At 64.7% G+C, this 57,671-nt stretch carries 39 protein-coding genes and 1 riboswitch (2 of these 40 cut by a window edge); of the genes, 21 read left to right on the top strand and 18 right to left on the bottom strand.

Features of this window, described 5'->3' with window-relative positions; all coding sequences use genetic code 11:
- Nucleotides 1-356, top strand: the final stretch of a protein-coding gene (locus tag VA599_RS10995; RefSeq protein ID WP_346788600.1) for a response regulator. The gene continues 2,722 nt to the left of window position 1, outside the view; only the last 356 of its 3,078 coding nucleotides appear in the window; its start codon lies off the left edge, out of view; the stop codon is at nt 354-356.
- A complete protein-coding gene (locus tag VA599_RS10990; protein ID WP_346788599.1) occupies nt 353-1,486 on the top strand; it encodes an HD-GYP domain-containing protein in 1,134 nt (377 codons plus the stop codon). The genes VA599_RS10995 and VA599_RS10990 overlap by 4 nt, the downstream gene beginning before the upstream one ends.
- 167 nt (nt 1,487-1,653) lie before the next feature.
- Here VA599_RS10990 and rnk read toward each other — a convergent pair whose 3' ends face one another.
- The 5 genes from rnk to VA599_RS10965 form a co-directional block, all read right to left on the bottom strand.
- Nucleotides 1,654-2,058: a nucleoside diphosphate kinase regulator gene (gene rnk / locus VA599_RS10985; RefSeq protein WP_346788598.1), complete on the bottom strand. Its 405-nt coding sequence runs from the start codon at nt 2,056-2,058 to the stop codon at nt 1,654-1,656.
- 161 nt (nt 2,059-2,219) lie between these two features.
- Entirely contained in the window at nt 2,220-3,077 is an 858-nt protein-coding gene (locus tag VA599_RS10980) for a flagellin N-terminal helical domain-containing protein (protein ID WP_021479080.1), read from the bottom strand.
- 172 nt (nt 3,078-3,249) lie between these two features.
- The gene (locus tag VA599_RS10975; protein WP_021479079.1) at nt 3,250-3,384 is read right to left on the bottom strand and encodes a hypothetical protein; all 135 of its coding nucleotides are present in this window, start codon (nt 3,382-3,384) and stop codon (nt 3,250-3,252) included.
- 123 nt (nt 3,385-3,507) lie between these two features.
- Nucleotides 3,508-4,698, bottom strand: a complete 1,191-nt coding sequence (locus VA599_RS10970) for a vWA domain-containing protein (protein WP_346788597.1) — start codon at nt 4,696-4,698, stop codon at nt 3,508-3,510.
- Between the two features lie 312 nt (nt 4,699-5,010).
- Nucleotides 5,011-5,436 (bottom strand): organic hydroperoxide resistance protein, encoded by a 426-nt coding sequence (locus VA599_RS10965; protein WP_021479077.1) that lies wholly within the window; start codon nt 5,434-5,436, stop codon nt 5,011-5,013.
- Nucleotides 5,437-5,554: 118 nt separating this feature from the next.
- Here VA599_RS10965 and VA599_RS10960 point away from each other — a divergent pair, with 118 nt between their 5' ends.
- From VA599_RS10960 to VA599_RS10945, 4 genes are all read left to right on the top strand, one after another.
- Nucleotides 5,555-6,400, top strand: a complete 846-nt coding sequence (locus VA599_RS10960; protein ID WP_346788596.1) for an AraC family transcriptional regulator — start codon at nt 5,555-5,557, stop codon at nt 6,398-6,400.
- Between the two features lie 100 nt (nt 6,401-6,500).
- Nucleotides 6,501-7,928 carry a coniferyl aldehyde dehydrogenase gene (locus VA599_RS10955; protein ID WP_346788595.1) on the top strand — a complete coding sequence of 476 codons (1,428 nt, stop codon included), beginning with the start codon at nt 6,501-6,503 and terminating at the stop codon, nt 7,926-7,928.
- On the top strand, nt 7,928-8,443 hold the full coding sequence (locus tag VA599_RS10950; protein ID WP_346788594.1) for a twin-arginine translocation signal domain-containing protein: 516 nt from the start codon (nt 7,928-7,930) through the stop codon (nt 8,441-8,443). Before VA599_RS10955 ends, VA599_RS10950 begins: the two co-directional genes overlap by 1 nt.
- Nucleotides 8,440-10,047 (top strand): GMC family oxidoreductase, encoded by a 1,608-nt coding sequence (locus VA599_RS10945; RefSeq protein ID WP_346788593.1) that lies wholly within the window; start codon nt 8,440-8,442, stop codon nt 10,045-10,047. The genes VA599_RS10950 and VA599_RS10945 overlap by 4 nt, the downstream gene beginning before the upstream one ends.
- 37 nt (nt 10,048-10,084) lie before the next feature.
- Here the strand turns inward: VA599_RS10945 and VA599_RS10940 are convergent, their stop codons facing one another.
- Nucleotides 10,085-12,124, bottom strand: a complete 2,040-nt coding sequence (locus tag VA599_RS10940; protein WP_346788592.1) for a site-specific recombinase — start codon at nt 12,122-12,124, stop codon at nt 10,085-10,087.
- 141 nt (nt 12,125-12,265) lie between these two features.
- Here VA599_RS10940 and VA599_RS10935 point away from each other — a divergent pair, with 141 nt between their 5' ends.
- The 3 genes from VA599_RS10935 to VA599_RS10925 are packed head-to-tail and all read left to right on the top strand — an operon-like array spanning nt 12,266 to nt 14,234.
- Nucleotides 12,266-12,856, top strand: coding sequence for a TetR/AcrR family transcriptional regulator (locus tag VA599_RS10935; RefSeq protein WP_346788591.1), 591 nt, complete (start codon nt 12,266-12,268; stop codon nt 12,854-12,856).
- A 53-nt stretch (nt 12,857-12,909) separates the two neighbouring features.
- On the top strand, nt 12,910-13,422 hold the full coding sequence (locus tag VA599_RS10930) for a DUF4442 domain-containing protein (protein WP_346788590.1): 513 nt from the start codon (nt 12,910-12,912) through the stop codon (nt 13,420-13,422).
- The gene (locus VA599_RS10925; protein ID WP_021479069.1) at nt 13,419-14,234 is read left to right on the top strand and encodes a crotonase/enoyl-CoA hydratase family protein; all 816 of its coding nucleotides are present in this window, start codon (nt 13,419-13,421) and stop codon (nt 14,232-14,234) included. Before VA599_RS10930 ends, VA599_RS10925 begins: the two co-directional genes overlap by 4 nt.
- A gap of 59 nt (nt 14,235-14,293) precedes the next feature.
- Here the strand turns inward: VA599_RS10925 and VA599_RS10920 are convergent, their stop codons facing one another.
- The 7 genes from VA599_RS10920 to VA599_RS10890 all read right to left on the bottom strand — a co-directional run bounded on the left by VA599_RS10920 (nt 14,294) and on the right by VA599_RS10890 (nt 23,704).
- On the bottom strand, nt 14,294-15,349 hold the full coding sequence (locus VA599_RS10920) for a DUF418 domain-containing protein (RefSeq protein WP_346788589.1): 1,056 nt from the start codon (nt 15,347-15,349) through the stop codon (nt 14,294-14,296).
- The gene (locus tag VA599_RS10915; protein ID WP_346788588.1) at nt 15,346-15,942 is read right to left on the bottom strand and encodes a TetR/AcrR family transcriptional regulator; all 597 of its coding nucleotides are present in this window, start codon (nt 15,940-15,942) and stop codon (nt 15,346-15,348) included. Before VA599_RS10915 ends, VA599_RS10920 begins: the two co-directional genes overlap by 4 nt.
- Nucleotides 15,943-16,272: 330 nt before the next feature.
- On the bottom strand, nt 16,273-17,475 hold the full coding sequence (locus VA599_RS10910) for a branched-chain amino acid ABC transporter substrate-binding protein (RefSeq protein ID WP_021479066.1): 1,203 nt from the start codon (nt 17,473-17,475) through the stop codon (nt 16,273-16,275).
- 289 nt (nt 17,476-17,764) lie between these two features.
- A complete protein-coding gene (gene hemH / locus VA599_RS10905; RefSeq protein ID WP_346788587.1) occupies nt 17,765-18,853 on the bottom strand; it encodes a ferrochelatase in 1,089 nt (362 codons plus the stop codon).
- 54 nt (nt 18,854-18,907) lie between these two features.
- Nucleotides 18,908-21,208, bottom strand: a complete 2,301-nt coding sequence (locus VA599_RS10900; protein WP_021479064.1) for a DNA translocase FtsK — start codon at nt 21,206-21,208, stop codon at nt 18,908-18,910.
- A gap of 58 nt (nt 21,209-21,266) precedes the next feature.
- Nucleotides 21,267-22,370 carry an anhydro-N-acetylmuramic acid kinase gene (locus tag VA599_RS10895; RefSeq protein WP_346788586.1) on the bottom strand — a complete coding sequence of 368 codons (1,104 nt, stop codon included), beginning with the start codon at nt 22,368-22,370 and terminating at the stop codon, nt 21,267-21,269.
- A complete protein-coding gene (locus tag VA599_RS10890) occupies nt 22,370-23,704 on the bottom strand; it encodes a M23 family metallopeptidase (RefSeq protein ID WP_346788585.1) in 1,335 nt (444 codons plus the stop codon). The genes VA599_RS10895 and VA599_RS10890 overlap by 1 nt, the downstream gene beginning before the upstream one ends.
- Nucleotides 23,705-23,899: 195 nt before the next feature.
- Here VA599_RS10890 and VA599_RS10885 point away from each other — a divergent pair, with 195 nt between their 5' ends.
- From VA599_RS10885 to VA599_RS10870, 4 genes are read left to right on the top strand one after another with little or no spacing between them, the layout of a single operon-like run.
- Nucleotides 23,900-24,898 (top strand): hypothetical protein, encoded by a 999-nt coding sequence (locus tag VA599_RS10885; protein WP_346788584.1) that lies wholly within the window; start codon nt 23,900-23,902, stop codon nt 24,896-24,898.
- A gap of 8 nt (nt 24,899-24,906) precedes the next feature.
- Nucleotides 24,907-26,595 carry a single-stranded-DNA-specific exonuclease RecJ gene (gene recJ / locus VA599_RS10880; RefSeq protein WP_104947248.1) on the top strand — a complete coding sequence of 563 codons (1,689 nt, stop codon included), beginning with the start codon at nt 24,907-24,909 and terminating at the stop codon, nt 26,593-26,595.
- Between the two features lie 5 nt (nt 26,596-26,600).
- Nucleotides 26,601-27,149: an AAA family ATPase gene (locus VA599_RS10875; RefSeq protein WP_346788723.1), complete on the top strand. Its 549-nt coding sequence runs from the start codon at nt 26,601-26,603 to the stop codon at nt 27,147-27,149.
- Nucleotides 27,150-27,176: 27 nt separating this feature from the next.
- Nucleotides 27,177-28,748: a DNA recombination protein RmuC gene (locus VA599_RS10870; protein WP_346788583.1), complete on the top strand. Its 1,572-nt coding sequence runs from the start codon at nt 27,177-27,179 to the stop codon at nt 28,746-28,748.
- A 59-nt stretch (nt 28,749-28,807) separates the two neighbouring features.
- Here the strand turns inward: VA599_RS10870 and VA599_RS10865 are convergent, their stop codons facing one another.
- Nucleotides 28,808-29,875 (bottom strand): sodium:calcium antiporter, encoded by a 1,068-nt coding sequence (locus tag VA599_RS10865; RefSeq protein WP_346788722.1) that lies wholly within the window; start codon nt 29,873-29,875, stop codon nt 28,808-28,810.
- Nucleotides 29,852-30,017: riboswitch (yybP-ykoY riboswitch) on the bottom strand. It overlaps the preceding gene by 24 nt.
- A gap of 696 nt (nt 30,018-30,713) precedes the next feature.
- Between VA599_RS10865 and VA599_RS10860 the strand changes: the two genes are divergently transcribed.
- Nucleotides 30,714-32,168, top strand: coding sequence for a helix-turn-helix transcriptional regulator (locus tag VA599_RS10860; RefSeq protein ID WP_346788582.1), 1,455 nt, complete (start codon nt 30,714-30,716; stop codon nt 32,166-32,168).
- A gap of 147 nt (nt 32,169-32,315) precedes the next feature.
- Nucleotides 32,316-32,534, top strand: coding sequence for a hypothetical protein (locus VA599_RS10855; RefSeq protein WP_158677646.1), 219 nt, complete (start codon nt 32,316-32,318; stop codon nt 32,532-32,534).
- Here VA599_RS10855 and VA599_RS10850 read toward each other — a convergent pair.
- Nucleotides 32,449-32,760 (bottom strand): hypothetical protein, encoded by a 312-nt coding sequence (locus VA599_RS10850; protein WP_346788725.1) that lies wholly within the window; start codon nt 32,758-32,760, stop codon nt 32,449-32,451. The two genes, VA599_RS10855 and VA599_RS10850, sit on opposite strands and share 86 nt — an antisense overlap.
- On the opposite strand from VA599_RS10850, the gene VA599_RS10845 reads away from it, so the two are divergent.
- A complete protein-coding gene (locus tag VA599_RS10845) occupies nt 32,677-34,359 on the top strand; it encodes a HilA/EilA family virulence transcriptional regulator (protein WP_346788581.1) in 1,683 nt (560 codons plus the stop codon). The two genes, VA599_RS10850 and VA599_RS10845, sit on opposite strands and share 84 nt — an antisense overlap.
- Nucleotides 34,360-34,461: 102 nt before the next feature.
- Here the strand turns inward: VA599_RS10845 and VA599_RS10840 are convergent, their stop codons facing one another.
- From VA599_RS10840 to VA599_RS10830, 3 genes are read right to left on the bottom strand one after another with little or no spacing between them, the layout of a single operon-like run.
- Nucleotides 34,462-37,527, bottom strand: coding sequence for an efflux RND transporter permease subunit (locus VA599_RS10840; RefSeq protein WP_346788580.1), 3,066 nt, complete (start codon nt 37,525-37,527; stop codon nt 34,462-34,464).
- Between the two features lie 10 nt (nt 37,528-37,537).
- Nucleotides 37,538-38,704: an efflux RND transporter periplasmic adaptor subunit gene (locus VA599_RS10835; RefSeq protein WP_234004393.1), complete on the bottom strand. Its 1,167-nt coding sequence runs from the start codon at nt 38,702-38,704 to the stop codon at nt 37,538-37,540.
- Nucleotides 38,701-40,239 carry an efflux transporter outer membrane subunit gene (locus VA599_RS10830; RefSeq protein WP_346788579.1) on the bottom strand — a complete coding sequence of 513 codons (1,539 nt, stop codon included), beginning with the start codon at nt 40,237-40,239 and terminating at the stop codon, nt 38,701-38,703. The genes VA599_RS10835 and VA599_RS10830 overlap by 4 nt, the downstream gene beginning before the upstream one ends.
- Nucleotides 40,240-40,825: 586 nt before the next feature.
- Here VA599_RS10830 and VA599_RS10825 point away from each other — a divergent pair.
- The 5 genes in view from VA599_RS10825 to VA599_RS10805 are tightly spaced (at most 36 nt apart) and all read left to right on the top strand, a layout consistent with a single transcriptional unit that may run on beyond the window.
- Entirely contained in the window at nt 40,826-51,436 is a 10,611-nt protein-coding gene (locus VA599_RS10825; RefSeq protein ID WP_346788578.1) for an SDR family NAD(P)-dependent oxidoreductase, read from the top strand.
- Between the two features lies 1 nt (nt 51,437).
- Nucleotides 51,438-54,863: a beta-ketoacyl synthase N-terminal-like domain-containing protein gene (locus VA599_RS10820; protein ID WP_346788577.1), complete on the top strand. Its 3,426-nt coding sequence runs from the start codon at nt 51,438-51,440 to the stop codon at nt 54,861-54,863.
- Between the two features lie 11 nt (nt 54,864-54,874).
- A complete protein-coding gene (locus VA599_RS10815) occupies nt 54,875-56,146 on the top strand; it encodes an FAD-dependent oxidoreductase (protein ID WP_346788576.1) in 1,272 nt (423 codons plus the stop codon).
- A 36-nt stretch (nt 56,147-56,182) separates the two neighbouring features.
- Nucleotides 56,183-56,926 carry an SRPBCC family protein gene (locus tag VA599_RS10810; protein WP_346788575.1) on the top strand — a complete coding sequence of 248 codons (744 nt, stop codon included), beginning with the start codon at nt 56,183-56,185 and terminating at the stop codon, nt 56,924-56,926.
- 8 nt (nt 56,927-56,934) lie between these two features.
- Nucleotides 56,935-57,671 carry the 5' portion of an START domain-containing protein gene (locus VA599_RS10805; protein WP_346788574.1) on the top strand. Its footprint extends 43 nt past the window's final position, so the window shows 737 of its 780 coding nt (coding positions 1-737); its start codon is at nt 56,935-56,937; its stop codon lies beyond the right edge, outside the window.

The raw sequence follows: 57,671 nt of genomic DNA, 5'->3' as shown, positions 1-57,671 counted from the left end.
AGATGGCGATCCGGGCGCGCGAGGAGTGGCGGAGCCTGTTGGTGGAGCTGGAAATCGAGCTGGGACAGGTGGTGGCGGCCTTGCGCGCCGGCCTGGCGGAGCTCGGGCGTCCCGAGGCGGGCGCCAAAGCCGACGATGCGTTGCTTGAGCGGCTGGCGGCGTTGCTGGCGGTCGGGGATGGCGACGCGCTGGGATATTTTCTCGAACACGCGCCCCGCATCCGGGCCTGCTTCCCGGATGGCGCTTGCGAGCCATTCGAACAAGCCTTGAACGGTTTCGATTTTGTCTCCGCGCTGGGCGCCCTGCGCGAACTGGCGCGGGCTTACGGCAAGAAACTGCCGGAGGACTCGAGATGAGCGAAGCGAACCTGCCCGACCGGCAGACGGTGTTGCTGGTCGACGACAGCCCCGAGAGCCTGACGCAGATGTATGGCTTGCTGAAGACGCGCTATCGGACACTGATCGCGAACAGCGGCGAGCGCGCGCTGCAGATCGTCGAGGGCGACGTGTTGCCCGATCTGGTGCTGCTGGATGTGATGATGCCGGGATTGGGAGGGTTGGAGGTTTGCCGCCGGCTCAAGGCGGATTCCCGCACCGAGTCGATCCCGGTGATTTTCCTGACCGCGATGAGCGAACACGAGGATGAGCAGGCCGGCTTCGACGCCGGTGCCGCGGACTACATCATCAAGCCGGTGTCGCCCCCCATCATGCTGGCCCGGGTGGGCACTCACTTGCGGGCCAAGGCGGTGGCTGATTTTCTGGAGGACAAGGCCGCTTTCCTGCAAGAAGAGGTGGAGAGGCGGACGCGGGAAGTGCAGGTGATACAGGACGTCACCATCATGGCGCTGGCCTCGCTGGCGGAGACGCGCGACCACGAAACCGGCAACCATCTGCGCCGCACTCAAAACTATGTCCGCGCGCTGGCGCTGGAGTTGCGCAATCATCCGCGCTATCGGCCGCTGCTGGATGACGAAACGGTGCAGTTGCTGTACAAGTCGGCTCCGCTGCACGATATCGGCAAAGTGGGCATTCCCGACGACATTCTGCTGAAGCCGGGGCCGTTGACGCCTGAGGAATTCGAAGTGATGAAGACGCATACGGTGCTGGGGCGTGACACCATCGCCACCGCGGAGCGCATGCTGGACGCGCCCAGCAGCTTTCTGCGGCTGGCGCGGGAAATCGCGTATTGCCATCAGGAAAAGTGGGATGGCAGCGGCTATCCGCAAGGTTTGGCCGGCGAAGCCATTCCCTTGTCCGCCAGGTTGATGGCGGTGGCCGACGTGTACGACGCCTTGATTTCCCGGCGGGTGTACAAACCGTCGTTTTCGCATGAAAAAGCGGTGGAGATCATACGGGATGGCAGTGGTCGGCACTTCGATCCGGAGATGGTGAAGGCGTTTTTGCAGATTACGGAAAGCTTCCGCGAAATTGCCCTGCTTTACGCCGACTCCGACATGGGGGCCAAGTTGGCTGTCGAGCGCGGCTGAGCATCGCGGCGCCATCGTTTCGATATCCGTCTGGCCGGATGCGGCACGTCTGGCTCCTGTCATTGTCCGCTGCGCGTTGGCGATGCGGCGTTGACAAGAGCTTCAGCATACCAATTCACGTTTCTTCAGCCATTTGCGCCCTGGCTCGCGGGCCTCCGGTCGGGATTCTAGCGGTGGTATTCTCCGGCGGCTTCCGGTTGGTACGTGATTTCCAGCACGCTCAGTTCGGTATGCCCGGACGGAGTCGGCCATTGGATGCTCTGGCCGACAGAGAGCCCAAGCAGCGCCGCGCCTATCGGCGCCAACACCGAAATTCGTCCCTGTTCGCTGTCCGCGTCCTTGGGGTAGACCAGGGTCAGCAGTTTTTCCTGCCCGTCTCCCAGGCGAATGCGGACGGAGCTGTTCATCGTGACTACATTGGGCGGCATCGCCTGCGGATCCACGACGTCGGCGCGCTCCAGTTCGTCTTCCAGGCGGCCGGCAACCGGATGGTCGTGCTCGCAGCTCTCCAGCAGGACGGACAACCTGTCGTAGTCTAGGGAGGAAATGGTGATTGCCGGCGTGGTCGACATATAAGGCTCCTTGCAAATGGACAAAGGGCACCGCTTGCGGTGCCCGATGGACAAATCCCGGAGGGATTCAGTTGTCGATGATAATGGAATCAAAGGCCGGCAAACAAGAGAGATTTGGAATTATTTTTCTCTTTGTTCGGGGAACTTTTGCGTAAAGTTGCTCAGCCCAGCAGCGACAGCGCGGCTTGGGGCGCGACATTGGCCTGGGTCAGCGTGGCTGCTCCCGTGCGGCCCAGAATCTGCTGCGCAGTCAATTGCGCGGTCGCTGCGGCGAAGTCGGTATCGCTGATCCGGCTTTGCGCTGCCGTGGTGTTCAGGGTGGAGTTCTGCAGATTGTTGACCACAGTGTCGAAACTGTTGCTGACCGCTCCAAGCGTCGCGCGTTGCGACGAGATGGCGCTAAGGTCGTTGCCGGCGCTTTGTTGGGCAGCCAGCGCATTCGCCTGCGTGGTGATGTCTATGGTGTTGGTCGCGCCCAGGTTGGCGTTGTAGCCGTTCAAGCCGCCATTGGCCGGCGTATTGGTCAGATCGATGCCCGGCACCGTGATCTGATTGCTGCTGGTGCCATTGGGGCCGACCTGAAATGTGCTGGAGTTGCTGTTGTTCAGCAACTGGGTGCCGTTGAATTGCGTGCTCTGGATGATTTGCGAGTTGCTCTGGGTCAGCTGGTCAACCTGCTGCTGCAGCGCCTGGCGGTTGCTCGCGCTCAGCGCGCCGTTGCCGGCCTGGATCGCCAGGGTCTGGATCTGCTGGGTGTTGTCCTGCAGCTGGCTCAGCGCGGAGTCGGCGGTTTGCAGCATCGACACGCCGTCATTGGTGTTGTTGATCGCCTGATTGTTGCCGTTGATCTGCGCTTGAAGTTGCTGGGCGATGGCCAGGTTGGCGGCGTTGTCGGCCGCGCTGTTCAGCTTGGATCCTGAACTCAGCTGGGCGAGCACCTGTTTGGTGGCCTGCTGGGTCTTGTTCAGCTGGTACTGTCCGGCCAGCGAGGCCGAGTTGGTGTTGACAGTCAGCGCCATGGTGTTTCTCCGTCGCGAATCTATTGAATGCAATGATGCCTATCTAGTTTAGAAACAACGACTTGTTCGAGCAAGCGCCATTTCTTAACGATTGTGTCTAATTGCAGCGCTTTGACGGAGAGCCAACAAAAAAGCGCGTCCTGGACGCGCTTGGGCTTTGGCTGGCTGAATCTCAGCGGCGACGGCGTGTTTCCTCGTCGCGAATGCGGATGGGCACCAGCTTGGCTTGCTGTTGTACCGGGGCAGCCAGCAATTTGGCGACAGCGACCACCGCAACGGCAAGGGCCGCGATAAGAAGGATTTGCATGGTATGACTCCCCGTAACTTAATCTGAGGCCGGTTTCGGACTGGCGTTGTGGCCCCTCGACTTCATTCTGGGCTACAACATGCTCTCGACTCAAGGAAAAAGTTGTGAGTCAACGTTAAATTTTCAAGCGGGCGCGGCAGTTTTTTTCAAATCTCGCATCGCCTGGTCCAGGCCGGACAGCGTCATCGGGTGCATTCTCTGGCCTATCAGCTGTCGGATCATGCCCACTGATTGCGTGTAATCCCAGTGCTCCCGCGTCAGCGGATTGATCCATGCCGCATGGCGGAAATGCTCCAGCAGCCGTTTGAGCCAGACTTCGCCGGACTCTTCGTTCATATGCTCGACGCTGCCGCCGGGAAAGGTGATTTCGTAGGGGCTCATGCTGGCGTCGCCGACGAAGATCAGCTTGTAATCGCGGCCGAAGGTGTGGATCAGGTCCCAGGTGGGGAAACGCTGGCTTTGCCTGCGGTTGTTGTCTTTCCACACCGATTCGTACACGCAGTTGTGGAAATAGAAGTACTCCAGGTGCTTGAATTCCGCCTTGACCGCGGAAAACAGCTCCTCGCACTCGCGAATGTGATCATCCATTGATCCGCCCACATCGAACAGCACCAGCACCTTGACGCTGTTGTGCTGCTCGCGCTGCATTTTCAGGTCCAGCATGCCGCCCTTGCGCGCGGTGGCGGCGATGGTGGCGTCAAGATCCAGGATTTCCTCGGCGCCGTCGCGGGCGAACTCGCGCAGGCGGCGCAGCGCCAGCTTGATGTTGCGGGTGCCCAATTCCGCCTTGTCGTCGAAATTGCGGAACTCGCGCTGATCCCATACTTTCACCGCGCGGCGGTGGCGGGACTGGTTTTGGCCGATGCGCACGCCTTCAGGGTTATAGCCCCAGGCGCCGAAGGGGCTGGTGCCGCCGGTTCCTATCCACCTGTTGCCCCCCTGATGCCTTTCCTTCTGTTCTTCCAATCGCTGGCGCAGCGTTTCCATCAGCTTGTCCCAGCCCATGGATTCCAGCTTTTTCTTTTCTTCTTCGCTGAGATATTTCTCCGCCTGTTTGCGCAGCCAGTCTTCGGGGATGGCGCGTTGCAGGTCGTCCAGCGTCAGCGCCAAACCCTTGAAGTGATGGCCGAATATCTGATCGAAACGGTCGTAGTGTTTTTCGTCCTTGACCAGCGCCGCGCGCGACAGGTAGTAGAACTCGTCGAGGCTGCCGAAGGCGACGTTGCGTTGCAGCGCTTCCAGCAATAGCAGGAATTCTTTCAGGGTGACTGGCAAGCCGGCGTTGCGCAGCGCGTAGAAGAAGTCGATCAGCATGTTGGGATTGGGGCGAAAGTTTGAAACAAGGGATATCGTGCCGCGAATCATACTATGTCCCGGCATCCGCGGCATGTCTGGCGTTAGGCGGGCGATGGATGCGCCGCGCCGAAACCGGATGGTATTTCGGCGCGGCGGCATCGCTTAGAGGAAACGGGACTTCCGTCCCGCGGAGGCCTGACGCAGGGGGCGCGGCAGCGGGAGCTACCGGCGGCCGGCGCGGGCCCTGCGGTCAGCGCGGCGGAGAGGCGGCCACGAACTCGGGTTTCGATTTCATGGCGATTCCTTATGGCCGAGTTGCCGATTGGCGGCTCACACGAGGCTCACGCGTACGTCGATATTGTTGCGGGTGGCGTGGGAGTAGGGGCAAACGATGTGAGCCTGTTCAATCAGGGCCTGGGCATTTTCGATTGCCAGACCTGGCAGGCTGATCCGCAGCTCGGCTTCGATGCCGAAACCGCTGGGGATGACGCCGATGCCGACCGCGGCGGTCACGCTGGCTTCTGCCGGCAGCGTCATTTTTTGCTTGGCCGCGACGAACTTCATCGATCCCAGGAAGCAGGCGGCATAGCCGGCGGCGAACAGCTGCTCGGGATTGGTGCCGGGACCGCCGGCGCCGCCGAGTTCGCGCGGCGTGGACAGCTGGACTTTCAGCGCGCCGTCCGGGGACTCGGCGTTTCCTTCTCGGCCGCCGCTGACGGTGGCCTGGGTGCGGTACAGAATCTTTTCAATCGACATGATGCGCTCCTGATGATTTGGCGGGTTTGCGTTGAGCCGTTTGGCGGGAACCACTTTACGCCAATGCCAAACACGATAAGATTTATAAAGTCTTATAAATTTGATCAAGAGTATTGAAATGACTGAGGCATGCGTCGATCGTCTTGATGCGCTGTTGAATCGCTTCCCGGTTCGCGCGCGGATGTTCCATTCCGGCGTCTTGCGCGGAAGTACGGACTTTTCGCGGTCAGGAGAAAGCGGCCAGTTGCATCTGATCCGGGCGGGGAAGCTGGACATCATTCATTCAGGGCGCTCGACAGGCCTGCATGTAGACGTGCCCAGCCTGCTGTTCTATCCGCGCGCCATGCCGCGGCGCTTTGTTTCGGATGAACCGAACGGGGCTGATCTGGCCTGCGCGGAGCTGCATTTCGATGGCGGAGTGGCGAACCCCATCGTGGCGGCGTTGCCGGAGTTTGTCTGCTTGCCGCTGGAAAGCATTGCCGGCGCAGGGCCGGTGCTGGCGATGCTATTCGACGAAGCGTTCAGCGACAATTGCGGCCGGCATGTGGTGGTCGATCGGCTGTTCGAGGTGGTGCTGGTGCAGTTGCTGCGGCACCTGATGGAAACCGGCGAGTCGCGCGGCGGCATGCTGGCCGGCATGTCCCATCCCAAGCTGAGGAAAGCGCTTGTGGCGATGCATGAGCAGCCGGCTCGGGAGTGGTCGCTGGAGGGGGTGGCAGATATCGCGGGGATGTCGCGCAGCGTTTTCGCCGGCTGCTTCCGCGACATTGTCGGCTGCACCCCCGGCGCTTATTTGCAAGGTTGGCGGATCAGGCTGGCGCAGCAGGCGTTGCGGCAGGGCCGGAAGTTGAAGATGATCGCGATCGAGGTCGGCTACGGCAGCGAGGCTGCGCTGTCCCGGGCATTTAAGGCGCAATGCGGCATGGGGCCGCGGAAATGGCGGCAATCCCTGGAGGCTGATTGACGCTGGCGGGCATGGTGACAGTAGGGCGGGCTGGTGCTAATCTTGGCTAGAGCACAGGCTCTAAACGTTTGTTTGGCTGGTATCAACAAGGATAATTACTATGGATGCCATCAAGATACCCTCACAAGAAGAAAGCGCGCTGCTGGACGCTTTTACCCGACTGAAGACAGTTGCCCGCGCCGCGCCTTCTCCCTCGCAGGAAACCCGCAAATCCTGGCTGAACGCGCTGGAGCGTCTGATCCAGGAAAACCGCCAGGCGCTGGTGGACGCGGTGAACCGCGATTTCGGCCAGCGCAGCAGCGTGGAAACCCGCCTGGCCGAGCTGTTCCCGTCTCTGGAGGGCGTGCGCCATGCCCGCCGCCATCTGAAAAATTGGATGAAGCCGCGCCGGCGCGGCGTTTCGTTCTGGTTCGCGCCGGCCAGCGCCAGCGTGCATCCGCAGCCGCTGGGCGTGGTGGGCGTGGTGGTGCCGTGGAATTACCCGCTGTTCCTGGCTTTCGGCCCGATCATCGCGGCGCTGGCGGCCGGCAACCGGGTCATGGTGAAGATGTCGGAATACACGCCCGCCACCGGCGAGTTGCTGCAGCGGCTGGCTCGCCAGCATTTCGGCGACGATCTGCTGGCCGTGGTGAATGGCGGGCCGGAGCTGGCCCAGGCCTTCGTCCGGCTGCCGTTCGATCACTTGCTGTTCACCGGCTCCACCGCGGTGGGGCGCCATGTGATGCGCGCCGCGGCGGAAAACCTGACGCCGGTGACGCTGGAACTGGGCGGCAAATCGCCGGCGCTGGTGGCGCGCGGCGCCAACCTCAAGCGCGCGGCGGAAGCCATCGTCGCGGGCAAGATGATGAATGCCGGCCAAACCTGTGTCGCGCCGGATTATGTGCTGGTGAACGAAAAAGACTGCGCGCTATTGCTGGACGAGATACGGTATGCGGCCAAGCGGGCCTATCCCACGCTAGCGAGCAATCCTGATTACAGCGCCATCATCAACGACAGGCATTACCAGCGCTTGCGGGGCTGGCTGGAGGGCGCGCGCGAGGCCGGCGCCCGCATCGACGAGGTCAATCCCGCCGGAGAGGATCTGGCCGCTGCCCGTAAGCTGCCGCTGACCCTGGTGCAGCGTTGCCCGGAGGACTGCGCGCTGATGCGGGAGGAAATCTTCGGCCCCATCCTGCCGGTGGTCGCCTACGACAAGTTCGACGAGGCGCTGGCTTATGTGAACGCCCGGCCGAGGCCGCTGGCGCTGTATCTGTTCGATGACGACCCATTGCGCATCGACCGGGTGTTGCAGGAGACGATTTCCGGCGGCGTCAGCATCAATGACACGCTGTTGCACGTGGTGCAGGAAGACCTGCCCTTCGGCGGCGTCGGGCCGTCCGGCATGGGGCATTACCATGGCCGCGAAGGCTTCCTGACCTTTTCCAAACTCAAGCCGGTATTCCGCCAGAGCCGCCTGTCCGGCGCCTGGCTGACGCGGCCGCCCTATGGCGCGGCGGTGGAGTGGCTGCTCAAGCTGATGCTGCGTTGATGGCCAGCCGACGTCAGTTCCTGCAAGCGGGTGCGCTGGGAAGCGCGGCCCTGCTGCTGGCCGGCTATTGGGCGGCGCCGGTGGCTGATCCTAGTCCCGCGGCAGGCGGAAAACTGGAGTGGCTGACGCCGCTCGACGCGCAAATCATCTCGGCTTTGGCGCCGGTGCTGCTGGGGCTGTCCGGCGTGCCGGCGGCCGTGGTGGCGGCAGGCGTGGACCGCGCGGTGGCGGGGCTGCCGTCCGCGACACAGCGGGAGGTACGCCAGCTGTTCGATCTCCTGGGCAACCGTTGGGCGCGGCGCTGGCTGGCCGGCGTGCGTTCCCCTTGGCAACTGGCCACCTCGCTTGAGCTGGCCCAGTTCCTTCAGCGCTGGCGTGAGAGCCGTTTCGCTTTGCAATGCAGCGCCTATCAAGGCCTGCACCGGCTGATCCACGCCGGCTGGTACGGCAACCCAGCCAGCTGGCTGGCGCTTGGCTATCGGCAGCCGGCGGCGGTGATGGGGATGCTGCCTTGAGCGACAAGATCCCCGATCCGATCAAGGCGGGCATGGCAAGCGGCTGGAAGGTGCTGGACGGCGCCAGCCAGGACAAAGACCTGTCGCTGGTCACCGATGTGGCCATCGTCGGCAGCGGCGCGGGGGGTGGTATCGCGGCGGAGGTGTTGAGCCGGGCGGGCCTCGACGTGCTGCTGCTGGAGGAGGGTGGACTATACAGCTCCAGCGATTTCCGCCTGTTGGAAGCCAAGGCCTATCCAGAGCTGTACCAGGAGTCGGCCAGCCGGCAAACGTTGGACAAGGGCATCACCATTCTGCAAGGGCGCGCGGTGGGCGGCGGCACTACGGTCAACTGGACCAGCAGTTTCCGCACGCCGCCGGATACCCTGTTGTGGTGGCAGGAGAATCACGGCCTGGCGACGCTGTCCGTCGAAACCATGCGTCCTTGGTTCGACAAGGTCGAGCAACGTTTGGGCATCGGTCCATGGCAAGCTGAGCCCAATGGCAACAATCTGGTGCTGGAGCGCGGCTGCCAGGCGCTGGGCCTGCGGCACGCGCGCATCGCGCGCAATGTGCGGGGGTGCTGGAATCTCGGTTACTGCGGCATGGGTTGCCCCACCAACGCCAAGCAATCCATGCTGGTCACCTGCATTCCCGAGGCGTTGTCCCATGGCGCCAGGTTGCTGTGCCGGGCGCGCGTGGACAGGCTGCTGGCGGACCCGGGCCGCAAGCGCATCGCGTCGATTCAGGGCAGCCTGCTCGGCGCCGACGGCAACACGCCGACCGGCCGCCGCTTCAGCGTGCGAGCGCGGCAAGTGGTGCTGGCCGCGGGCGCCATCGGCACGCCGGCCATCATGCTGCGCAGCGGCCTGGCGGATGCCGCCGGCCAGACCGGCAAGCGCACCTTTCTGCATCCGGTGGCGCTGAGCGCGGCGCTGATGCCGGAAATGGTGGAGCCTTACAATGGCGCGCCGCAAACGGTTTACTCCGATCACTACATGCACACCCAGCCGCTGGACGGGCCGCTGGGCTTCAAGCTGGAAGTGCCGCCCATCCATCCCTTGCTCGCCAGCGTCACCTTTCCGGGCTTCGGCATCGAGCAATTGCAGCTTTTGCAACAGCTGCCGCATCTGCATGCGACATTGGCCCTGCTGCGCGACGGTTTTCATCCGGATAGCCGGGGCGGCGAGGTGAAGCTGCGCGGCGACGGTTCGCCTGTGCTGGATTACCCGCTCAACGACGTGATCTGGGATGGCGTGCGGCGCAGCTGGCTGGCGATGGCCGAGTTGCAGTTCGCCGCCGGCGCCAGCCTGGCGATGCCGCTGCATGAGCGCGCGCAACCGGTGTCCAGCTGGAGGCGAGCCAGGGAGATGATAGAAGGCTTGCCCTTGCAGGCGCTGCAGGCCAGGCTGGTCAGCGCCCACGTGATGGGCGGCATGGCGATGGGCGACGATCCCGCCCGGTCGGTGCTGGACGACTGGGGCAATCACTGGGAATGGCGAAATCTCGCGGTGCTGGACGGGTCGATTTTTCCGACCAGCGTCGGCGCCAATCCCCAGCTGTCCATTTACGCTTTTTCCTGGCGCGCCGCCGATCGTTTGGCGAGGGAGCTGGCCAAGGGATGAGTCCGGCGGGCGCGTTTGCGTCCGCCGGCAGCCTGCTTTATCCGCGGGTTTCGTCCAGCGGCGGCGTTTCCGCGGCGGGGGCGGGCAGCAGGGGCGGCGGCACGAAGAAGCTCAGCGGCCGGCGCAGGAAGCGCTTGGCCAGCATCGGGATCAAGGGCAGCAGCAGCGAACCGGACAGCTTGCGCGAGCGCAACGCCACCCACAGCGCCAGGAAGAAGCTGACCCCCAGGTTGACGAGGCCGATCAAAGCCACCCCGGCGCAACCCAGCAGCACGGCGGACAGCGGCACCTGGAAATCCAGCGACACGCTGGCGAACGCCAGGTTGGCCGACGAGAAGGTGATGTGGCGGATGTCCAGCGGCAGGCCCAGTATCGTGCCCACGGTGCCGGTGAGGCCCAGGAACATGCCGAAGTAGAAATTGCCGGCCAGCGCGCCCAGATTGTGCTCGATGTAGTTGCCCAGCCGCCAGGCGCGGTTTTCGCCCAGCATGCGCTTAAGCAGACGATGATTGGCGATGCGTTCCGGTATGCGGCGGTAGATCGCCTTGTTGTCGTAGTAGCCGGCGATCAGGCCCGACAGGAACAGGAACACCCCGGCGATGGCGGCGTGGGGCAGCGCCAGGCTGTGCACCGGATCGATCTCGTGCAGCAGCTTTTGCGCCTTGGCCGCGTCCACCACCGGCGCGCTGAACAGCGCGTTCCAGGCCAGCGCGATCAGCGCCGCGGTGGGAATGGCCAGCAGGACGTTGCCCATGATGGCGACGAATTGCGTGCGCACCACCTTGACGATCAGCTCCGACAGCTCTTCCAGCTGCTTCTTGCGGCCGTATTGGGCTTGCAGCACGGCAGCCAGCCGGGCTGCCGTCATCGCCGGCTGCTTGGTGGCGATGGTGAAGTGCAGGATCTGCACGATGATGAAGCCGATCGCGTAATTGAGGCCGAAGGCGATGCCTTCCCACAGCAGCGGCAAGTGGCCGCGCGCCAGCATCAGCTTGATCAGCGCCATGAAGCCGACGAGCAGGCCGGCGCCCATCGCCGCCTTGCCCATTTGCGACCATTCCTTGCGGTCTTCGGCGATATAGTGCTCGCCCTGGCGGCCGGCATGCTCGGTCACTTGCAGGGCCAGCAACTCGGTGTTGGACTTGAACAGATCGCGCAGGCTGTACTTGCGGTTTTCCGCGCGGGCGAAATCCACCAGCAGCTGGAACAGCTGCGGGCGTTCGGCCGGGTTGTGTCCGGGCGACAGCAGCTCCAGCAGCGCGCGCAGCCGGGCGATGCTCTGCGCCAGCCGCAGGCCGTGATAAGTCAGATTGACCGAGATGCCGTAACGGGCCGCGTTTTTGCGAACTTTGCCCAGGATGGCCTCGCATTGGTCCAGCAGCACCAGCACCTGCTTCTCGTCCTCGGGCGGCTCGACGCCGTCGGTCAGCGCCTGGCGGTAGCCGTCGACATAGCGCTGCACTTCGGCGTTCAGATGCATGAAGGGCGACGCGAAGCGCTCCACCTCGGGGCAGACGCGCACCAGCTCAGGCTCCAGGCCGATGGCGGTGATGCGGGCGGACAGCACCTGCACCGACTCCAGCAACTGCAGCCGGGTCTGGCGTTCGCTGTCCTGCCGCGGAGCCTCCTGCCAGGCCATCGCCCGCCACAGCGCGTGCCAGGTGGCGTCGGGCACGGCTTCCAGCCACAGATAATCCTGCTTGTCGCTGAACAACAGGCCGAAGCGGTCGCGCAGCGAATCGGGGTTGTAGGGCATGGGCAGCGCGCGCTCGCCCAGGCGGTGCAGCAGCGTGGTGCCGAAACCGTCGTTGGCCAGGATGCCGGCGTCGGTGTACAGCGGGATCTGCCGGCTTTCGGCCAGCAAGGTGCACAGCGCCTGGCGCAGGGCTTCGCGGAATTCGGCGTGGTGTTCGAGCAGGAAGGACAAGGCCTGCAGATTGACGGTGGCTTGCTGAGCCGGCTGGCGGTCGCCGGGGCGCAGCGCGGCGATCAGCCCCGCCAGAGCGTCGGTCTGGCCGGGCGTTTCGCACAGCTGGCGCAAAGAGGATTCCAGGTCGGGAACGGTGTGTTCGGTCATGTTCTACCAGAGTGGTCGCGCGCTAAGGCGCGAATGGGAAAGAGTGTCGCTTGTATTTTAGGGCATGCGCGGCCTGAGAGGGCAAGATGCCCCGCCGGCGGGCCGATTGACACCTTACTGACCAGTAAGTAGAGTGGCCTGATGCATAATGGTTCCGACAGCAAGAACGACACCCGCAAGCGCATACTCGACCTGGCCGAGGAGCTGCTGCTGACGCGCGGCTTCAATGGTTTTAGCTATCAGCACATCAGCAGCGCGCTGGGCGTGCGCAACGCGGCCATCCACTACCACTTTCCCAAGAAAAGCGATCTGGGCGTGGCGCTGATCCAGCGTTACCGCCGCCGTTTCCAGCGCTTCATCGAGCAACAGAGGGAGTGGGACGCCGCCCGCCGGCTGGAGGCGTATTTCGGCTTGTCGGACCAATATTACCTGCAGCACAAACAGATCTGTCCCAGCGGCATTCTCAGCACCGAGTTTCAGACTCTGCCTGACGACATGCGCGAGGAAGCCTCGACCTTCATCGACGAGATGCGGCAATGGGCGGTGGCCATCGTCAGGCTGGGGAGGGACACCGAGCGGATGGCATACGCGGGAACGCCAGAGGCCGTCGGCATGATGCTGTTTTCCGCGCTGCAGGGCGGGCTGCAGCTGGCGCGCATCGACGATAACGCGCTGCCGCTTTTGAAGAGCCAGGTCAGAACCACGCTGGGCATGCCAGAGGCGCAAGAGTAAGCGGCCGGCGGAAAGCCGGGCGCAGACAACACGAGAACAACAAAGGGGGTAGCATGGAGTACAGAAAGAACAGCATGAGCCGGATCGCCGACAAGGTGGGCCGCCTGCCGGTGGGCTGGCGCAGGCCGGTGCTGTCGATGATGTTCGGCAAGATCGTTCCCTTTCTGTCCACGGCCGGGCTGCGGTTCGAAGAGGTTGGCCATGACAGGCTGACGGTATCGATCCGCAACCGCAAAAAGGTGCAGAACCACATCCGCGGCGTGCATGCGGCGGCGATGGCGCTGCTGGCCGAGACATCCACCGGTTTCGTGGTGGGCATGAACATGCCGGACGACAAGCTGATGCTGCTCAAGTCGATGAAGGTCAACTACGTCAAGCGATCCCAGGGCGATATGAAGGCCGTGGCGATGCTGACGCCGCAGCAGATCCAGACCATGTACGAGCAGGAAAAGGGCGAAGTGCTGGTGGAGGTGCTGGTGACCGACGAGTCCGGCGAGTCCCCCATCGTCTGTGAGATGCTGTGGGCCTGGGTTCCCAAGAAACGTCCGGAGGCGAAAGCGGCATGATCAATCTGCAAACCCTGTCAGCGGAGCTGGACGATAAGGTCGCTCTGCTGCGTTTCAACCGTCCCGACAAGGCCAATGCGCTGAACCTGCAGATGTGGCAGGACTTGCGCGCCGCGCTGGATTGGGCCGATGGCGAGCCCGGCGTCCGCGCCGTGGTGCTGGCCGGCAGCGGCAAGCATTTCTGTTCCGGCATCGATCTGGCGATGCTGGTGGGGTTGCAATCCAGCATCCAGGACGAGTGCGAAGGCCGCAAGCGCGACAAGCTGCGTCGCTTGATCCTGGACCTGCAGGACTGCGTGAACAGCCTGGAGCGTTGCCGCAAGCCGGTGATCGCCGCGATACACGGCGCTTGCCTGGGCGGCGGCCTGGACATCGCGCTGGCGGCGGATTTCCGCTTCGCCGCGGAAGGCGCGGTGTTCGGCGTGCGCGAGGTGGACCTGGGCATGGTGGCCGACGTGGGCTCGCTGCAGCGCCTGCCGCGCGTGGTGGGCGAGGGCGTGGCCCGCGAGCTGGCGCTGACCGGCCGCGACATGGTGGCCGAGGAGGCGCTGGAGGTAGGTCTGGTCAACCGCGTGGTGGCGGATGCCGACGCCGTGCTGGCCGCCGCGTTGCAGAGCGCGAAGCTGATCGCGGGCAAGTCGCCGCTGGCGGTTCGAGGCAGCAAGGAAGTGATGAATTACAGCCGCGACCACAGTGTGGCGGATGGGCTGCAGTTCGTCGCCGGCTGGAACGCGGCGATGCTGATCTCGGAAGACATCCAGAAGGCCGGCATGGCTGCGATGATGAAGCAGCAGGTCAGCTTCCGGGACTGAGGACAGAAAGAAGTCCCTGCCTTCCGGCAGGATGGTTTCCTGCCGGAAGGGAGTCGTTTTCAAGGTGCTGGCCGGTCGCAGATCCGCCGCATCAGCCATTCCAGCGGGCCATGGCGGAAGCGCTTGGACCATAGCCAGGCGAAGGCTACGGCGGCAGAGCAATACAATGCCGCCGCCGCCGGCACCCGCGCGAGCTCGCCGCTGTCCAGCCATCCCATTTCCTCCAGAACGCCCATGCCGATCAGGATGTGGGCGATGTACAGAGTCAGCGTTTGCCGACCCGCAGCCAGCAGCGGCGCGAGCCGGGCGGCCAAGGCTGGGCGCGATGCCAGCGCCAGGCAGCCGCCTATCGCCGCGCTGGCGATGCCGCCTGCGTTCAGCATGTACAGCGGCCCGGGCGGCAATGGCTTTGTTCCCAGAAATGGCGAAAGCCGAGTGGGCGACAAATCTTGCAGCCAGGCCGACAGCAGGCCGCTGGCCAACGCCAGCAGCGCGCCGCCCGCCATCAGTTTCCATTGCGTGTCAGGGCGGGCCAAAGGCTGCCGCGACAGCCATAGCCCCCATATCGCAAAGCCCAGCCAAGGCAAGACCGGATGCCAGCCATTGAGCAGCAGGTTGCGCGCGAAGCCAGCCGGCGTCCAGAAGCCTTCGTAGCTGAGGGTGTCCCAGTTCCAGCCGTGTCCATAGTCCAGCGTTAGTTGCATGGCGAAGGCCGCCGCCAATGTCAGGCACAGCGCGGCCAGCAGCCATCGCTCAGGCAGTTTCAGCAGCAGGCAGGCGGCGAAGAAATAGAAGGCGTAGTAATGGATGATGTCGGCGGGGAATAAGGTGAAGTTGAGCAGCCCGACCGCCAGCAGGAACACGGCGCGCCGGCAGGTCTGGCTTATGGCCTGGATGCGAGCCAGCCGCGCGGTGGCCAGGCCCAGGCCAATGCCGGCCAGGGTGACGAAGGTGGCGGCGGATCGCCCCTCAAAGAGTGAGAACCAGGGCAGCAGCGGGTCTTGGCCGGACGGGAAGGGCGCGATCGCCAGGCGGAAGTTGACTAGCACCATGCCGATCAGAGCCAGGCAACGGGCCAGGTCCAGGCCGTCCAGGCGGTTGGGGCGCGGGGTCATCGTTTTCCTCCCGCGGGCGACAACAGCTTGTCGATCAAGGCGGAGATGTCAACGTCGTCCAGTTGTGCGCCCAACAGGGCGCGATTGACGGCGCAGCCTTCCAGCGCGTCCAGCAACCAGTGGGCGCAGGCGGCAAAGGGCAGGCCATTGTCTACGTCTCCCTGTTCGGCGCCGCGGCGCAAGGCATCGGCCAGGGCGCTGGCCAGACGGCGGCGGTTGGCTGCGAACAGCCGGGCCAGCTCGGCGTCGCGCGCCGCTTCCGCCAGCACTTCGGCGGTCAGGCTGACGTCTTCCGGGCGCTCGCACAGCCGCAGATAGCGTTCGGCGAAATCCCGGATGGCGGGGCCGGCTAGGTCTGCCGCCAGCGCATCGATCAAGTCCTGTTTTTCCAGCGCTTCCATCGTGGCGATTTCCGCGATCAAGGCCTGCTTGTTCGGGAAGTGGTTGTACAGATTGCCCAGGCTACCGCCGGCGGCGTCCGCGATGTCGCGCATGCCGGTCTGATGAAAGCCGGAGGCGATGAAGCAGGCGAGCGCCGCCTCGACGATCTGGCCGCGGCGGTTTTCGGTTTGCTGCGGGCGCTTGGGCATCATGAGGTTTCCTCTGTGGCAAGGTGACTTTCTCAATCATATAGTGAACGAACGTTCATTCAATTTTTGGCATCAAAAAACAGCGAGGAATGGCGGATCCATGTGGCGGAAAACAAAATAAGCGTCAGAGCGCCTGCGATGCGTGCTTGAGGTGAGGATATCCCGGCGTCAGCAGCATCTGGCCAGATTTTTCATGCAGAGGGAGCGAAGAAGGCTGCGCCAAATCCAGCTGGGGAGGTGTTCTTGCAAGACTGAGGGGAGGCCTCGGCTGGCCAGCAAAATGAAAAGAGGCGCCGAAGCGCCTCTCTTGTGTTGCGGAGCCGGGGGCTGCGTTTATTTAGCCTCGCCGCCGACGGTGGACACCACTTCCCACTTGCCGTTCTTCACCTGGTAGACGGTGACGGCGCCGTTCTTGATGTCGCCCTTGTCGTCGAAGGCGATCTTGCCGGTCACGCCCAGATAGTCGGTTTTGCCGACTTCAGGCAGGTAGGTCTTGGGGTCGTAGGACTTGGCGCGCTTCATCGCGTCCACCAGCACCATCACAGCGTCGTATTCGAACGGCGCGTAAATCTGCACGTCGGTGTTGAATTCCTTCTTGAACTTCTCGTCGAAGGCCTTGAAGCCGGGCATCTTGTCGCGCGAGATGCCGCAGCTGGACGCGTATTGGCCTTCGGACGCGTCGCCGGCCAGCTTGACGAATTCCGGAGTCTGCCAGCCGTCGCCGCCCATCAGCTTGGCCTTCAGGCCCAGGCGCTGCATCTGCTTGGCCAGCGGACCGGCTTGCGCATCCATGCCGCCGTAGAACACCAGATCCGGGTTGGAGGCCTTGATCGAGGTGAGGATGGCGTTGAAGTCGGTGGCGGTATTGTTGGTGAACTCGCGTTTCACTACCTGAGCGCCCTTGGCCTTGACTGCGCCTTCGAACTGGTCGGCGAGGCCCTGGCCGTAGGCAGTGCGGTCGTCGATGATCGCGATCTTTTTGGCGTTCAGGGTGCCGGCGGCGAATTCGCCCAGCGCCTTGCCCTGCTGCACGTCGTTGGCGATCACGCGGAAGGTGGTCTTGAAGCCTTGCTTGGTGTAGTCCGGGTTGGTGGCGGACGGGGAAATCTGCGGGAGGCCGGCGTCGGAGTAGATCTTGGAGGCCGGGATGGTGGTGCCGGAGTTCAGGTGGCCGACCACGCCGACCACGCCTGCGTCCACCAGGCGCTGCGCGACCTGGGTGCCGATTTTCGGATCGCCCTGGTCATCCTCGGATACCAGTTCGAACTTGACCTTCTTACCGCCGATTTCCACGCCCTTGGCGTTCAGATCTTCGATGGCGAGCTTGGCGCCGTATTCGTTGTCCTTGCCCAGATGGGAGATCGGGCCGGACATCGGCGAGACTTGGCCGATCTTGACCACAGTTTCGCCGCCGGCAGCGGCTTGGCCCGGAGCGGAGGCGGGCTGGCTGCCCGTCGCCGGTTGTTCCTGCTTGCTGCAGGCGCTCATGGCGATGACGGCGGTGGCGATCAGGCTGTAGCGAGCGTATTTGTTCATTGAGAGTTCCCCTGAATCTTATCTGCGTAGACTTTGATGATCTCTTTGGTAAACCAACAACACCATTAAGAGGCTGTTAGTTGCGACTGATTATGGTGACCAGTTTGCGAGGGTGTCAATCTGGCCCGAAGCGCACTCAATGAATATAGGACCAATCTTGGCATTTTGCGGCAAACAAGTTGAAAACGGGCGTATGGCCATTCGGTCATACGCCCGTATTTTAAGCCTATCCGACTGATTTTAAAAGATTTGTGCGGCGCGATTAAAATCAGCGGGACATATGTTGATGTCAGGAGGATGCCCCCATGTCATGGGCTAGAGCGGCTCTTTTTCGGCTATCTTCTGTCACGATTTCTGTCCATCCAGCCAGATTGTTACTGACGATCGCGGCGAGAGAGGTTATCCATTGCGGGTCTTCGTTCAGACAGGAGATGTAGCGGAATTCGCCACCGCCGCTGCTCAAGAAGGTTTCCTTGCCTTCCATCGCGATTTCTTCCAGCGTTTCCAGGCAGTCGCCGACAAAACCGGGGCAAACGACGTCCACCTTGGCGGTTTTCGCTTTGCCCAGCCCCGCCAGCACTTCGCTGGTATACGGTTTCAGCCATTCGGTGCGGCCGAAGCGGCTTTGAAAACTGATGACGTATTGATCCGCCCTCAGCTGCAGCGTTTCCGCGAGCAGCCGGCCGGTTTTCTGGCATTCGCAATGGTAGGGGTCGCCCTTGTCGCGGGTGAAGCGCGGCACGCCGTGGAAACTCATCACCAGCTTGTCCGGCTGCTGGCCGTATTGCCAATGCTGGCGTATCCGGGCGGCCAGCGCGGCGATATAGCCGGGATCGTCGTGGAAGTGCCGCACCGTGCGCACGTCCGGCATATTGCGCAGCCGGGTCAGCGCGCGGAAGGCTTCGTCCAGGGCGGTTCCGCTGGAGGAGGCGGCGTATTGCGGATACAGCGGCAGCAGCAGCAGCCGCTCCACGCCTTGCTCCCGCATTTTGCCGATCACGCTTTCGATGGACGGATTGCCGTAGCGCATCGCGTAGTCGACTACCAGGTCGCGCAGGCCCATTTCGCCCAGCTGCCCCTTCAGCAGTTTGGCCTGGCTTCGGGTGTGGGTCAGCAGCGGCGAGCCTTCCTTGGTCCAGATGCTGGCGTATTTTCGGGCCGATTGCTTGGGGCGGGTATTCAGAATGATGCCGTTAAGAATCAGCCACCACGGCAGGCGTGGAATCTCGATCACGCGCGGATCGGACAGGAACTGCTTGAGGTAGGGCCGCAGCGCCTGGGCGGTGGGGGCGTCGGGTGTGCCCAGGTTGATCAGCAGCACGCCGGTCTTGGGCGTGTAGTCGTGGCGGAACGCGGGTTCGGGCAGATAGCGGGGCATGGCCATCCTTTATTATGGGAAAGCGGGCGTCGCGGCAACGGCGCCCGTGAGGTCTCAGTCTTCTCTGGCCGGCGCCAGCACGGTGCGGTTGCCGTTGCTTTCCATCGAGGACACCAGGCCGGCGGCCTCCATCTGCTCGATCAGCCGGGCTGCCCGGTTGTAGCCGATGCGCAGGTGGCGCTGCACCGAGGAGATCGACGCTTTGCGGGTCTTCACCACGATGGCGACGGCTTCGTCGTACAGCGGATCGGATTCGCCGTCGGATTCGCCATCCAGGCTGCCTGCCGCGGAGCTGTCGTCGCCGTCGGCCTGGCCGGTGAGGATGCCTTCGATGTAGTTGGGCTCGCCGGTGGTCTTCAGGAATTCCACCACGTGGTGCACTTCCTCGTCGGAAACGAAGGCGCCATGGACGCGGTTGGGGTAGCCGGTGCCCGGCGGCAGATACAGCATGTCGCCCTGGCCCAGTAGCGCCTCCGCGCCCATCTGGTCCAGAATGGTGCGGCTGTCGATCTTGCTGGACACCTGGAAGGCGATCCGCGTCGGGATATTGGCCTTGATCAGGCCAGTGATCACGTCCACCGACGGCCGCTGCGTGGCCAGGATCAGATGGATGCCGGCGGCGCGGGCCTTCTGCGCCAGGCGGGCGATCAGCTCCTCGATCTTCTTGCCGGCCACCATCATCAGATCGGCGAGCTCGTCTATCACCACCACCACCAACGGCAGGGTGTCGAGCGGCTCCGGCGTTTCCGGCGTCAGGCTGAACGGGTTGGGGATTTTCTCGCCGGCCTTGTCGGCGTCCTTGATCTTTTGGTTGAAGCCGGCCAGATTTCGCACGCCGAGCTTGGACATCAGCTTGTAGCGGCGCTCCATCTCGCCCACGCACCAGTTCAACGCGTTGGCGGCCTGCTTCATGTCGGTGACCACCGGCGCTAGCAGGTGCGGAATGCCTTCGTACACCGACAGCTCCAGCATCTTCGGGTCCACCATGATTAGCCGCACTTCCTGCGGCGTGGCCTTGTACAGCAGCGACAGGATCATCGCGTTGATCGCCACCGATTTGCCGGAGCCGGTGGTGCCGGCCACCAGCACGTGCGGCATCTTGGCCAGGTCGGCCGACACCGGCTGGCCGGCAATGTCTTTGCCCAGCGCCATGGTCAGGCGGGAGGCCATGTTCTGATAGCCGTCCGAGCCGACGATTTCGGTCAGCTTGACGATCTGGCGTTTTGGATTGGGCAATTCCAAGCCCATATAAGTCTTGCCCGGTATGGTTTCCACCACGCGGATGGAAACCAGCGACAGCGCGCGTGCTAGATCCTTCATCAAGTTGACGATCTGCGCGCCCTTGACGCCGACGGCAGGTTCGATCTCGTAGCGGGTGATCACTGGGCCGGGATAGGCGGCGATCACCTTGACGTCCACGCCGAAGTCGGCCAGCTTGCGCTCGATCAGCCTGGATGTGTATTCCACTGTTTCCTGCGATACGGTTTCCAGCAGTTCCTTGGGCGTGTCCAGCAGGCTCAGGCCGGGCAGGGCGGCGTCTTTGGGGTCGGCGAACAGCGACTGCTGAACTGGCTTCTGGGCTTTGGCCGACACCGGCACTTCCAGCACCGGCGGTTCGATGCGCACGGGAGCGGTTTCCTCGATCTTCTTCTTGGCGACCGACACCTTTTCCTCGCGCTTCTGCGCGGTTTCCTTGCCGATCTCGCGGTCTTTCTTCGCCTGCCAGCTCTGCCACAGGCCGACCACGCCTTCCTCCAGCCACGTGCCGATGCGCTCCATCAGATTGAGCCAGGACAGGCCGGTGAACAGCGAGAAGCCGATGGCCGACAGCACGCCCAGCAGCAGATAAGAGCCGGACAGGCCCAGCCCATGGGCGATGCCCTTGCCGATGAAGTGGCCGAACATGCCGCCGGCGTCCAGCGGCAGCTTCAAGGCCTTGCCGTCCAGCACGATGGCTTCGAAGCTGGAACTGGATACCAGTAGCAACACGAAGCCGCCGACGGCGGCGGCGGTGATGGGATTGAACTTGAAGCCCAGGCTTTCAATGCGGCGGTAGCCCCAGCCTATCGCCACCAGGCAGAACACCACCAGCCACCAGGTGGAAAAGCCGAACACGTACAGCAGCATGTCCGACAGCCAGGCCCCGAACGCGCCGCCGTAATTGCGGACGGTGGGGTCGGAGGAGCTGTGCGACCAAGAGGAGTCGAGCGGGGAGTAGCTGGCAAGCACCAGTACAAGGTAGACGGCCGCCACCGCCATCAGCAGCCACCATGCTTCGCGAAGCAGGGAGACCAGCTGAGGCGGCAGCGGGGTCTGGTTGTTCTTGACTACGGCTTTGCGCTTGAAAAATCGCATTTTTTTCATATTTGGCTATGACAGCTGATGATTATAGCCTGATGCGAAGCTTTTCACCTTACCGAGGATACAGCGCGCCTAGCACGCGGGGGCCCTGCGCGCCGGTTACGGAGGGCAGATTGCCGGCTTGGCGATGGTCGAAACGCCAGCCCAGCCAGGCGAAGGCGATCGCTTCGATCAACTGAGCGGGCAGTCCCAGCGCTTCGATCGCGCTCACCTGCTGGCCAGGCAGCAGACGGGCTATCTCGGCCATCAGCGCGCCGTTGCGGGCGCCGCCGCCGCAGGCGTAGACCGCCTGGTTGCCGGAGCAGTGCCCCAGGATAGAGTCTGCGATGCTGCGGGCGCTGAAGGCCAGCAAGGTGGCTTGCACATCTTGGGCAGAAGGCGCGGACGATAGCGCGGCCAGCTTTCCGGCCAGCCATTCGTCGTCGAACAGATCGCGGCCGGTGCTTTTGGGCGGCGGCTGCGTCAGATAAGGTTCGGCCAGCATCGCGGCCAGCAATGGCGCATGGACCGCGCCGCCGGCGGCCCAGCGGCCGTCGTCGTCGAAGGGTTGGCCGGTGTGGCGCAGACACCAGGCATCCATCAGCATATTGCCGGGTCCGCAGTCGAAGCCTATCGCTTCTTGGCCGTCATGCAGCCGGGCGATGTTGCTGATGCCGCCGATATTCAGGATCACGCGTTTTTCGTCCGGGCTGGAGAACGCGCTTTGCTGGAAGGCGGGCACCAGAGGCGCGCCATGGCCGCCGGCGGCGACGTCGCGGCTGCGGAAGTCGGCGATCACGTCGATGCCGGACAGCTCGGCGAGTCGCGCCATATTGCCGATCTGTATCGTATAGCCATCGTGCGGCGCGTGGCGCACGGTCTGGCCGTGGCAGGCGATGGCGCGGATGTGCTCTGGTTGGCGGCCCGATTTTTCCAGCAGCTCGCGCGCGGCCTGGGCGTAGATTTCAGCCAGCCGGTTGGCCAGCATCTCCGCTCGGTGCAGCTCATCATGGCCGCGCGGCTGCAGCGCCAGCACGGCGGACTTCACCTCAGCGGGGTAGGGGACGACGTGATCGGCCAGCGGCTGGGGCCGGCCGGCGTCGTCGAAACGGACCAGCGCGGCGTCGACGCCGTCCAGGCTGGTGCCGGACATCATTCCAATATATAGGTCTGTCATCAATCGATTTGGGCAACGTTGACCGGGATGTTCTGCAGCAGGTCGAGCCGCGCGCTCAGCACCTTTTTCTTGGCGTCGAACTGCGCGAGCTGGGTCTTGCTCAGGCCCGGCGTAGGCAAGGCGTTGGTGGCCGGGTCCACCGGCTGGTCGTTGACCCGCACCTCGAAGTGCAGGTGGGCGCCGGTGGAGCGGCCCGTGCTTCCAACATAGCCTATCACATCGCCGGCTTTGACCTTGCCGCCTGCCTGGATGCCCTTGCCGAAGCCGCGCATGTGGGCGTACAGCGTGGTCAGCTTGGCGTTGTGGCGTATCATCACCACGTTGCCGTAGCCGTTCTCGCGCGCCACTTTGACCAGTTCGCCGTCGGCTGGCGCTACGATGGGCGTGCCGGCGCTGGCGGCGTAGTCGATGCCGGAATGCATGCGCAGCGAGCGCAGGATGGGATGCATGCGCAGGCCGAAACCCGAACTGATGCGGGCGCTGGCCACCGGCTGGCGGCTGAAGCCCTTCTTGACCGGCTTGCCTTCGCTGTCGTAGTAGGCGCCGCTTTCGCTGTCATGGGCGAAATAGAAGGCCTGGTGCAGCTTGCCGGCGCGTTCGATCGATACCGCCAGTAGATTGCCGCTGGCGATGGAGGTGCCGGCATAGACCATGGTTTCATACACCAGATTGATGCGGTCGCCAGTCTTCAGGCTGGAAAGTTCGAATTGGTCGGAGAACACTTCGGACAGCTGGTTGCGGATGTCGGCCGGCACGCGGGCGGCGGCCAGCTCGGCTGCGGCGTTGCGCTTCAGCGTGATCGAGCGCACGGTTTCCACGCTTTCCGCGGCCACCGGGTCGGCGCTGGCCTGCCACTTGCCGTCGCGCTTCTCCAGCGCCACCAGCAGCTGTTCGCCGTTGTCGTCGTCCTGCAGGAAGCGCAGGCCGAACAGTTCGCCGGCGTCGTTGGTCTGCACCGTCAGCGTGGCGCCGACTTTCAGCTTGAGCAGATCCTTGGCCACCGGGCTGGTATACAGAAAGGCGCGGGCTTCGTTGTCGCGCACGCCCAGGCGGTTCAGCACCCGGGCCACGGTGTCGCCGCGCTTGACCGCTTCGTCGCGCCAGTAGCGGGTCTGGCTGTCGGCGAAATGGAATTCCGGCAACGCCAGCCGTTCAATGACTTGTTGCTGCTGCACCTGCTCGGGCAGGGTTTCCTTGGCGCCGTTGGCCACGGCGAAGGCGGTGGCCGTGCCCAGCAGCGGCAGGCAGGCGGCGATGCCGAGCCAGCTCAGGTGGTGGTTGACCAAGCGGCTGGCGCACTTTTGCGGGATGTGTAGCAGTTTGCGATAATCCATCACTTTTCCGGGCAGGCGCCGCCTGCCTATGCAAAATATTGATCCGATTCCAGCGCATGCATGCGCCAAAATCATGTTTGGTAGGCGGCTAGCGCGATAGTTCCGGCAAAAGACGTCAGTGTGCCGCAGAATGATGCGCGAGCCAAATGACCAGCGGCCAAAATGGCCGCCATTCCCAACCCATCTGGCAAGAATATGAAATTAACCCTGTTGTTACCCGGCCTATGCTGGCTGGACGCCCATGACGGCGCGGAGGTAGGCAAGGGGCTGAGTGTGCCGGCGCTGCAACAATTGCTGGGCAAGGGCGCGCTGCGGCGGAGGGAACAAAGCCACGCCGAATGCCTGAGCCGGCTGTGGGGCGCCGCGCCGGCCGGTTTGGCGCGGATAGCCGCCGCTGAAGCCGGCCTGGACGCCGAAAGTGGCGACTGGCTGTTCGCCGATCCGGTGCATTTGAGGGTGGATCGCGACCGGGCGCTGCTGGCCGATGTGGGTGTGATGCAGGTGAGCCAGGACGAAGCCGTCAAGCTGACGGATGCCTTGAGCCGACACTTCGGCGAAGATGGCCTGAGTTTTCATCCGGCGACGCCGGGCCGCTGGCTATTGCGATCCGACAAGCCGCTGCGCGCGCGTTTCACGCCGCTGTGGGACGTGGTGGGAGAGGACATCAACCGCCACCTGCCGCAAGGCGATGATGGCCTGGCCTGGAGCCGGATGCTGAACGAGCTGCAGATGCTGTTGTATACCCAACCGATAAATGACGAGCGCGAAATGAGAGGTGAGCTGGCCGTGAACAGCGTGTGGCTGTGGGGCGAGGGCGAACCCGGTACGTGGCGCGCGCCCGCCGCCAGACTGCTGGCCGACGACGAGGCGCTGCGCCTGTTGGCGGAACGTTCCGGCATGCGCGTAGACGCCGCGCCGTTCGCCTTCGAAGGCCTGGAGCCTGGCGATGATTGCCTGCTGGCGCTGGACGCGCTGCAGGCCGCCGCGCAGTATCGCGACGCCTGGGGTTGGCGCGAAACGCTGGAGCGGATGGAGCGCGACTGGTTCGCGCCCATGCTGTCCGCGCTGCGCCGGGGCCAACTGGAGCAACTGACGCTGATCGCCACCGGCCCGGCCGGCTTCGAGCTCACGCTCAAGCCGTCCGACCTGTGGAAGTTCTGGAAACGCGCGCTGCCGCTGGCTGCGCTGTACTAGAAGAAGATATGTCGCAAATCGTCACTCGAGAAGTGCCCGCCGAACTGCAGCATAAGCTGCTTGGCCAAGGGCTGACCCCGCTGCAGGCGCGGCTGTACGCCGCCCGCGGCATCGCCGACAGCGAAGAGCTGGACTACGGCCTGAAAGGCCTGCTGCCGTATCAAAACCTGAAGAACGCCGAAGCGATGGCCTGCCGCCTGGCCGATGCCATCGCCGCTAAGCAGCGCCTGCTGGTGGTGGCCGATTACGACGCCGACGGCGCCACCGCCTGCGCGGTGGCGGTAAAGGGCTTGTCGATGCTGGGCGCCACCATCGGCTTCATCGTTCCCAACCGCTTCGAGTACGGTTACGGCCTGACGCCGGAGATCGTCGAACTGGCGGCGCAGAAACGGCCGGACATCATCGTCACCGTCGACAACGGCATCGCCAGCGTGGCCGGGGTGGACGCCGCCAAGGCGCGGGGCATCGAGGTGCTGGTGACCGACCACCACTTGCCGGGCGACACCTTGCCCGACGCCTTGATCGTCAATCCCAACCAGCCCGGCTGCGAGTTTCCGTCCAAGAATCTGGCTGGCGTCGGCGTGATGTTCTACGTGCTGATGGCCTTGCGGGTGGAGATGCGCCGGCGCGGCGTGTTCGACGAGCAGACCCAGCCCAATCTGGGCGTGCTGCTGGATCTGGTGGCCTTGGGCACGGTGGCCGATGTGGTGCGGCTGGACCGCAACAACCGCACCCTGGTGGAGAATGGCCTGAAACGGATGCGGGCCGGGCGGATGGCGCCGGGCATCGCCGCCTTGTTCCGGGTCGCGGGCCGCGCCCACTACAAAGCCAATACCTTTGATCTTGGCTTCACGCTGGGTCCGCGGCTGAATGCGGCCGGCCGGCTGGACGACATGAGCCTGGGCATCGCCTGCCTGTTGGCGAGCAATGAAGAGCAGGCGGTGCGGCTAGCCCAAGAGCTGGACAAGCTCAACCGCGAGCGGCGCGGCATCGAGGCGGGCATGCAGGATGAGGCGCTGGCGGCGTTGTCCGGCATCGACGCAGGCAACCGCTACACGCTGACCCTGTACCGCGACGACTGGCACCAAGGCGTGGTGGGCATTGTTGCCTCGCGGCTGAAGGAGCGCTTCCACCGGCCCGTCATCGTGTTCGCGCCCGGAGACGAGGGCGAGATCAAGGGATCCGGCCGCTCGATCCCCGGCTTCCACCTGCGCGACGCGCTTGACCTAGTCTACAAGCGCCACCCGGGCCTGATCCTGAAGTTTGGCGGCCACGCGATGGCGGCCGGCCTGAGCCTGGACGAAAGCCGCTTTTCCGAATTTCAGCAAGCCTTCGAAGCGGTGGCGCGCGAGCTGATGGATGAGAAGCAACTGACCCGGATGATAGAAACCGACGGCAGCCTGCCGGCGCGGGACGTCAACTTGCAGCTGGCCGAGACGCTGGCTGCCGAGGTGTGGGGGCAGGGCTTCCCGGTGCCGTACTTCCACGACCAGTTCATGGTGGTGAACCAGAAGCTGGTGGGCGACAAGCACCTGAAGCTGCGGCTGGCGCGCGAAGGCTGCGAATTCGACGCGATGCTGTTCAACCACGCCGACTGGCTGCCGGACCGCATCCAGGCGGTGTATCAGCTGATCGCCAATGAGTGGCAAGGACGCAAGGAGCTGCAGGTGTATCTGCAGCACTGGGCCGCAGCTTGAGCGCCATGGATAGGGATGTTCGAGCCAAATCGCTGGTTCTGACCGGCGGCCCCGGCGCGGGCAAGACGTCTTTGTTGATGGCGCTGCAAGGCATGGGCTTTCCGGTTCTGGACGAGGCCGGCCGGGCCGTCATTCAGGATCAGCAGCGGATCGGCGGCGGCGCGCTGCCGTGGGTGGACCCGGGCGCGTTCGCCGAACAGATGCTGGGCTGGGCCATGCGCAATTTCCGCATGGCCGAGCGGGAGGCAGGGCCGGTGTTTCTGGATCGGGGCATTCCGGACATCATCGGGTATCTCGAGCTGATCGGGCTGCAGGTTCCCGCTCACTTGGAGAAGGCCGCTAGCGTTTTTCGCTACGATCAAGTGTTTCTATTGCGGCCTTGGCCGGAGATTTTCGCGCAGGACAGCGAGCGCAGACAGACCTGGGAAGAGGCGGTGCGCACCTGTGAGGCGATGGAGCGTGTTTATGCCCGCCTGGGATATCCATTGACGGAAGTGCCGCAAGGCACGCTGGAGCAACGGGCGGCTTTTGTAATCAATCAGATGGGCAAATAGCGCGGCTGGCGCGATGGGGTGTGTTTGATGGAAATGCTGGTGATCGGCCTGTTGTTGGGCCTGCTGGGCGGCGGCGCCGCGGCCTGGGCCGCGCGCGGAAGAAGCGTCAGGGAGCTGGACACGCTGCGGCAGCAGACCGCGGGCTTGCAGGCGCAGCTGGATGCGCTGCGGCCGCAACTGGAAGAGGCGAGAGGCCGGGAGCAGGAGGCGGGTAGGGCCTTGCAGGCGCAAAGCCAGCAGCTGGCCGACAGCCAGACCCAACTGGGCGCTTATGTCGCCCGCGCCCAGCGCGTGCCGGAGCTGGAAAAGCAGTTGCAGGAGCGAGAACAGACGGCGGCGGCCGCGCAGCGCGAGTTGCGCGAATTGGCCGCGCAGCTGGCGGCGCGCGAGGAGCAAGGCCGGGTGCTGGAGGCGTTGGAGTCGCGCAGCCTGCAGCAGGGGCAGGACATTGTGCGTCTGAGCGCGCGCGAGCAGGAGTTGGCCACGCAACTGGACAACGAGCGCCGGCAGAGCCAGGAAAAACTGGCTCTGCTGATGGAGGCGCGCCAGACATTGTCCGACCAGTTCAAGGCGCTGGCCGGCGACATCCTGGAAGAGAAATCCAAGCGTTTCACCGAGCAGAACCAGCAAAACCTGGGCACGCTGCTGAATCCGCTGCACGAGCGCATCCAGAATTTCGGCAAGCTGGTGCAGGATACCTATGACAAGGACAGCAAGGAGCGGCTGACGCTGGAGACCGAGCTGAAACGCCTGCAGGAGCTGAACACCCGCCTGGGCGACGACGCCGTGGCGCTGACCAACGCCCTGACCGGCGCCAGCAGCAAGGCGCAGGGCACCTGGGGCGAGATGGTGTTGGAAAAAGTGCTGGAAACCTCCGGCCTGACCAAGGACCGCGAGTACCGGGTGCAGGTGTCCGATACGCTAGAAACCGACGATGGCAACAAGCGCTACCAGCCGGACGTGGTGATAGACCTGCCGGAGGGCAAGCAGCTGGTGGTGGACTCCAAGGTGTCCTTGAACGCCTATGTGCGCTACACAGCCGCCGACAGCGACGACGCGCGCGAGACCGAGCTGAAGGGCCATATCGCCGCCATCCGCGCCCATATCCGCACGCTGTCGGAAAAGCGCTACCAGGATCTGTACAAGCTGAACACCCTGGATTTCGTGTTCATGTTCATTCCGGTGGAGCCGGCCTATCTGCTGGCGGTGCAGCACGATATGAGCTTGTTCAACGAAGCGTTCGAGCGCCGCATCATGATCGTCGGCCCCAGCACGCTGCTGGCCACGCTGCGCACGGTCGCCAGCATCTGGCGCTATGAGTACCAGAACCAGAATGCGCAGGAGATCGCGCGCCAGGGCGGGGCGATGTACGACAAATTCGTCGGCTTCGTCGCCAATATGGAAAAGCTGGGCAAGCAGCTGGATACCAGCCGCGACACCTTCTCCGACGCGATGAAGCAGCTGTCCAGCGGCCGCGGCAATCTGATGACCAGCGCCGAGAAACTGCGCAAGCTGGGCATCCGCAATAACAAGCAGCTGGCGGCCCAGCTGCGGCTGGAGAGCGGCGAGGACGCGGACGAAGAGCCGGTCGAAGAGTGATCGGGGGCAGGGCGGCGGCATCGAAAATACATTGCCATGCCGCCTTGCGGATCTGATTTTCAGAAACAGCCGATGACCGCCCAGGCGAAAACCCCATAAAGGCCGCCAACCATCACCAGCGCCCGGCCGTCTACCGCGCCGCGCCGAAAATTCAACCAGAGAAAAGCGACAGCCAGCGCCGTGATAGCGCCGGCGGCAAGCAAAGGGCCATCAAACAGCCAAGGGGTGAACATCAGCCCCAGCGCGCTGGGAATGGTGGCTTGAATCATCATCGCGCCGGAAATATTGGCCAGCGCCAGCCGCTCCTTCCCTTGGCGCACCCAGATCAACGCATTCATGATTTCCGGCAGCTCAGTCGCAACCGGGCTGAGCAGCAAGGCTGTCAGATGCGGGGACCAGCCCATGGCCAAGCCAATGGCTTCAAGCTGGCCGACAAAGGCATGGGAAGCCAGGCCAATGACGCTCAAAGCCAGCAGAGTCTGAATACAGGGCCAGGCCAGCGAGGTTTCTCCGGCGGAAGGGCGGATTTTCAACGGTTCCAGGTCTTCCTCTCCCGCCGCGGTTTCCGCATCTCGTATTTCACGCCAGACATAGACGACGTAAGCAGCCAAAAACGCCAGGCCAAGCCAGGGCTTGATGGCAAAAGCAAACAAGCCCAATCCAACCTTCAGCGCGAACACGGCAAAGAAAACAGCCTGATCCCGGCTGAGCCCGGCATGGTCCGCTTGCGTTTGTCCTGAAGTGCGTCCCAACCGTTTTCGGTTCAAGAGAAGAGCTAGCCCGACAACGGCGTAGGCCAGAGTGGCCAGAACCAACGGCCCGCCCATCGCCGCGCCGACGCCAAGGCTTTTTTGTTCAGGCGTGCTGCCGAATGCCACGGCCATCAGCGTTACCGCGCATTCCGGCAGCGCGGTCCCGAATGCCGCAAGCACCGAGCCTATGGCGGTGGCGCCCAAATTCAAGCGGCGGCCCAGCCATTCGACGCCGTTGACGAAATATTCGCAGGCGGCATAGATCGCGCCGGCGGACAGGAAAAACAGAGCAAACGTGACAAACATGAAAACCATCCAGCCGGGCAAGCGAAAACCGATGGCGCGCGACACGGCTTGCCCGGCTGGCAAACGCATCGCGGCCAAAGGTCTTGCCTGGCTTGCCTTGCTGAAAACAGCACAAAGGCAAACTGCCCACACCATGAGACATGCGATCTCAAGCTTGTTGACGCGGGCTTTCCGGACCGGCCGGAAATGGCTACTCCCCAATGACTGAGGGGAAGATGCTACCAGCTTTCATTAAGTAGTCCTTGATGTGATTGTTCGTGGGTTGTTACATGATTTTGGCGATGTCGCCTCTACTTTTGATTGGCATGCGTCTCAGGTAGCGGATCAGCATGGCGTTTTCTTTTCGGCGCCACCGTTTTCTTCATCCGAAGCGGCAGACACCTTTGCGGTTGACGGCTGTTGTCACCAAGACACCACAGCGGCAAAGCGGAATTCTCATTGTCATATTGTGTGCAGATTGTGCGAGTTGAATTTGCGAAAAATGAGAATCAGGGGGAATTTACAAGGGATTTCTGGCTATGTTTGCGTTTGGATTTCCATCCGATACAAATCAATGCATTTACATAGTTAGTTTTTTTACCTTTTTTTTGCAAATGATCACGTAATTATTTTCCAGTCGGATAATTGATCAATTTCTCATCAAGACCCATTGCTGGTTTGTTCATATATTCCAGCTAGGCGTGAATGACTGCCTGGCTGGCTTGGGTGTTGTTCATCGTTTTCATGAGTTATCGCGCTTTTCCTGGGCGTGAATCTGGTTGAACGCAGCCTGGAGTGCGAGCTGCGTGATGTGGCATTGGGTTGAGTGGTTCGACTAACACGAAATGGAATAGTTAGTATTTCTATTTCACTTGCAATCTGATTTGCAGTCGATGTGTGCAACGACGCCTCAATATGGAAGACCAGCATGTTCTACGACTTCTATTTTCCGCTTGTTTCCGCGCTATCCTCCCCATCCTTGCCGGAGGGCATGTGGGTCAAATTACGCAATGCCAGATTTCTTTCGGCCTCCATGGACTTGGTGCGCCACGTCCAGGATGGCGAGGGAGGGCAGGATGCCTCGTACTGGCTGCAACTGCACGCGGACCTGCAGTTGGCGATGGGTTTGGAGTGCGATGCCGAAGAATCGTACCGGCAAGCCTGCCGGGCGATGCGAGCCTCAAAAGAGGAGATGCGGGCGCTTTCCTCCCGCAATATGGGATGGCAGCAATTGTTTCGCCGCCGTTTCAGCACGGCTATTGGGTGCTTCACTCGGTTGGTGAACGAACCGGACATTGATCCCCGCCGCAGGGTCGAGGGGATGTTCGGCATCATGAGCATCTTGTTCGAGCTGGGCCATCTGAACGATGCCGAGGATATGTTGAACGAAATCGCCGCCAAGGCGGAGGAACTGCCGGCTTCCGATGAGGAGCGTTCGAACTGGCGCGGCCTGATCCGGGCGATGTACGCGGACTTGGCCGTGCAGCGCATGCTGCGCCATGCCCCCCAGCTATCCGACCACATCTATTGGCATTCTGGAAGGCTGAACGATTTCATGGCCTTGCGTGACGCGCCGGAGGGCGTTCCGCAGTGCGCGCGCGGCAGCAACGATATCGAGCTGCCGGTGCTGAGGGCGCGGCTGGACTTCAAGGAATCATTGAATCGCTTGGCCAATGGCAACAAAGAGGAGCGAGACAGGTTGCTGGCGCATCTGGATTGGGCTGATTCGAATAGCCTCAAAGCGTATCAAAACTCCCTGCGGCAGGAAATCGCGCTGGCCAGCTTGGTTGGCGATTACCCGCAGTTGGCGGAAATGGTGTTGCGGCCATTGAACGCCGACGCGCGCGCCGGAAGCGGCCATCGCCAACTGGAAACCTTGTACTGTCTGTCCAAGGTCAATCAGGCCCAAGGCTATACCGATCGCGCACGCCAGTTGTACAGCAAGTATGCGATGGCCGCGGCGCATTGCATTCGGGAGGGGGCGGGAGTGGTGGCGCAGAACGGTTCCAAGAACCATGGCCAGGGGGTCAGCAATGACATTACGGCGAGGCTGCCGGCCAAATATCGCCGCGCTTACCAATACCTGCTGGACAATTTGGAGCGCAGCGACCTTTCCATACGCGAGATCGCCGTGGAAATCGGGGTCACGGTTCGCGCTCTGCAAAATACTTTCCGCAGCAATCTGGGCTCCACGCCATCTGAAATCATTCGCCAGGAGCGGATGGTCAGAATACGGCGGGAGCTGCAAAGCGATGATTCAAAGGTGGGGCAGAAGGTGAGGGAGGTGGGCAACAAGTGGGGCGTGCCAAATCGATCCACCCTGCTGAATGCATACAAACGGCAATTCAATGAAGCGCCATCCCAAACATTGAATCGAAAGTGAAGCTATTTTGGGGCGAGCGTTTATGTAACATGCTGAGTCTGGATTGACAAGTCGATACTGACCTAAGTGACAGGTTGTTTTCTGGGGTTGTTGTTTCAGTGATGGCTGTCCTTTCGAAAATGACATCGATGTTTGGCATTTTGGATAATGCATGAAAAAACTCTTGCCATTAGTAATTATGCGACTTTATATTATGCCGACCAGTTCTTTTCATATGCCGTTTCAGATTGGATAGCCTTGGCATTTGAGCTGGATCAAGTGAAGCGTTCTTTTCATGCCATCAAATTGCCTGGCTTGGCCGCCGGCCTTTCATTTTCAGGGCTGGCGGCGGCATCGTTTTTCCTTTATTCCTCGATTTTCTTTTGAGAGGGAATTGTCGCTTGAATGGCGATGGCTGGATTCGCATTGCGCCAAAATAGATCAAGCGTTTGAATGAGGCTGCGAAAGACTGGCGGTGCCGATGGTGTCTCAGCAATAGAATTGCATTCGCAAAGAGGGTTGAAAGAATATGTCTCAAAAGCAAGACCACCTTGCGAGCCAGCAATTTATCTTTGGCGACTTTGTATTGCAAGCGGATGGCGTGTTGCTGCATCGTAATCTGCAAGTCGATATCCCACCGAAGGAACTGGCGGTTCTGACTGCGCTGCTGCAGGCCTCGGGCGCGCTGATAAGCAAGAACGAACTGCTGGAGAAAGTCTGGCTGGACGGGGATGTCGCGCAGGAGTCCTTATGCCGCTGCATCTACGCTTTGCGGCGTATTCTTTGCGAGAACAAAACCAACCGTTACATCGAAACCGTCTACGGCAAGGGTTACCGATTCTGCCGGCATGTGGCCTTCGTCTCCGCGCCGCCTCAGCAGGCTAGGCGCTACACCCTCGCTATCTTGCCTTTCCGCTCCGATGCGCCGCTGGAGGCCGAGGTCCTTCATACCGAGCTGGTGCAGCATCTTTCAGGCTATGCGCCGTCCCATCTTTCGGTTCTGCCGGCAAGCCTGACCCGGGACTGCCAGGACATGGACAAGATCATGTCCATGGTTGATCGATTGGCCCCCGATTACTATCTCGCCGGCCAGATCCATCGGCATGACGAAAGCTGTCGTTTGAACCTGGAGCTGGTACGGACCGAAGGACACCGGGTGCTGCTGCATGACAATGTGCAGTTGCCGCAGGACCTGCCGGCCGCCGCGCTTCGCGCCCACTTGGGGCGACTGGTGGTGCAATGCGTTCCGGCGCTGCAGGGCACGCCGGGCGAGGTGGCCGAATTCCGATCGATGGAGGCCGCGATCGCTTATTTGAACGGCCGGAACGATCTTCAGCAATACACGCCGGCCAGCCTGAAAAGAGCATTGGCCCTGTTTTGCCAACAGGTCAGCGCCAGTTCGCGTGAAATCCAGCCTTATTGCTGTCTGGCCGAGTGCTACCTGTCCATGGCTCAGTTGGGCCTGTTCGATCAGGAGCAGGCGATCGAACGGGCCTGGCAGCTGGTCAGCAAGGCGGTTGAGCTTAAGGCCGATCATCCTCAGGCGCTCAGCCTGCTGGCGAGAATCAGCAGCTTGCGCGGCCAATCGGTCATCGCGGAGACGCTGTTCCGGCAGGCAAGGCTGCTGGCGCCGGATTCCATCGATATCTATTACCACTATGCCTGGCACCTGTTTCTGTGCGGCAAGCTGGAACAGGCTCAGCATGAGTTGGACTGTTGTCTGGGGCGAGATCCGTCTCGCATCGCCGCCAGCATTCTCAAGGTGTGGATCTCCTACTGCCAACACGATTTGGAAGAGGCCATCGCATTGGGAATGCGGCAGTTGAATCAGCATGGCCAGGACCATCCGGTGCTGCAAAGCAATCTCGGCCTTCTGCTGGCGGTGAAGGGCGACCTCACCGCTGCGGCCGAACTGGCCGGCCGCGTCCGCGATTCCGGCAACGAGGTGGGCATGCTCGCCGCGCATAATCTGTATATCCGCAGCAGAGTGGAGGGGCCGTCGGCCATTCCCGCCATTCGTAGCTACCTGCGCGGCATCGACAGCCGCCATGTGCGTTCCAGCTTGTTGCCCCTGGTTCTGGAAATCGACGGCGTGGAAGCGGCTCAGCTTTATTGGCAGGCGCTGGAGAAGGAGGGCTACGTGTGGCTCCGGGTTTGGCGTTTCGACCCGCGTTTGCAGCCGCTGTTTTCCGGCGGCAACATGGCGGTGTAGTTTCCGCGATTCATTCCGGCGGCAGGCTGTGTCCGTCATTGTCGTCAGCTCCCGTCACAAAGCTGGGCCGGTTTTTGCCGGCCCAGCTGTTTTTTATGCCGTTTACGATGCCAAGGCCGCTTGGGCCGAGCCCTTCTTTGCGCCTTGCCGGTCGGCGCCTAGCAGCAGGTAGGTGGCCGGCACCACGAACAGTGTGAACAAGGTGCCGATGGACAGGCCGGCGAAGATGACGATGCCCATCGCGTTGCGCCCCGCCGCGCCGGCGCCGGAGGCCAGCACTAGGGGCAGCACGCCCAGAGCCATCGCCGCCGTCGTCATCAGGATGGGACGCAGCCGGATGCCTGCCGCTTCTTCCAAGGCTTCCCGTTTGCTCCGCCCTGCGCGCTGCAGCTCGTTCGCGTATTGCACGATCAGAATGCCGTGCTTGCTGATCAACCCCATCAGCGTGACCAGTCCCACCTGGGTGTAGATGTTGAGCGTGGCGAGGCCGACGTTGATGAAGACCATCGCGCCGAACAAGGCCATCGGCACCGACACCAGGATGACCATCGGGTCGCGGAAGCTTTCAAACTGCGCGGCCAGCACCAGGTAGACGATGATCGCCGCCAGCAGCAGCACGATGACAAAACCGCCGGTTTCCTGCATGTACTGGCGGGATGGCCCGGAGTAGTCCACCGAGTAGCCGCTGGGCGCCACTTCAGCCAGCGTCTTGCGCATGAAGTCCAGCGCCTCGCCCTGGGAAAGACCGATCAAGGGCACGCCGGACAGCGTGGCCGAGTTCTGCTGCTGGAAGCGGTAAATGGCTGCGGGCGCCACTTCCTGCTGCAGATGGGCGACCGATGAGGCCGGGACGATGCCGCCGTTCGGCGTGCGCAGCTTGTAATCCAGAACCTGGGACGGATTCAGCCGGTCGCTTTGCTTCATTTGCGGAATGACCTTGTAGGAGCGGCCGTCGATGGAGAAGTAATTGACGTAGGCCCCGCCCAGCGCCGCGCCCAGCGCCTGCCCGACATCGCTCTGGGTCATGCCCAGCATGGCGACTTTGTCGCGGTCTATTACCAGCGTCGATTGCGGCCGGTCCACCTTGAGATCGGAGTCGACGAAGAAGAATCTCCCGCTCGCCTGCGCCTTGGCCAGCACGGCCTGCGCCACGCTGTTCAGCTTGTCCACCGGCTCGGCGGTGCGGATCACGAACTGCATCGGCAGCCCCTGGGCGCCGGGAAGGGAGGGGAGCTGGAACGCGGCGACCCGCGCGCCCGCCACGGCCGACCACTCCTTCTGCATTTCCTGCTGAAGCTTGGTGGCGCTCAGCTTGCGCTCGTCCCAGGGTTTCAGCAGCATGCCGCCTATGCTCTGGTTGACGGTCGGCGTGCCGGTCATCTGGAACATCTGCGCATACTCAGGCCGCTTTCTGGCGATTTCATACACCTGGTCGGCATAGGTCTGCATCTGCTGGATGGTGGCGTTGGGAGGGCCCTGGACATGCGCCAGCACGATGCCCTGATCCTCCTGCGGCGCCAGTTCCGACATCGCGGTCATGAACAGATAGATCAGGCCGCACAAGATCAGGCCGCCCATCGCCACCCACACCTGCCAGGTGTCCAGCGCGCTTTTCAGCATGCGCTCGTAGCGGAGCTGAATGCGTTCCATTCTTCGGTCCATGAAACGGGCCAGCCGGCCGGGCTGGTGGCCGGCGCGCATCAGGCCTGCGCTCATCACCGGCGACAACGTCAGCGCGATCACGCCCGATATCGTCACCGCGCCGGCCAGCGTGAAGGCGAACTCGGTGAACAGCGCGCCGGTGAGGCCGCCCTGGAAGCCGATGGGCATGTAGGCGGCGATCAGCACCGCCGTCATGGCGACGACCGGGCCCGCCAGCTGCCGCGCTGCCAGCAGCGAGGCCTCCAGCGCCGACAGGCCGTCTTCGCGCATGTGGCGGTCCACGTTTTCGATGACGATGATGGCATCGTCCACCACCAGGCCGATGGCCAGCACGAATGCCAGCAGGGTCAGCAGATTGATGGTGTAGCCCAGCATCTGCATGATGATGAAGGTGCCGATCAGCGACAGCGGAATGGCGATCACCGGCACGATCACCGCGCGCATATTGCCCAGGAACAGGAAAACCACCGCCGACACGATGATGAACGCTTCGATCAAGGTCTTCACCACCTCGTTGACCGAAATATTGATGGCGTCGGTGGCGTCGAAGACGATGCTGCTCTTCAGGCCGGTGGGCATCTCTTTCTGCAGCTCGGGGAAGGCCGCGCGCACGCGTTTGGCCACGTCCAGCGCGTTGGCGCCCGGGGCGACCTTGACGCCGAGGAAAACCGAACGCTTGCCGTCGAAAGACACACTGGAGTCGTAGTTGTCGGCGCCCAGCACCACATTGGCCACGTCGGACAGGCGCACCAGCGCGCCGTTCTCCTGCTTTATCACCAGCTTCTTGAATTCATCCACCGAGTGCAGCTCGGTGCCGGCGTTCAGGTTGACGCTGACCATCTGGCCCTTGGTCGCGCCCAGCGTCGTCAAATAGTTGTTGCTGGCCAGCGCGGCGTAGACTTCGTTGGCGGTGACGTTGTGGGCGGCCAGCCGGGTGGAGTCCAGCCAGGCTCTCAGCGCGAACTGGCGGTCGCCCAGCATCTGGGTTTTCTGCACGCCTTCGATGGAGTCCAGCTTGGGTTTGACCACGCGCAGCAGGTAGTCGGTGATGCGGTTGCCCGGCAGCTCGTCGCTGTAAAAACCCAGATACATCGCATCGGTGGTCTGGCCTATCTGCACGTTCAGCGTAGGCTGCTGCGCTTGCTGCGGCAGCTGGTTCTTCATCGACTGGACCTGGGTGTTGATTTCGGTCAGCGCTTTGTTGGGATCGTAGTTCAGCCGCAGCGTGGCGACGATGGTGGACATGCCGCTGGAGCTGGTGGACGAGATGTAGTCCACGCCTTGGGCCTGGGCGACGGCGCTTTCCAGCGGCTGGGTGATGAAGCCAGCCACCGTGTCGGCGCTGGCGCCGTAATAGGCGGTGCTGATGGTGACGATCGCATTCTCGGTCTTTGGATATTCGCTGACTTTCAGCGAGGAGAACGCATGCAGCCCAAGCACCAGGATCAATAGATTGAGGGTAATGGCCAGCACTGGCCGGCGGATGAAGATGTCGGTGAATTTCATCTGGCCGTCCTTATTGTTCCTGCGGAGCCGGATTGGCTTCGCTGGCGGGCTGGACTTGGTTGTCGACGATCAGCGCGGTGCCGTTCTTGAGCTTGAGCTGGCCGCTGGTCACCACCTGGTCGCCGGCCTGGATGCCTTTCAGGATGGCCACCTGGTCGCCGCGGGTGGGGCCCGTGGTGACAAACACCTGCTCGGCCACCGGCAGCGTCTTGCCGTCTTCGCCGGCCTTGGTTCCCGGCTTGACGATGAAGGCCGTGGCGCCGTAGGCGTTGTAGGACAGCGCGGCCTGGGGCAGGGTCAGGTGGCTCTGGCGGGCGCCGGCATCGATGCGGATATTGGCGTACATGCCGGGCAGCAACTTCTGCTGGTGGTTGGCGAGCTGGGCCTCCACCCGCACCGAGCGGGTGGCATCGTCCACCTTGGGGCTGATGGAGGTGATCTTGCCGCCAAACCACTGCCCGGCGCGCGCGTTGGTTTCCACGTTCACGGTCTGGCCCGGCGAGAGTTGGCTTAGCTGCTCTTGCGGCACGCTGAAATCGACGAATAGCGGGTCCAGCGCCTGCAGTGTGACGATGGCGTCGCCAGGCTTCAGGTATTGGCCCGGATTGACGGTGCGTATGCCTAGTTTGCCGGCGAAGGCCGCGCGTATCGTTTTCTTGTCCACCAGCGCCTGTTGCTGCCGGGCCAGCGCCTGCTTGCTTTTCAGATCAGCCGCCGACGCATCCAGCGTGGCTTTGGGGATGGCCTTGATCTCGTATTGGGTGCGGTCGCGGTCGTAGGCTGTCTTCGCCAGCTCGGCGGCGGCCTTGTGGGATTGCAGCAGCGCGATGTCGTCGGTGTCGTTCAGCTCCAGCAGCACTTGTCCGGCTTTCACCTCATCGCCGGACTTGAAGCGCACCTGGCGGATCAGGCCCGCCACTTCGGTGGTGACGTCCACGCCCTGGGCGGCGCGGATGCTGCCCACCGCCTGGATTTGCGGCTGCCAGGTCTGGTAGCCGGCTCGGGCCGTGCTGACCGTGGCCGGTTGCGACGACATCTCGCCGACGAATTTGGCGATCATATAACCCTTGAGAAAATTGAATCCGACCAGCGCGCCGAACAGCAGCGCCAGACAGATCAGCATCACGATCATCCGCTTCCGCAGAGGGCGCGGAGTCGGCAGGGTGGTTGTGGTCATCGGGTATTCTCCTGTTGCGGCGGTGCGGCCGGTTTTTCGGTTTCGTCCTGACGCCAGCCTCCGCCCAGCGCCTGGAACAGCGCGGCGGTGTCGGCGTAGCGCGCGGCCCGGGCCTGGGCCAGCGCGATGGTGGTCTGCTGGTATTGGCGTTGGGCGTCCAGCAGCGACAGATAGCCGATCGCGCCCAGTCCGTATTGCTTGCGCGCGAGCTCAAGGGTGTCGCGGGCGGAGGACCAGGCCTGGGTTTGGGCGCGCAGGCCTGCCGCGTCGTTGTCCAGCGCGCGCAGCGCGTCGGCCACGTTCTGGAAAGCGGACAGCACGGTTTCGCGATATTGGGCCTCGGCCTGTTCGTATGCGGCTTCGGCGGCGCGCTTGCGCGAGCGCAGCTCGCCGCCGTGGAACAGCGGCTGGGCGAGCCCCGCGCCCAAGTTCCACACGGCGGCGGCCGGCGTGAACAGCTGCGATCCCGATCCCGCCTGGCTGCCGTAGCCCGCGGACAAGGTCAGCTGCGGATAGAGCGCGGCGGCGGCCACGCCCACCTGGGCGCTGGCCTGGCGCAGCAAAGCCTCCGAGGCCAGGATGTCGGGACGCCGGCGCGCCAGCTCGGACGGCACGCTGACGGGCAGGCTGTCCGGCAGCGTGAACATGTCCAGATGGAAAGCCGGGAGTCCGCCTTCTGAGGGCAGGCGTCCGGACAAAGCGGCCAGCCGATGCCGGGTTTGAGCCAGGGATTGGCGCAGCGGCGCCAGCGAAGCTTCGGTCTGCGCCAACTGGGTTTGCTGCGACAGCACGTCGGTGCGCGCCGCGCCGCCGGCTTCGAATTGCCGGCGCAGCACGTCCAGCTGGCTGGCCTGATCGGCCGCGATGCGCTCGGTGGCCTCGATCTGCGCCCGCAGCGAGGCTTCCTGCACGGCCGAGGTGACCAGGTTGGCGCTCAGCGCCAAATAGGCTGCGCGCAGCTGGAAGCCTTGGTAGTCCACGCTTGCCTGCAGTTTTTCCAATTCGCGGCGGGTTCCGCCGAACAGATCGAAGCGGTAGCTGACGTTGACCGAGGCGTTGTACAGGTTCAACGCGCTGGCGAAGTCGGGTTGGCCGAACGGAATGCCATTGATCTTCTGCCGCTGGGCGCCCAATTGGCCGTCCACCCTGGGCAGGGACTGGCCGCCGCGTTCTGATTGATAGATTTCACCCGCCTGGCGCAATGCCGCCTGCGCCGCGGCGATATTGGGGCTGCGCGCCATCGCGTCGCGGATCAAACCGTCCAGCGCGTCGCTGCGGAACAGCTTCCACCAGTCGGCGGGAATGTCCTCGTCAATGGAAAACCGCTGAGCCAGGCCTCCTTGGCCAGGGCTGTCCACAGTCTGCGCGGGCAGGGCCGTTTCGGTGTAGCGGTCGGCCTGCGGCATGGCGGGACGGCGGTATTCCGGACCGACGGCGCATGCCGACAGTGCGGCGGCGAGGGCCGCGGCGCAAATCAACCGCGGCGCGCGCGACGGGATCGTTCTGTCGGCGCGCGGCCGAAAACCTTCGATCATTCAGTCACCTCATGATGTTGCTATGCGTGAATCCGGCTTCCGCCGCAAACGCGGACGGGCGAGAAGGTTTGCCGGGGCAGGCCGCCGATCTGGTCCGGCCTTTCCTTCGAACCGGCGCCGGCCGGGCGATGGCTGATCGGCTGAAGGACAAACCGCGGGGGCGAAACAGGGATGGATTTCCGCTTCCGGCGAAATCCCGCAGGCAAAACCGATTCGACGGCCGGCATGGTTTCGATCGTTCGAAACGCCACCTCCCGGCATGCGGCTGAATATATCCCGGCTTTGTTTTTTCACTCCGGGCGATGGGAAGCGCGGCGGATGGAGGCGAAATATCGCGCATTCGCATTTGATTCCCCGGTTTCGCCTATCCGGATGGCTGGGGTTGCCGCTTTGCTATAGTCGCCGGCAATCGATCCATCGTGCCTATTGCGTCAATAAAACCCATGCGCGTGGCAAGTGGTCCGAATGGATCGATGCCGGCCGAGCCCGGTTTTATCGGGAAAACGGCTGTGACAATTTGTCGCCATCGCTGCGATGCGAACGCTGAGCGCGCTTCGCATTCCTGAACATTGGGGTGTCCGTCGAAATGGCTGAGATTGAAAAGTTCAATAATGAACATTTGCAGGAGTTGGCCCAGTCCTATTTGCAGGCCGCGATCGCGGAATCGGCGGAGGCGGCGGCAGGCTCCTCGGCTTCATTCGATATCGCCGCGCCATTCGGCGAGTTGGGCCTGGATTCCTTTCGCATCCTGAAAGTCATCAAAAGGCTGGAGTGCGATTTCGGCACCTTGCCGAAAACCCTGCTGTTCGAGCACTTCAATATCGAATTGCTGGCCGCTTATTTCGTCAGCCAGCACGCGGCGGCGCTGGCAGAAAAATGCGGCGGTTCCGCCGCCGCGCCGCCTGCCGCTGTGAGCGCCGCCCCGGCCGGAGGCGCAGCGGCGCTGGCGATGCCGGCCGACAGCATACGCATGCTGGAAAAGAATCTGTCCGCGCATCCGGAATTGCAGGCGCGGATGGAAAAGCTGTTCGCCGTGCACAAGAACGAAGGCAGCGTCTCCCGCGGCACCCGCAACATCGCCCCCAATCTGTTCATCGGCGAGGCCCGCCGCGGCTACTTTCATTACGGCCGCTACAAGGACCTGGTGATGGCCTACGCCTACACCGGCCCGGCGGAGCATTTCGCGGATCTCGCCGCCGAATTCCATCGCTACTGCGAGCCGCGCGGCTACCAGCTGAACATGCTGACCGACGCGCCGGTGGAGACGGTAGGCGGGACGGCGTTCTCCTCCACGCCCTTCGGCGTGGTGCAGCGGGTGCTGGACATCGGCTCGTTCACTTTGGAAGGCGGCGCGATGCGCCGGCTGCGTTACCAGGTATCCAAATTCGAGAAAGCCGGCGAGGGCCGCACGGTCGAGTACCGCTGCGGAACGGACGCCAAGGTGGACGGCGAGATCGCCGCCGTCATCGACCGCTGGTGCGAAACCAAGCCCATGGTCAACCCGTTGATCCGCATCGTGCGCGAGGAAATCCTGGCGGGCAGCCTGGATGCGCAGCATCGCTTGTTCCTGACCTATCTGGACGGCGCGCTGCAAAACGTGATCCTGATCTCGGCGATGACCGCCGCCGAGCACAAGGGCTACTTGATGGATCTGGAGTTCTATCCGAAGGACATGCCGCTGGGCGGCCTGGAGTTCGCGATAGTCAACATCATCGGCGCGCTGGCGCAAGAAGGCTGCGACATGCTCAGCCTGGGCGGCACTTACGGCTGCCGGCTGGAAGGCAGCGGCAACGCCGATCCGGAGGTGGACCGCATCCTGGACGACCTGCACCGGCAAGGCATCTTCAACGACGAAGGCAATCTGCAATTCAAGAACAAGTTCCGTCCGGAAAACCGCACTATCTATCTGAGCCGCCCGGCCGGCAGCGGCCGCGCCGACAATATTATCGACATCATCCTGATGATCGCAGATCCGGAACGGGCCCAGACCCCGGACGACGAGAATCACAACCTGTCCGCGTCCGGCGCAAGCGCGGCGGCGGTCCCTCCTGTCATTCAGCCCGCAGCAGCGAAGGTCGCGGCGGCGGCCGGCATAGCGCCGCCGGGCGCGGCGCCGTTGAATGGCGAGCGCGTCCGCGCGCTGGAGGCTTGCGGCTTCAATCCGCACAATCTGGCGGCGGCGCAGGTGGAGTTCGATCTGCGGACCGATTCATGGGCGCAGCTGGAAACGCCGGCGGTGAGCCGCCGCATCGACTATCTGCGCGCCAAATTGCAGCAGCCGGCCAATATCGAAGCCGAACTGAAGCGGCTGCTGGGCTTCGAATATTGTTTGCCGGCCGAGTCCGGCCGCGTCGCGGAGAGCTTGTTGTGCAAAGCCTGGCCGAAACGCGGCCGCGTGCTGGAGAACCTGCTGTTTCCGTCCGGGCTGTTCCATCAGATAGATCAGGGCTACGAACCTTGCGAGCTGCCCCATCCGGCGGCGCTGCAGCCGGACGCGGACGAGCCGTTCAAGGGCAATCTCGATTGGGACGCGCTGCGCGTGCAGGCGGCTGACCATGCCGGGGAAATTGCCTTCGTCTGCGTGGAGGTGTGCAACAACGCCTGCGGCGGCCAACCGGCCGCGCTGTCGCACTTGAAGAGGGTCAAGGAGCTGTTGTCGGCGCATGGCATCGCGCTGGTGATCGACGCCACGCGGGTGTTGGAGAACGCGCTATTGCTGATTCGGCGCGAACCCGGCCAGGCCGGGCGCGACATCTGGGAGCTGGCGCGCGAAATACTGGACTGCGCCGACGTCGTCACCGCCTCGCTGGCCAAGGATTTCGGCGTCAACCGCGGCGGTGTGGTCGCAGTGAGGGACGCCGGCCTGTTCCGGCAATTGCAGGAGCAGCAGCGGCGCGACGGAGGCGGACTGGATGTGCTCGACAAAAAACTGGTCGGGCTTGCGTTGGCGGAAAGCGATTGGGCATCCGCTCAGGCCGCGCGCCGGGTGGAGTCGTCGGAAAAACTGTGGCAGGCGCTGAAAAACGCCGGCGCGCCGGTCATGTCGCCGGCCGGTGGCCATTGCGTGGTCGTCGATGTCGCGCGCATGCCGGAGTTTTCCGGCTTCGCCCATCCGCTGCCATCCTTTTTGGCGTGGCTGTATCTGAGCGCGAGCGTCCGCGCCGGCGCCCACAGCGCAGGCCTGCGGCAGAACGGGCCGCTGGGCGGCATGGCGCGGCTGGCGGTGCCTTTGGGACTGAAACCGGCGGAGGTCGATGAGCTGGCCGCGCGGTTGTCCCTGGCTTTCCGCGAGCGGGCGAATATCCCCGAGGTCGAGCCGGTGGGCGGCAAACAGGCCGCCGCCGGCGACATGCATGCCGAGCATGGCTTGATCCGCTACCACCGCTCCCAGCCAGGCGCGGAACCGGAGGCGGTTGCGCCCGAAGCGCGAGGGGAGGCCACATCGGCGATGGGGTCCGAACCGATCGCCACGCGCGCCGCGGGCGACATCGCCGTGGTGGGCATGGCCGGGCGCTATCCGCAGGCCGGCACGCTGGCCGAATTCTGGGACAATCTGCGCGAGGGCCGCGATTGCGTGACCGAGATGCCGGCAGAACGGCTGGCCCTGCGCGCCAGCCGCGTCTTCAACCGCGCTTACCGCGGCGGCTTCATCGACGGCATCGACCGTTTCGACTCGCTGTTCTTCAATATTTCGCCGCGCGAAGCGGAAATGCTCGACCCCCAGGAGCGGCTGTTCCTAGAGGTGGCCTGGGAGGCGGTGGAAGACGCCGGTTATTATCCGGAAATTCTCGGCGGGCCGGACGGCGGCCGCAAGGTGGGCGTCTTCGTCGGCGCGGTGTGGGCGATGTACCAGGTGGCGGGCGTGGAGGCCAAGCTGGCCGGCACCGAGGTCCACCCCAATTCCTTCCAGTGGAGCATCGCCAACCGCGTGTCCTACTGGATGAACCTGAACGGGCCCAGCCTGTCGGTGGACACTGCCTGCTCGTCCAGCCTGACCGCTCTGCATCTGGCTTGCGAGGCGATACGCAACGGCGATTGCGCCAGCGCCATCGTCGGCGGCGTCAATCTGGACGCGCACCAGCACAAATTCGACATCAACCAGGCTGGCGGCGCCTTGTCCCCCGACGGCGTATGCCGCACCTTCGGCGCCGGAGCCAACGGCTACGTGGCTGGCGAAGGGGTGGGCGCGCTGCTGCTCAAGCCGTTGGATCAGGCATTGCTCGACCGCGACCAGATCTACGGCGTGATCCGCGCCACCGCCGTCAACCACGGCGGCCGCTCCGGCGGCTACACCGTGCCCAATCCCAAAGCTCAGGGCGAGCTGATCGCCGAGACGCTGCGCCGCGCGCGCGTCGACGCGTCCTCCATCGGCTACATCGAGGCGCACGGCACCGGCACGGAGCTGGGCGATCCGGTGGAGATCGCCGGCCTCGGCCACGCCTTCGCCGGCCAGGCGGCCCAGACCTGCGCGATCGGCTCGGTGAAAACCAATATCGGCCATCTGGAGGCCGCCGCCGGCGTGGCCGGCGTCAGCAAGGCGCTGCTGCAGATCAAGCACCGCCAGCTCGCGCCGTCACTGCACGCCGAGACGTTGAACGCGCACATCGATTTCGCCGCGTCGCCGTTCCAGGTGCAACGCGAACTGGCGGCGTGGCTGCCAAAGGAGGGCGCGCCGCTGCGCGCCGGGATCAGCTCCTTCGGCGCGGGCGGGGCCAACGCCCACGTGGTGCTGGAGCAATATCGCGGCGAAGCCGCCCATCCGGACAGCGCCGGACAGCGCGTGTTTCCGCTGTCCGCCCGCAGCGAAGAGCAGCTGCGGCAGATGGCCGGGCGGCTGGCCGCGCACCTGCGCCGCGGCGATGCCGGGCTCAGCCTGTCCGACATCGCCTACACCTTGCAGCATGGCCGCAAGTCCTTTGACTACCGTTTGGCGGTGCTGGCGGACAGCGCGGCGTCCCTGGCGGACAAGCTGGAGGCCTTCGCCGCCGAGCGCGCCGATCCGGACGCGCTGAGCGGCAACGCGCGCAGCGCCGAGGGCGTCGCCCGCTTGTTGAACCGAAGGGAGACCGAACAACTGGTGGGCCTGCTGTCCGCAAGCCGGGACCCGCGCAAGCTGGCGCAATTGTGGCTGGAGGGCCTGCTGCCGGATTGCCGCGGCATGGAAAGCGAGGGACGCCGGGTATCGCTGCCGACCTATCCCTTCGCTGACAAGCGGCACTGGATTTCCTGCGGCGAATCCGCGGCGGCCGGCGCGCCGCAAGCCGCGCTGCATCCGCTGCTGGACAGCAACGAATCCACCTTCGAGCGCCAGCTTTTCCGCAAAACCTTCCGCGCCGGCGAGTACTTCCTCGCCGACCACGTGGTGTCCGGCATTCCCACCTTGCCCGGCACCGCTTATCTGGAGCTGGCGCGCAAAGCGGGCGAATTGGCCGCTGGCCGCCCGGTGGCGCGGCTGCGCAACGTCACCTGGGTCAGTCCGCTGGCGTTGGCGGATGGCGGCAGCCGCGAGGCTTTTGTCGAGCTGAAGCCCGACGGCGAGGCGGTAGCCTTCGAAGTGCGCGGCGGCGAGTCGCGCCAGCTGCACGCCCAGGGCCGTTTGTTCTACGCCGACGGCGGCGAATTGCCCGAGGAAAGGATAGATCTGGATGCCATCCGCGCCCGCTGCGGCCGGACGCTGGCCGCCGGCGAGGTGTACGCGGCCTTCGCCGCGGCCGGCATGGCTTACGGCCCCGGCTTCCGCGTGCTTTCCGAGGTGCGCTGCGGCGATGGCGAGGCGCTGGGCCGCTTGGAGCTGCCCGCCGTTTGCGCCGCCGATTTCGACAGCCTGCCGCTGCATCCCAGCTTGCTGGACGCGGCGATGCAGGCCGGCGTGGCGGCTTTGCTGGGCGCGTCCGGCGAGGCGAGGGTGCCGTACTCGCTGGGCGAGGTGGAGATGCGGGGCCCGCTGCCCCGCGTTTGCTACAGCCACGTGGTCTACGGCAGCCGGAGCGCGTCAGGCGTCGCGCGCGACGAGGTGGCCATCGTCGACGAGGAGGGGCGCGTGCTGCTGCGCATCCATGAAACCGTCGGCGTGCCCTTGGCCAATGTGCACGAAAAACCCGCTGCCCGGCCTGTTCCGGCTGAAGCGTTCGAGATGCTGCATTACGGCTGCGAGTGGCAGGCGTCGCCGCTGGACGCGGAACGCGCGGAGGCCGCTTCCGGCCGGCTGGTGCTGTTCGACACTGACCGGGCGCTGTTCGAGGCGTGCATCCGCCGCGGGTTGAAGGCCGCGCTGGTTCTGCGCGCCGACCGTTACGCCGAGTCCGGCGATCATGTCTACGAGGTGGACGCGTCCCGGCCGGAAGACATTGCCCGCGCGCTGGCCGCGCTGGCGGAGGCTGCTTGGCCGTTGGAAAGGATTTGCTACGCTTGGCCGGAGGCCGAGGCCGGCGATGAAAGCGGGTTGCGGCTGGCCTTGGACCGCGGCGTGCGCGGCATGCTGTCGCTGTGCCAGGCGCTGATCGAGCGCAAACCTGCCGTCGCGCAGCTGCTGTATCTGCATAGAGGCGATGGGACGCAGCCGCACAACGAGGCGATTCATGGTTTCGCCCGTTCGCTGGAGCTGGAAAACCCCAAGCTGTCCTGCAAGACGCTGCAATTGCCGGACGCGTTCGACGCCGATGAAATGCTGGCGGCGGCGATGGCGGAATTCAGCGCCGCCACGGCGGCGGACAAGGCGGTGCGTTATGCGGGCTGCGGCCGGCAGGCGCGCGTTTTGCGCCGCTTGTCGTTGGATGCGGCGGATGCCGGCCGCGCGGCATTGCGGCAGGGCGGCTCCTATCTGATCACCGGCGGCGCCGGCGGGCTGGGCCTGATCTTCGCCGGGCATTTGGCGGAGCGCTGCCGCGCCAAACTGACGCTGACAGGCCGCTCCGCGCCGACGCCCGAACTGGAAGCCATGCTGGAAGCGCTGCGCGCCAAGGGAGCCGAGGCGGCATACCTGCAGGCCGATGTGGCGACCGCGGACGGCGCGCGCGCGGCGGTCGAGGCTGCCCGGGCCCGATTCGGCCGGCTGGACGGCATCCTGCACGGCGCGGGCGTGCTGCGGGATTCTCTGATGCGAAAGAAGACGCGGGAGGACATGGACGCGGTGCTCGCGCCCAAGGTTTTGGGCGCCTTCCATCTGGATCGCGCCGTCGGTGATGGCGAGCTGGACTTCTTCGCGATGTTCTCTTCGCTGGCGGCGATAGGCGGCAATGCCGGCCAGTGTGATTACGCGTTTGCCAACCACTATCTGGATGCCTTCGCCGCCTGGCGCGACGCGCGGCGGCAGGCGGGCTTGCGCCAGGGGCGCAGCCTGAGCCTGAACTGGCCGTTGTGGGCCGAGGGCGGCATGCGGCTGGACGAGCAGACCGAGAAAATGTTCCGCCACAACCTGGGCATGGAGCCGCTGGCGACCCAGGATGGCTTGGCGGCCTTCGAAACGGCGCTGGCGTCGCCGCGCCATCAGGTGGCGGTGGTCAGCGGGATGCGCGACAAGCTGGAAAAAGCCTGGGGCCTGTCGCCGCGGGCGGCGGCGCCGATCCAGGCTGGCGGGGCCGAACCGGGCGGCGGCGCGCTGCGGGCGGCGGTCGCTGAGAAGCTGAAGTCGATCGTGACCGGGCTGTTGAAGCTGGGCGATGACGACTACTCGTCCGACGCCATGCTGCTGGACCTGGGGTTCGACTCCATCGGCCTGACCGCTTTCGCCAACGCGATCAACGAGGCGTATGGGTTGGAAGTCAACCCGGTGCTGTTCTTCGAGTATCCGACGCCGGCTGGGGTGGCGGACGCGCTGTGCGGCGAACACGCCGCCGCCGCGCGCCGCGTCCACGGCGGCGCGGCGGCGCCTTCGCAGCCGGGCCCGGCCACGCCTGCGGCGTTGCCGAGCGGCATCGACAAAGGTTGGCGCGCGCCCGCCGCGGCCAGGCCTGCCGACGGCAACCGCTTCGCCCGGCAACCCATCGCCATCGTTGGCATCGCCGGGGTGATGCCGCAGTCGGAAAACCTGCAAGCGTTCTGGGACAGCCTCAGCCGTGAGCGCAATCTGGTCACGGAAATCCCGCGCGACCGCTGGATCTGGGAGCATGTGCACGGCGAGCCGATCAGGGACGCCAACAAGTCCTACTCGCGCTGGGGCGGCTTCATGAAGGAGGTGGACAAGTTCGATCCGCTGTTCTTCGGCATCACCCCGCGCGAAGCCGAGATGATGGACCCGCAACAGCGCTTGCTGATACAGACCGTGTGGGCGGCGGTGGAGGATGCCGGCCATAAGATGTCCGATCTATCCGGCACCCGCACCGGTCTGTTCGTCGGCGCGTCCTCGCAGGATTACGTGGATGTGCTGGCCGACAGCGGCGCCTCGCTGGACGGCTATTCGGCCTCCGGTAACTCCCACTCCATCCTGGCCAACCGCATCTCCTTCCTGTTCAACCTGCGCGGACCGAGCGCGCCGCTGGACACCGCCTGCTCCAGCTCGCTGGTGGCCTTGCACCGGGCGATCGAGTCCATCCACACCGGCAGCAGCGAGATGGCCATCGTCGCGGGCGTGCAGGTGATGCTGACGCCCACCGCCCATATCTCGCTGAGCGCCGCCGGCATGCTGAGTCCGGAGGGCAAGTGCAAGACTTTCGACAAGTCCGCCGACGGCTATGTGCGCGGCGAGGGCGTGGGCGCGATGCTGATCAAGCCGCTGGACAAGGCGCTGGCCGACGGCGACCCGATCTACGCGGTGGTCAGATCCACATCGGAAAACCACGGCGGCCGGGTCAGCAATCTGACCGCGCCCAATCCCAAGGCGCAGATCGAACTGCTGACCGACGCCTACGAACAGGCCGGCATCGATCCCGCCACCGTCGGCTATATCGAGTGCCACGGCACCGGCACCAGCCTGGGCGATCCTATCGAGATCCAGGCGCTGAAGAAGTCCTTCGCCGATCTGTACGCGAAACACGGCCACGCGGCGCCGGCCGCGCCGCATTGCGGCTTGAGCTCGGTGAAAACCAATATCGGCCACCTGGAGCCGGCGGCCGGCATGGCGGGGCTGCTCAAGGCGCTGCTGGCGATGCGCAACCGGCAGATACCGGCGCTGCTGCATTTCGACGCGCTCAACCCCTACATCGACCTGGCCGGCAGTCCGTTCTACATCGTCGACAAGACCACGCCTTGGGCCGCGCCGCGGGATGCAAGCGGCGAGGCGCTGCCGCGGCGGGCAGGCGTCAGCGCTTTCGGCTGGGGGGGCGCCAATGCCCACGTGGTGCTGGAAGAGCACGTTCCGTCTGCGCGCCGTCCGGCGGCGGCGGGCGCGCAATTGCTGGTGCTGTCGGCCAAGAACGATGAGCGGTTGCGCGCTGGCGCGGCGAATCTGGCCGCCTACCTGCGCCGCCACGATGTCGATCTGGCCGATCTGGCCTACACGCTGCAATTAGGCCGCGAAGAAATGGACGAACGGCTGGCGCTGGCCGCCGCGACCCGCGAGGAGTGGATCGCCGGCCTGGAGGCGTATGCGGGAGGGCGGGAGACCGAAGGCCTGCTAAGCGGCCGCGCGGCGCGCAAGCTGGCCGAAGAGGATGCGCTGCGTCCGGATGGCGGCGGCGACTTGCGCCGCCTGGCCGAAGCCTGGGTGGCGGGCCGCCGCGTCGAGTGGGCGGGGCTGCACGCCGGCGCGGATCGCCGCCGGCTGAATCTGCCCGGGTATCCGTTCGCCCGGGAACGCTATTGGATAGAGCCCGCCCCGGCCGAGCGCGGCGCGCCGGTATCGGTATTGCGCGGGGCGCAGGTGGGGCGCGTGCTGGCGCGTCCCGCATGGACGCCGCTTGCCGCGGCCGCCCGCAAAGCCGCGGGCGATTTCAGCCGCCGCGAGTTGTTGCTGTGTGGCCTGCCCGCGATCCATGCCGCCAGCCTGGCCGGCAAATTGGGGTGCGACGACGCTTCGCACGCGGCGATGCCGTCCGACACCGGCTTGGCCGAGCGCTACCGGGCAGTCGCCGTGGATTGCTTCGAAAGGCTGCAGCGCCTGCTGCGCGCCAAGCCGGCTGGGCGGGCATTGTTCCAGATCGCGGTAGCGGAAAGCGGAGACGGCGCGCTGCTGGCCGGCTTGGAGGGTCTGGTCCGCAGCGCCCGGCTGGAACATGGCGGCCTGGCGGCGCAACTGGTGCTGTTGGGCGATGCCTGCTCCGAGGCTGTTCTGGCCGAAAGGCTGAAGCTGGCGGCCGCCGCGCCGGACGAAGCCGTGCTGCGTTTCTCCGGCCGCGAAGCCAGCGTCAAGCGCTGGCATGAGGCGGATGCGCCGGAGAAGGCCGCGCCGGCCTTGCGCGCTGGCGGCGTCTACCTGATCACCGGCGGTTTGGGCGGCCTGGGGCGCATCTTCGCCCGAGACATTCTGGCGCGGGCCGCGGACGCCATCGTGGTGCTGACCGGCCGCGGCGGCGCGGATGACGAGCGGCTGGCCGAGCTGAAGCGCCTGGCCGCGGACGCTTCCGCCCAGCCGGCGCGCCTGGCCTACCTGCGGATGGACCCGGCGGACCCGGCCCAGGTCGAGGCCGCCATCGCGGAAACGCTGAGCCGCTTCGGCGCGCTCAATGGCGTGATCCACAGCGCGGGCATGACCCGGGACAGCTTGATCGCCGGCAAGACCCGAGCGGATTTCGAGCGGGTGCTGGCGCCCAAGGTGGACGGCGCGGCGAACCTGGACGCGGCGACCAGCGAGCTGGACCTGGATTTTCTGGCGCTGTTCTCGTCGGCAAGCGCCGTTTTCGGCAACGCCGGCCAGGCCGACTACGCGGCGGCCAACGGTTTCCTGGATCAATTCGCCCATTGGCGCAACGGACAGGCGGCGGCCGGCCTGCGCAGCGGGCTGACACTGTCGATCAACTGGCCGCTGTGGGAAGAGGGCGGCATGGGGCTGCCAGCCAAGGCCAGGGTCCGCATGCTGGAAGCGACCGGCATGTTGCCGATGCGCAGCGAAACCGGCCTGGCGGCCTGGCATGACTGCCTGGCGGCGGGAGGCGGGCAGACGCTGGTGATGGAGGGACAGACGCCGCGGCTGAGACGGCTGCTGTCCGGCAACGAGGCGGACGGGGCCCCGCGGCCGTCCGCGCCGGCGCGCAGCCTGGCCGCCGACAAGCTGCGGCAGCTGGTGCTCGCCGATTTGCGCGGTTTTCTTGCAAAGGAAGTCTGATATGTCGCATCCGTCCCGAATGAGCGCGCTCGACCGCCTGACCGGCCTGATCGAGACCACGTTGAAATTGCCGGCGGCGAAGGTGGACGCCGATGCGGCGCTGCCCGAGCTGGGCATCGACTCCATCATCATGATGGAGCTGATAGACGGCATCGCCCGCGAGTTCGGCCAGGCGTTGACGCCGGCCCAGTTCGCCGGCGTCGGCACGCTGCGCGAACTGGCGGCGCTGTTGGACGCCAGCGCTCCGCAGAGCGAGCCGGCTGCTACTCGGTCCGCGCCGCCCGACGCCGATTTGGCGGGCTTCGTCAACCGCCGCTACGGCATCCGCCTGGAGGGCGCGGATGGCGCATCGGCCGAAGCCGTCGCCGACGCGCTGGTTTCCGGGCATGCGGATGCGTTGATCCGCCATTACGGCTTGGCCGGAGAGGGACCCGTCCCGGCTTCGGCTGGCGGCGACATCGCGCTGGTGGGCCTGAGCTGCTTGTTGCCCGACGCGCCCGATGCCGGCGCGTTCTGGCGCAATCTGATGGCGGGCAAAAACAGCGTTCGCCAGGTGCCGGAGGACCGCTGGAGTTGGGAGGCGCATTACGCCGACGCGCCGGCGGCCGGCAAGACCCTGTCCAAATGGGGCGCGCTGGTGGACGGCGTCGATGGCTTCGACGCGGCTTTCTTCAACATTCCGCCGGCAGAGGCGCGGGCGATGGACCCCCAGTTGCGCCTGCTGCTGCAACAAGCCTACCGCGCGGTGGAGGACGCCGGGGTCGACATCCGCTCGCTGGCGGGCTCCCGCGCCGGGGTTTTCGTCGGCTACCAGTACTCGGAATACGAGCAGCTGCTGCGCGGCATGGATTTTGGCTCGCTGGCGGACGGCCCGGTGTTCACCTCGTCCAGCCCCACTTATTACCTGGCCAACCGCCTGTCGCACGCCTTCGATCTCCGCGGCCCCAGCGAGGCGATCAATGTCAATTGCGCGTCGTCGGCGGTGGCGATCAACCGCGCTTATTACTCGCTGCTCAACGGCGAGTGCGATCTGGCCATCGTCGGCGGCGTTTCGCTCAATCTGGGCGCGGGCGATTACGTGGCGTCCTCGCAGTATGGGCTGCTGTCGCCTGATGGCAGCAGCGGCGTGTTCGACGACGACGCCAGCGGCTTCACCCGGGGCGAGGGCGTGGGCGTGGTCGTGCTGAAGCGGCTGGCCGACGCGCGCCGCGACGGCGACCGCGCCTATTGCCTGATCAAGTCCTGCCATCAGAACCACCGCGGCGCGGCGCGCAGCCTGTCCGAGGTGAAGCACGAGTCCATTACCGCCGCGTTGGCCGATTGCTACCGCAAGGCCGGCGTGGAGCCGGACTCGGTGCGCTACATCGAGGTGGACGGCTATGCGCGCAAATGGGCCGACTCCTTCGAGTTCGAGGGCGTCAAGAACGCGCTGGGACAGGCCATGGCCGGCAAGCGCTGCGCGCTGGGCAGCGTCAAGGGCAATATCGGCAACGTGGAGGCCGCCAGCGGCGTGGTCAACGTGATCAAGCTGGCGCTGTCGCTGCGCCACGGCCGCTTCCCGGCCACCATTTCCATGCGCAAGCTCAGCAACTTCATCGATATCGCCAGCGAGGATCATCCGCTTTACATCGCCGACCGCGAAATCGTCCTGGACGATATCCGCGACGGCGACCAGCCGATCCGCGCCGGCGTCAATTCCTTCGCCGACAGCGGCAGCAATGTCCACATTCTGCTGGAGGAGTGCCTGGAAGGGGGCGAGCGCGCGGACGATGGCGGCGAGCAATTGTTCGTGCTGTCGGCCAGGACGCCGGAGCGGCTGGCGGCCTATCTGGACGCTTACCTTTCTTTCCTGGACGGGGAGGGCGCGCATGCCCGCCTGGCGGATCTGGCCTACACCTCGCAGTTGGGCCGCGAGCCGATGGACGCGCGGCTGGCGGTGGAGGCCGGCTCGATAGCCGAGCTGCGCGGCAAGCTGGCATCGGCGGCGGAGAACGGAGAGCTGTCCGGCTTGGAGGCGCGCGGCATCTACTACGCCGCTTCCGATGCCGAGCGGCGCAATCCGCTGGCTGGCCTGATCGGCGGCGACATCGCCGCCATGCAGCTGGAACAGGCTCGGGATGGCGGCCGATGGGGGCACGTAGCGCGGTTGTGGGTGCATGGGGTGGAGATGCCCTGGCGCGCCTTGTGGCGCGGCCGCGGCGTGCGGCCGGTGTCGGCGCCGGGCTATCCCTTCGCCGGGACGCGGCACTGGCTGGGCGAGGATGAGGACCGCGCTGCCGTTCCTGCGGCGCCGCGCGCGGCCAAGACCCAGGCTTCGGCGCCGGATGATTGCGCCGGGCTGGACGCCGCCGGACGCGCCATCGTGCTGCTGAGGCGCGAAGCTGCCGCGAAGCTGGACCTGGCCGTCGGCGACGTGGCGACCGACAGGCCGTTGATCGAGCTGGGGCTGGGTTCGGTGGACATCATGGAGATGATGCAGCGGGTGGACGCGGAGATGGGCGTGGCCCTGTCGCCGGCCGACATTTTCCGCTACCCGGGCATCGCGGCGTTGGCCAGCCGCATCGCCGCCCTCGCGGCGGAGCGCGAGCCGCGGACCGAGAACGGCGGCGAACGGCTGGTGCCGATGCGGACCGGCGGCGGTCGGGAGCCCATCGTCGCCTTGCCCGGAGCGGGCGGCGGCGCGCTGTCCCTGCAATTGCTAAGCCGCGAGTTGGGCGATAGCCAGCCGTTCTACTGCGTGGAGCCCGCCGGCGGCGCGTCCAGCGTGGAGGAGACGGCCGCGGCCAATATCCGCTTGCTGGACGGCGCCGGGCTGCAGGGGCCGTGCCGGCTGCTGGGTTATTCCAACGGCGGGGTGGTGGCCTATGAAATGGCGCGCCAGTTGCTGGCCATGGGGCGGCAGGTGTCGTCGGTGATTCTGCTCGACACCCTGCGTCCCGATCTGCGCGGCTACGGCATGGCGGCCATGATGGCCGACGTGTTCCGCCACTTCTCGCGCACATTGGGCGCGGAAATCTCCGTGGACGCCGGCGAGCTGGACGCGCTGCCGGCCGGAGAGCGCGGCGCCAGGCTGCACGTCCTGCTGGGCGAAAAGGGCATCCGGCTTCCATACGACGCTTTCCAGGCGACGTTCGACATCGCGGTGGCCAGCGAGGGGGCTTGCCGGGCCTACCGGCCGCAGCCGTTGCCGGACGGGGCGAGGCTGACGCTGATCCGGGCAGGCGGCGGCTTCGCCGGCGCGCCTGAGGACTATGGCTGGAGCGAGCTGGCGGCGGGGCGGTTCGGCGTGTTTGAGGTCGCCGCCGACCATTTTTCCATCGTGACCGATCCTGCGGCGGTGGCGGAGGCTGCCAAGCGCATGCTGCAGCGCGACGCGAAACCGGCCCGCAAGCCCGTCGCGCAGGGCGAACTGGCTGTCAGCGGCTAGGGAAGGCATCCATGAAACATGAAGAATTCGACGTCATCGTCGTCGGCTCCGGCGTATGCGGCGCCACCATCGCCCGGGAAATGAGCCGGCAGGGGCGCAAGGTGCTGATGCTGGAGAGGGGCGGCTCCGCGCCGGCCAGGGAAAGCCTGGCCGGCATCGCCGGCATCGCCGACGAAGTCCGGCTGGGCGAACGCAAGCTGGCCACGGTCAGGGCATTGACCACCGGCGGCTCCACTTCGATGTATTTCGCCGTCGCCAATATGCCGCCGCTGGAGTTGTTCCGCGCGCACGGCATCGAGTTGGCGGACGATCTGGAAGCGGTGCGCCGCGAGTTGCCGATCGCCGCGCTGCCGGACAGGCTGCTGACGGCCAAAGCGCGCCGGCTGCGGGCCAGCGCCATCGAGCTGGGGCATGACTGGCGCAAGAACGAGATGCTGATAGACGCGTCGCGCTGCGACTCCGGCTACCGCTACGAAGCCAAATGGAAGGCGCTGGATTATGTCGAGGACGCGCTGGCGGCTGGCGCGACGCTGATCCCGCGCGCCATGGTGGTGCGCGTGCTGCGGGAGGGCGGCCAGGCGATAGGCGTGGAATACCGGCGGCGCAAGGGCTTCGGCTCCGAGCTGCGGCAGGCCTACGCCGGGAAAGTGGTGCTGGCCGCCGGCGAGCTGGCCACACCGACAATGCTGCGGGACTGCGGCGTGGACGGCGTCGGCGCGCGCGGCTTCTTCTGCAACCCCGGTTACGGGGTTTACGGCCTGGTGCCGGGACTGGGAGGCGGCGAGGAGGGCTTCGTCGGCAGCATGAGCTGCCATCTGGACGACGGCATCGAGCTGGGCGACGCCAATGTGGCCCGCGTGCTGCACCGGCCGATGATGCTGGCGGCGCTGCGTTTCCGCCACCTGCTCTCCTACGGCGATTGCGTGGGCGTCGGCGTCAAGGTCAAGGATGGCCTGGGCGGCCGCCTGGAGGCGGATGGGCGCTTGCGCAAGGGTTTCGACCACCGGGACCAAGTCCGGCTGGACCGGGGGCGGCGCGAGGCGGTCCGCCTGCTGGAGCGGGCGGGCGCCAAGCATATTTTCGACGTCGGATTGCGCGCCGCTGGCCGCATCGGCGGTTTGATCCGCATCGGCGAGCACGTCGATGGCAAGCTGGAAACCTCGCTGCGCGGCCTGCATGTCTGCGACGGTTCCATCATTCCCGACGACATGCGCGGCACGCCGACGGTTTCGCTGATCTGCCTGGCGCGCCATCTGTCCCGGCATCTGCTGGCCGCGACCTGAGCGCGGCTTTCATCCACCAACCTTCGGAATCGAGCAATGACATCAAGCAATCAGATGGCGGCCGCCGCCCCGGTCCAGGCCAAGCCGCAACGGCGATGGCGCAAACGCCTGCTGCGGGCGGGGCTGGTCCTGCTGGCGCTGGCCGTGGCCGCCCATTTCGCCTGGGTGTACTCGGGCTCCAACCGCTGGGAGCCGTCGCGGGATCAGGACGGGGTCCAGGTGTGGACCTTGAAGACGCCGGGCAGCGGCCTGGTGCTGGTGAAGGCGCACGCCCGCGTCAAATCCAGCCTGTCAGGCATGGTGAAGCTGCTGGAGGACCTGAGCAGCTGCGCCGAGGCCTACTGCTACGACGGTTCGGTGATTGAGCGCCTGCCGACGACGCCGGACCGCTACGCCGCGTACGTGCAGTTCAAGTTCGACATGCCCTTGTTGAAAACCCGCCAGTACGTGCTGTTGCAGGAACACTGGCAGGACCCTGTCAGCAAGCGGCTGGAGCTCAACATCATCGCCGCGCCCAACCGCATCCCGCGCGACGAGTGCTGCGTGCGCATCGCCCATCTGAGCAACCACTGGACCATCACGCCGCAACCGGACGGCTGGCTGGACATCGAGTTCACCCAGGATACCGACGTAGGCGGATTGCCGTACCCGCTGGTCAATCCGGCGCTGATTGAAAGCACCTACCAGATTCTCCACGGCATGCAAGGGCTGATGAATATGGAGAAATATCGCAACGCGCGGGTCCCCGGCATCCGCGAACTGGACACCCCGAACACGTGAGGACGTAGATGAGCAAGCTCGAAAACACTTTGCCGCCGGCCGCGATGCCGGCTCCCGCCAAGCGCTTCTCCCGCCTGCGCCGGCTGGGCAAGGCGCTGATCTACGCGGTGCCGGCGCTGGCGCTGTTGTCCGTGCTGGGCAACTGGCTGTGGATGTTGTCCGGCTCCAATCGCTGGGAGCTGCAGTCCGACGCTGACGGCGTGCAGGTCTACACCATGAAGACCCCGGGCTCGTCGGCGCTGCGCGTGCGCGGCATCGCCACGATGAAGCAGTTCAGCCTCAGCAACCACATCGCGCCTTTCCTGGATGAAAGCATCCAGAACAACTGCGCCGAGTGGGTGCAAGGCTGCCTGGGCTACCGCATCGTCCAGCCATGGGACCCGCGCAGCGGGAGCATCGTCACCCTGTGGTCGGTGGAGCTGTTTACGCCGTTCACCCCGCGCGAAATGCTGCTGCTGGGCCAACTGAGGCAGGACCCGGCCACTGGCGTGGTGACGCTGGAGAACATCGCGGCGCCCAACAAGCTGCCGCCCAACGACAACCGGGTGCGGCTGGAGCACATGCACAACGTTTTCCGTTACACCCCGCAGCAGGACGGCGCGGTCAAGGTGGAGGTGTTGTACGACATGGATATGGGCGGTGGCTTTCCGCAATGGGCGCAGAACTTGATGGCGCCGATGGTGGTGAGGCAGATGCTGACCAAGGACATTCCCCGCCAACTGAATCAGGAGAAATACCGCAAGGC

The sequence above is a fragment of the Chromobacterium indicum genome (assembly GCF_039708975.1).
GTDB lineage: Bacteria > Pseudomonadota > Gammaproteobacteria > Burkholderiales > Chromobacteriaceae > Chromobacterium > Chromobacterium piscinae.
Note: the sequence above shows the minus strand (reverse complement) of the source record. Positions and strands in the feature narration are given on the sequence as shown.

What these genes read in the sequence shown, in the direction of transcription:
- VA599_RS10870 (WP_346788583.1), top strand. Translation starts at nt 27,177, where the DNA reads ATGGAAATGCTGGTGATCGGCCTGTTGTTGGGCCTGCTGGGCGGCGGC.
- VA599_RS10960 (WP_346788596.1), top strand. Translation starts at nt 5,555, where the DNA reads ATGACTGAGGCATGCGTCGATCGTCTTGATGCGCTGTTGAATCGCTTC.
- VA599_RS10900 (WP_021479064.1), bottom strand. Translation starts at nt 21,208, where the DNA reads ATGCGATTTTTCAAGCGCAAAGCCGTAGTCAAGAACAACCAGACCCCG.
- VA599_RS10980 (WP_021479080.1), bottom strand. Translation starts at nt 3,077, where the DNA reads ATGGCGCTGACTGTCAACACCAACTCGGCCTCGCTGGCCGGACAGTAC.
- VA599_RS10850 (WP_346788725.1), bottom strand. Translation starts at nt 32,760, where the DNA reads ATGCAGCAACACGCCATCCGCTTGCAATACAAAGTCGCCAAAGATAAA.
- VA599_RS10965 (WP_021479077.1), bottom strand. Translation starts at nt 5,436, where the DNA reads ATGTCGATTGAAAAGATTCTGTACCGCACCCAGGCCACCGTCAGCGGC.
- VA599_RS10830 (WP_346788579.1), bottom strand. Translation starts at nt 40,239, where the DNA reads ATGATCGAAGGTTTTCGGCCGCGCGCCGACAGAACGATCCCGTCGCGC.
- VA599_RS10920 (WP_346788589.1), bottom strand. Translation starts at nt 15,349, where the DNA reads ATGACCCCGCGCCCCAACCGCCTGGACGGCCTGGACCTGGCCCGTTGC.
- VA599_RS10950 (WP_346788594.1), top strand. Translation starts at nt 7,928, where the DNA reads ATGGCCAGCCGACGTCAGTTCCTGCAAGCGGGTGCGCTGGGAAGCGCG.
- VA599_RS10970 (WP_346788597.1), bottom strand. Translation starts at nt 4,698, where the DNA reads ATGCTGATCGACTTCTTCTACGCGCTGCGCAACGCCGGCTTGCCAGTC.
- VA599_RS10990 (WP_346788599.1), top strand. Translation starts at nt 353, where the DNA reads ATGAGCGAAGCGAACCTGCCCGACCGGCAGACGGTGTTGCTGGTCGAC.
- VA599_RS10925 (WP_021479069.1), top strand. Translation starts at nt 13,419, where the DNA reads ATGATCAATCTGCAAACCCTGTCAGCGGAGCTGGACGATAAGGTCGCT.
- VA599_RS10840 (WP_346788580.1), bottom strand. Translation starts at nt 37,527, where the DNA reads ATGAAATTCACCGACATCTTCATCCGCCGGCCAGTGCTGGCCATTACC.
- VA599_RS10810 (WP_346788575.1), top strand. Translation starts at nt 56,183, where the DNA reads ATGACATCAAGCAATCAGATGGCGGCCGCCGCCCCGGTCCAGGCCAAG.
- VA599_RS10825 (WP_346788578.1), top strand. Translation starts at nt 40,826, where the DNA reads ATGGCTGAGATTGAAAAGTTCAATAATGAACATTTGCAGGAGTTGGCC.
- hemH (WP_346788587.1), bottom strand. Translation starts at nt 18,853, where the DNA reads ATGCCCCGCTATCTGCCCGAACCCGCGTTCCGCCACGACTACACGCCC.
- VA599_RS10835 (WP_234004393.1), bottom strand. Translation starts at nt 38,704, where the DNA reads ATGACCACAACCACCCTGCCGACTCCGCGCCCTCTGCGGAAGCGGATG.
- VA599_RS10885 (WP_346788584.1), top strand. Translation starts at nt 23,900, where the DNA reads ATGAAATTAACCCTGTTGTTACCCGGCCTATGCTGGCTGGACGCCCAT.
- VA599_RS10860 (WP_346788582.1), top strand. Translation starts at nt 30,714, where the DNA reads ATGTTCTACGACTTCTATTTTCCGCTTGTTTCCGCGCTATCCTCCCCA.
- VA599_RS10955 (WP_346788595.1), top strand. Translation starts at nt 6,501, where the DNA reads ATGGATGCCATCAAGATACCCTCACAAGAAGAAAGCGCGCTGCTGGAC.
- rnk (WP_346788598.1), bottom strand. Translation starts at nt 2,058, where the DNA reads ATGTCGACCACGCCGGCAATCACCATTTCCTCCCTAGACTACGACAGG.
- VA599_RS10910 (WP_021479066.1), bottom strand. Translation starts at nt 17,475, where the DNA reads ATGAACAAATACGCTCGCTACAGCCTGATCGCCACCGCCGTCATCGCC.
- VA599_RS10820 (WP_346788577.1), top strand. Translation starts at nt 51,438, where the DNA reads ATGTCGCATCCGTCCCGAATGAGCGCGCTCGACCGCCTGACCGGCCTG.
- VA599_RS10855 (WP_158677646.1), top strand. Translation starts at nt 32,316, where the DNA reads ATGCATGAAAAAACTCTTGCCATTAGTAATTATGCGACTTTATATTAT.
- VA599_RS10940 (WP_346788592.1), bottom strand. Translation starts at nt 12,124, where the DNA reads ATGACCGAACACACCGTTCCCGACCTGGAATCCTCTTTGCGCCAGCTG.
- recJ (WP_104947248.1), top strand. Translation starts at nt 24,907, where the DNA reads ATGTCGCAAATCGTCACTCGAGAAGTGCCCGCCGAACTGCAGCATAAG.
- VA599_RS10865 (WP_346788722.1), bottom strand. Translation starts at nt 29,875, where the DNA reads ATGCGTTTGCCAGCCGGGCAAGCCGTGTCGCGCGCCATCGGTTTTCGC.
- VA599_RS10895 (WP_346788586.1), bottom strand. Translation starts at nt 22,370, where the DNA reads ATGACAGACCTATATATTGGAATGATGTCCGGCACCAGCCTGGACGGC.
- VA599_RS10935 (WP_346788591.1), top strand. Translation starts at nt 12,266, where the DNA reads ATGCATAATGGTTCCGACAGCAAGAACGACACCCGCAAGCGCATACTC.
- VA599_RS10815 (WP_346788576.1), top strand. Translation starts at nt 54,875, where the DNA reads ATGAAACATGAAGAATTCGACGTCATCGTCGTCGGCTCCGGCGTATGC.
- VA599_RS10845 (WP_346788581.1), top strand. Translation starts at nt 32,677, where the DNA reads ATGTCTCAAAAGCAAGACCACCTTGCGAGCCAGCAATTTATCTTTGGC.
- VA599_RS10930 (WP_346788590.1), top strand. Translation starts at nt 12,910, where the DNA reads ATGGAGTACAGAAAGAACAGCATGAGCCGGATCGCCGACAAGGTGGGC.
- VA599_RS10975 (WP_021479079.1), bottom strand. Translation starts at nt 3,384, where the DNA reads ATGCAAATCCTTCTTATCGCGGCCCTTGCCGTTGCGGTGGTCGCTGTC.
- VA599_RS10890 (WP_346788585.1), bottom strand. Translation starts at nt 23,704, where the DNA reads ATGGATTATCGCAAACTGCTACACATCCCGCAAAAGTGCGCCAGCCGC.
- VA599_RS10915 (WP_346788588.1), bottom strand. Translation starts at nt 15,942, where the DNA reads ATGATGCCCAAGCGCCCGCAGCAAACCGAAAACCGCCGCGGCCAGATC.
- VA599_RS10875 (WP_346788723.1), top strand. Translation starts at nt 26,601, where the DNA reads ATGGATAGGGATGTTCGAGCCAAATCGCTGGTTCTGACCGGCGGCCCC.